General features: G+C 63.6%; 53 protein-coding genes (1 of these 53 running past the window's edge). 43 read left to right on the forward strand and 10 right to left on the reverse strand.

The features are described 5' to 3' along the window. Window positions 1-92: 92 nt before the first annotated feature. Window positions 93-914, reverse strand: coding sequence for a type I methionyl aminopeptidase (gene map / locus U5782_RS08460; protein WP_322043360.1), 822 nt, complete (start codon window positions 912-914; stop codon window positions 93-95). Between the two features lie 423 nt (window positions 915-1,337). Here map and rpsB point away from each other — a divergent pair, with 423 nt between their 5' ends. From rpsB to U5782_RS08540, 16 genes are all read left to right on the forward strand, one after another. Beyond that, window positions 1,338-2,093, forward strand: a complete 756-nt coding sequence (gene rpsB / locus U5782_RS08465) for a 30S ribosomal protein S2 (protein ID WP_322043361.1) — start codon at window positions 1,338-1,340, stop codon at window positions 2,091-2,093. A 215-nt stretch (window positions 2,094-2,308) separates the two neighbouring features. Next, window positions 2,309-3,190: a translation elongation factor Ts gene (gene tsf / locus U5782_RS08470; protein ID WP_322043362.1), complete on the forward strand. Its 882-nt coding sequence runs from the start codon at window positions 2,309-2,311 to the stop codon at window positions 3,188-3,190. 254 nt (window positions 3,191-3,444) lie between these two features. Next, window positions 3,445-4,161 carry a UMP kinase gene (gene pyrH, locus U5782_RS08475; RefSeq protein ID WP_322043363.1) on the forward strand — a complete coding sequence of 239 codons (717 nt, stop codon included), beginning with the start codon at window positions 3,445-3,447 and terminating at the stop codon, window positions 4,159-4,161. A 91-nt stretch (window positions 4,162-4,252) separates the two neighbouring features. Next, window positions 4,253-4,813 carry a ribosome recycling factor gene (gene frr, locus U5782_RS08480; RefSeq protein ID WP_322043364.1) on the forward strand — a complete coding sequence of 187 codons (561 nt, stop codon included), beginning with the start codon at window positions 4,253-4,255 and terminating at the stop codon, window positions 4,811-4,813. 64 nt (window positions 4,814-4,877) lie between these two features. Beyond that, window positions 4,878-5,660, forward strand: a complete 783-nt coding sequence (gene uppS, locus U5782_RS08485) for a polyprenyl diphosphate synthase (protein WP_322043365.1) — start codon at window positions 4,878-4,880, stop codon at window positions 5,658-5,660. Further along, on the forward strand, window positions 5,654-6,463 hold the full coding sequence (locus U5782_RS08490) for a phosphatidate cytidylyltransferase (RefSeq protein WP_322043366.1): 810 nt from the start codon (window positions 5,654-5,656) through the stop codon (window positions 6,461-6,463). Before uppS ends, U5782_RS08490 begins: the two co-directional genes overlap by 7 nt. A 23-nt stretch (window positions 6,464-6,486) precedes the next feature. Next, window positions 6,487-7,668, forward strand: coding sequence for a 1-deoxy-D-xylulose-5-phosphate reductoisomerase (locus U5782_RS08495; RefSeq protein ID WP_322043367.1), 1,182 nt, complete (start codon window positions 6,487-6,489; stop codon window positions 7,666-7,668). A 141-nt stretch (window positions 7,669-7,809) separates the two neighbouring features. After that, on the forward strand, window positions 7,810-9,231 hold the full coding sequence (rseP, locus tag U5782_RS08500; RefSeq protein ID WP_322043368.1) for an RIP metalloprotease RseP: 1,422 nt from the start codon (window positions 7,810-7,812) through the stop codon (window positions 9,229-9,231). A gap of 67 nt (window positions 9,232-9,298) precedes the next feature. Then, window positions 9,299-11,605, forward strand: coding sequence for an outer membrane protein assembly factor BamA (bamA, locus tag U5782_RS08505; RefSeq protein WP_322043369.1), 2,307 nt, complete (start codon window positions 9,299-9,301; stop codon window positions 11,603-11,605). A gap of 44 nt (window positions 11,606-11,649) precedes the next feature. Further along, window positions 11,650-12,195 carry an OmpH family outer membrane protein gene (locus tag U5782_RS08510; protein ID WP_322043370.1) on the forward strand — a complete coding sequence of 182 codons (546 nt, stop codon included), beginning with the start codon at window positions 11,650-11,652 and terminating at the stop codon, window positions 12,193-12,195. Between the two features lie 18 nt (window positions 12,196-12,213). Beyond that, window positions 12,214-13,290: a UDP-3-O-(3-hydroxymyristoyl)glucosamine N-acyltransferase gene (lpxD, locus tag U5782_RS08515; RefSeq protein ID WP_322043371.1), complete on the forward strand. Its 1,077-nt coding sequence runs from the start codon at window positions 12,214-12,216 to the stop codon at window positions 13,288-13,290. Between the two features lie 249 nt (window positions 13,291-13,539). Then, entirely contained in the window at window positions 13,540-14,004 is a 465-nt protein-coding gene (gene fabZ, locus U5782_RS08520) for a 3-hydroxyacyl-ACP dehydratase FabZ (protein ID WP_322043372.1), read from the forward strand. 71 nt (window positions 14,005-14,075) lie between these two features. Continuing rightward, entirely contained in the window at window positions 14,076-14,864 is a 789-nt protein-coding gene (gene lpxA / locus U5782_RS08525) for an acyl-ACP--UDP-N-acetylglucosamine O-acyltransferase (protein WP_322043373.1), read from the forward strand. A 3-nt stretch (window positions 14,865-14,867) separates the two neighbouring features. Then, window positions 14,868-16,037 carry a lipid-A-disaccharide synthase gene (gene lpxB, locus U5782_RS08530; protein ID WP_322043374.1) on the forward strand — a complete coding sequence of 390 codons (1,170 nt, stop codon included), beginning with the start codon at window positions 14,868-14,870 and terminating at the stop codon, window positions 16,035-16,037. Beyond that, complete coding sequence (rnhB, locus tag U5782_RS08535; protein WP_322043375.1) at window positions 16,034-16,804, forward strand: ribonuclease HII; 771 nt, start codon at window positions 16,034-16,036, stop codon at window positions 16,802-16,804. The genes lpxB and rnhB overlap by 4 nt, the downstream gene beginning before the upstream one ends. 94 nt (window positions 16,805-16,898) lie before the next feature. Continuing rightward, entirely contained in the window at window positions 16,899-17,684 is a 786-nt protein-coding gene (locus tag U5782_RS08540) for an RNA methyltransferase (protein WP_322043376.1), read from the forward strand. An 84-nt stretch (window positions 17,685-17,768) separates the two neighbouring features. Here U5782_RS08540 and U5782_RS08545 read toward each other — a convergent pair whose 3' ends face one another. Further along, window positions 17,769-18,584: a pyruvate, water dikinase regulatory protein gene (locus U5782_RS08545; protein WP_322043377.1), complete on the reverse strand. Its 816-nt coding sequence runs from the start codon at window positions 18,582-18,584 to the stop codon at window positions 17,769-17,771. A gap of 413 nt (window positions 18,585-18,997) precedes the next feature. Here U5782_RS08545 and ppsA point away from each other — a divergent pair, with 413 nt between their 5' ends. The 3 genes from ppsA (at window position 18,998) to U5782_RS08560 (ending at window position 23,045) form a co-directional block, all read left to right on the forward strand. Next, on the forward strand, window positions 18,998-21,397 hold the full coding sequence (ppsA, locus tag U5782_RS08550) for a phosphoenolpyruvate synthase (protein ID WP_322043378.1): 2,400 nt from the start codon (window positions 18,998-19,000) through the stop codon (window positions 21,395-21,397). A 143-nt stretch (window positions 21,398-21,540) separates the two neighbouring features. After that, complete coding sequence (locus tag U5782_RS08555; protein ID WP_322043379.1) at window positions 21,541-22,011, forward strand: NfeD family protein; 471 nt, start codon at window positions 21,541-21,543, stop codon at window positions 22,009-22,011. A 77-nt stretch (window positions 22,012-22,088) separates the two neighbouring features. Further along, window positions 22,089-23,045, forward strand: coding sequence for a stomatin-like protein (locus tag U5782_RS08560; protein WP_322043380.1), 957 nt, complete (start codon window positions 22,089-22,091; stop codon window positions 23,043-23,045). An 88-nt stretch (window positions 23,046-23,133) separates the two neighbouring features. On the opposite strand, the gene smpB is transcribed toward U5782_RS08560, so the two are convergent. Then, complete coding sequence (gene smpB, locus U5782_RS08565) at window positions 23,134-23,580, reverse strand: SsrA-binding protein SmpB (RefSeq protein WP_167055826.1); 447 nt, start codon at window positions 23,578-23,580, stop codon at window positions 23,134-23,136. 102 nt (window positions 23,581-23,682) lie between these two features. Here smpB and U5782_RS08570 point away from each other — a divergent pair, with 102 nt between their 5' ends. Both U5782_RS08570 and U5782_RS08575 read left to right on the forward strand, forming a co-directional pair. Further along, window positions 23,683-24,126: a type II toxin-antitoxin system RatA family toxin gene (locus U5782_RS08570; RefSeq protein WP_322043381.1), complete on the forward strand. Its 444-nt coding sequence runs from the start codon at window positions 23,683-23,685 to the stop codon at window positions 24,124-24,126. A 32-nt stretch (window positions 24,127-24,158) separates the two neighbouring features. Further along, window positions 24,159-24,491 (forward strand): RnfH family protein, encoded by a 333-nt coding sequence (locus tag U5782_RS08575; protein ID WP_322043571.1) that lies wholly within the window; start codon window positions 24,159-24,161, stop codon window positions 24,489-24,491. Window positions 24,492-24,531: 40 nt separating this feature from the next. Here U5782_RS08575 and U5782_RS08580 read toward each other — a convergent pair whose 3' ends face one another. Next, window positions 24,532-25,575, reverse strand: a complete 1,044-nt coding sequence (locus U5782_RS08580; protein ID WP_322043572.1) for a DMT family transporter — start codon at window positions 25,573-25,575, stop codon at window positions 24,532-24,534. Between the two features lie 271 nt (window positions 25,576-25,846). Here U5782_RS08580 and guaB point away from each other — a divergent pair, with 271 nt between their 5' ends. The 3 genes from guaB (at window position 25,847) to guaA (ending at window position 29,699) form a co-directional block, all read left to right on the forward strand. Continuing rightward, window positions 25,847-27,307, forward strand: coding sequence for an IMP dehydrogenase (guaB, locus tag U5782_RS08585; RefSeq protein ID WP_322043382.1), 1,461 nt, complete (start codon window positions 25,847-25,849; stop codon window positions 27,305-27,307). A 6-nt stretch (window positions 27,308-27,313) separates the two neighbouring features. Beyond that, entirely contained in the window at window positions 27,314-27,937 is a 624-nt protein-coding gene (locus U5782_RS08590; protein WP_322043383.1) for a hypothetical protein, read from the forward strand. Window positions 27,938-28,115: 178 nt separating this feature from the next. Beyond that, on the forward strand, window positions 28,116-29,699 hold the full coding sequence (gene guaA / locus U5782_RS08595; protein WP_322043384.1) for a glutamine-hydrolyzing GMP synthase: 1,584 nt from the start codon (window positions 28,116-28,118) through the stop codon (window positions 29,697-29,699). A gap of 249 nt (window positions 29,700-29,948) precedes the next feature. On the opposite strand, the gene U5782_RS08600 is transcribed toward guaA, so the two are convergent. Further along, window positions 29,949-30,422, reverse strand: a complete 474-nt coding sequence (locus U5782_RS08600; protein ID WP_322043385.1) for an Lrp/AsnC family transcriptional regulator — start codon at window positions 30,420-30,422, stop codon at window positions 29,949-29,951. Window positions 30,423-30,676: 254 nt separating this feature from the next. On the opposite strand from U5782_RS08600, the gene U5782_RS08605 reads away from it, so the two are divergent. The 12 genes from U5782_RS08605 to U5782_RS08660 all read left to right on the forward strand — a co-directional run bounded on the left by U5782_RS08605 (window position 30,677) and on the right by U5782_RS08660 (window position 43,118). Beyond that, on the forward strand, window positions 30,677-32,089 hold the full coding sequence (locus U5782_RS08605) for an amino acid permease (RefSeq protein WP_322043386.1): 1,413 nt from the start codon (window positions 30,677-30,679) through the stop codon (window positions 32,087-32,089). Window positions 32,090-32,188: 99 nt separating this feature from the next. Beyond that, window positions 32,189-33,385 (forward strand): amino acid aminotransferase, encoded by a 1,197-nt coding sequence (locus tag U5782_RS08610; protein ID WP_322043387.1) that lies wholly within the window; start codon window positions 32,189-32,191, stop codon window positions 33,383-33,385. Window positions 33,386-33,921: 536 nt separating this feature from the next. Beyond that, a complete protein-coding gene (locus tag U5782_RS08615) occupies window positions 33,922-34,323 on the forward strand; it encodes a DnaJ family domain-containing protein (protein WP_322043388.1) in 402 nt (133 codons plus the stop codon). A 77-nt stretch (window positions 34,324-34,400) separates the two neighbouring features. Continuing rightward, on the forward strand, window positions 34,401-34,997 hold the full coding sequence (tadA, locus tag U5782_RS08620) for a tRNA adenosine(34) deaminase TadA (RefSeq protein ID WP_322043573.1): 597 nt from the start codon (window positions 34,401-34,403) through the stop codon (window positions 34,995-34,997). Window positions 34,998-35,060: 63 nt separating this feature from the next. After that, complete coding sequence (ldcA, locus tag U5782_RS08625) at window positions 35,061-35,987, forward strand: muramoyltetrapeptide carboxypeptidase (RefSeq protein WP_322043389.1); 927 nt, start codon at window positions 35,061-35,063, stop codon at window positions 35,985-35,987. A 311-nt stretch (window positions 35,988-36,298) separates the two neighbouring features. Further along, window positions 36,299-37,033 carry a GntR family transcriptional regulator gene (locus tag U5782_RS08630; RefSeq protein ID WP_322043390.1) on the forward strand — a complete coding sequence of 245 codons (735 nt, stop codon included), beginning with the start codon at window positions 36,299-36,301 and terminating at the stop codon, window positions 37,031-37,033. Window positions 37,034-37,363: 330 nt separating this feature from the next. Continuing rightward, complete coding sequence (locus tag U5782_RS08635) at window positions 37,364-38,878, forward strand: NCS1 family nucleobase:cation symporter-1 (protein ID WP_322043391.1); 1,515 nt, start codon at window positions 37,364-37,366, stop codon at window positions 38,876-38,878. Window positions 38,879-38,923: 45 nt separating this feature from the next. Next, a complete protein-coding gene (locus U5782_RS08640) occupies window positions 38,924-39,721 on the forward strand; it encodes an aspartate/glutamate racemase family protein (RefSeq protein ID WP_322043392.1) in 798 nt (265 codons plus the stop codon). A 263-nt stretch (window positions 39,722-39,984) separates the two neighbouring features. After that, on the forward strand, window positions 39,985-40,944 hold the full coding sequence (gene puuE / locus U5782_RS08645) for an allantoinase PuuE (protein ID WP_322043393.1): 960 nt from the start codon (window positions 39,985-39,987) through the stop codon (window positions 40,942-40,944). After that, window positions 40,941-41,462, forward strand: coding sequence for a 2-oxo-4-hydroxy-4-carboxy-5-ureidoimidazoline decarboxylase (gene uraD, locus U5782_RS08650; protein ID WP_322043394.1), 522 nt, complete (start codon window positions 40,941-40,943; stop codon window positions 41,460-41,462). The genes puuE and uraD overlap by 4 nt, the downstream gene beginning before the upstream one ends. An 85-nt stretch (window positions 41,463-41,547) precedes the next feature. Next, window positions 41,548-42,558, forward strand: coding sequence for an allantoicase (gene alc, locus U5782_RS08655; protein ID WP_322043395.1), 1,011 nt, complete (start codon window positions 41,548-41,550; stop codon window positions 42,556-42,558). Window positions 42,559-42,593: 35 nt separating this feature from the next. Beyond that, entirely contained in the window at window positions 42,594-43,118 is a 525-nt protein-coding gene (locus U5782_RS08660; protein ID WP_322043574.1) for an ureidoglycolate lyase, read from the forward strand. A gap of 69 nt (window positions 43,119-43,187) precedes the next feature. Here the strand turns inward: U5782_RS08660 and U5782_RS08665 are convergent, their stop codons facing one another. The 3 genes from U5782_RS08665 to uraH all read right to left on the reverse strand — a co-directional run bounded on the left by U5782_RS08665 (window position 43,188) and on the right by uraH (window position 45,835). After that, window positions 43,188-43,811 carry a LysE family translocator gene (locus tag U5782_RS08665; RefSeq protein WP_322043396.1) on the reverse strand — a complete coding sequence of 208 codons (624 nt, stop codon included), beginning with the start codon at window positions 43,809-43,811 and terminating at the stop codon, window positions 43,188-43,190. Window positions 43,812-44,104: 293 nt separating this feature from the next. After that, window positions 44,105-45,295: a urate hydroxylase PuuD gene (locus tag U5782_RS08670; protein ID WP_322043397.1), complete on the reverse strand. Its 1,191-nt coding sequence runs from the start codon at window positions 45,293-45,295 to the stop codon at window positions 44,105-44,107. 186 nt (window positions 45,296-45,481) lie between these two features. Continuing rightward, entirely contained in the window at window positions 45,482-45,835 is a 354-nt protein-coding gene (gene uraH, locus U5782_RS08675) for a hydroxyisourate hydrolase (protein WP_322043398.1), read from the reverse strand. Window positions 45,836-46,391: 556 nt separating this feature from the next. Between uraH and U5782_RS08680 the strand changes: the two genes are divergently transcribed. After that, the gene (locus tag U5782_RS08680) at window positions 46,392-47,768 is read left to right on the forward strand and encodes an 8-oxoguanine deaminase (RefSeq protein ID WP_322043399.1); all 1,377 of its coding nucleotides are present in this window, start codon (window positions 46,392-46,394) and stop codon (window positions 47,766-47,768) included. A gap of 108 nt (window positions 47,769-47,876) precedes the next feature. Here the strand turns inward: U5782_RS08680 and U5782_RS08685 are convergent, their stop codons facing one another. Continuing rightward, window positions 47,877-48,809, reverse strand: coding sequence for a LysR substrate-binding domain-containing protein (locus U5782_RS08685; protein WP_027814783.1), 933 nt, complete (start codon window positions 48,807-48,809; stop codon window positions 47,877-47,879). A 333-nt stretch (window positions 48,810-49,142) separates the two neighbouring features. Here U5782_RS08685 and U5782_RS08690 point away from each other — a divergent pair, with 333 nt between their 5' ends. The 4 genes from U5782_RS08690 to U5782_RS08705 all read left to right on the forward strand — a co-directional run bounded on the left by U5782_RS08690 (window position 49,143) and on the right by U5782_RS08705 (window position 54,113). After that, window positions 49,143-50,759: an ABC transporter ATP-binding protein gene (locus U5782_RS08690; RefSeq protein ID WP_322043400.1), complete on the forward strand. Its 1,617-nt coding sequence runs from the start codon at window positions 49,143-49,145 to the stop codon at window positions 50,757-50,759. Window positions 50,760-50,822: 63 nt separating this feature from the next. Next, on the forward strand, window positions 50,823-51,929 hold the full coding sequence (locus U5782_RS08695) for an ABC transporter permease (RefSeq protein WP_322043401.1): 1,107 nt from the start codon (window positions 50,823-50,825) through the stop codon (window positions 51,927-51,929). A 45-nt stretch (window positions 51,930-51,974) separates the two neighbouring features. Then, window positions 51,975-52,904: an ABC transporter permease gene (locus U5782_RS08700; RefSeq protein ID WP_322043402.1), complete on the forward strand. Its 930-nt coding sequence runs from the start codon at window positions 51,975-51,977 to the stop codon at window positions 52,902-52,904. Window positions 52,905-53,027: 123 nt separating this feature from the next. Beyond that, the gene (locus tag U5782_RS08705) at window positions 53,028-54,113 is read left to right on the forward strand and encodes a BMP family ABC transporter substrate-binding protein (protein ID WP_322043403.1); all 1,086 of its coding nucleotides are present in this window, start codon (window positions 53,028-53,030) and stop codon (window positions 54,111-54,113) included. Window positions 54,114-54,238: 125 nt separating this feature from the next. On the opposite strand, the gene U5782_RS08710 is transcribed toward U5782_RS08705, so the two are convergent. Then, on the reverse strand, window positions 54,239-54,454 hold the full coding sequence (locus U5782_RS08710; RefSeq protein ID WP_322043404.1) for a dodecin: 216 nt from the start codon (window positions 54,452-54,454) through the stop codon (window positions 54,239-54,241). 210 nt (window positions 54,455-54,664) lie between these two features. Between U5782_RS08710 and U5782_RS08715 the strand changes: the two genes are divergently transcribed. Together U5782_RS08715 and U5782_RS08720 are read left to right on the forward strand one after the other, a co-directional pair. Beyond that, window positions 54,665-55,552: an NAD(P)-dependent oxidoreductase gene (locus tag U5782_RS08715; protein ID WP_322043575.1), complete on the forward strand. Its 888-nt coding sequence runs from the start codon at window positions 54,665-54,667 to the stop codon at window positions 55,550-55,552. Between the two features lie 173 nt (window positions 55,553-55,725). After that, window positions 55,726-57,119, forward strand: partial view of an ABC-F family ATPase gene (locus tag U5782_RS08720; protein WP_322043405.1) — the 5' portion only. The gene runs 199 nt beyond the window's last position; the window shows 1,394 of its 1,593 coding nt (coding positions 1-1,394); its start codon is at window positions 55,726-55,728; the stop codon falls past the right edge of the window.

A 57,119-nucleotide genomic window follows, 5' to 3' on the forward strand; every position in this document is an offset into this window, starting at 1 on the left:
CGCCTGCTGCGGCCTGACCGGAGGCTGGGGCCACGGAGGTCAGGCGCAGCGCGTTTCGCAGAATCGCTTTGCTTGATGACTGCCTGAGCGCCTCAGGCCGGCGCGCCCGCGGCTTGCGCGACGATGGCCGGCTTGGCGGGCGTGCCCGCCGACACGGTCAGCACCTCATAACCCGTCTCGGTAACGAGCACCGTGTGCTCCCATTGCGCGGACAGGCTGCGGTCCTTGGTCTTGACGGTCCACTGGTCCGGCATCGTGCGGATGTCGCGGCGGCCCGCGTTGATCATCGGCTCGATGGTGAAGATCATGCCGGGCAGCAGTTCGACGCCCGTGCCGGCGCGGCCGTAATGGAGCACCTGCGGCTCGTCGTGGAACACCGTGCCGATGCCGTGGCCGCAGTACTCGCGCACGACGCTGTAGCCTTGCGCCTCGGCGTAACGCTGGATGGCGTGACCGATGTCGCCCAGATGGCCGCCCGGACGCACCTGATCGATGCCGAGCCACATACATTCATAAGTGGTCTGCACGAGGCGCTTCGCGAGGATCGAGCCTTCGCCGACGATGAACATGCGGCTCGTGTCGCCGTAATAGCCGTCCTTGATGACGGTGACGTCGATATTGAGCGTGTCGCCGTTCTTCAGCGCCTTGTCGCCCGGAATACCGTGACAGATCACGTCGTTGACCGAGGTGCAGATGGCCTTCGGATAGGGTGGGTAGCCGGGCGGCTGATAGTTCAGCGGCGCGGGCACCGTGCCTTGTACGTTAGTCATGTATTCGTGGCAGAGCCGGTCGATTTCGCCGGTCGTGACGCCCGCAACCACGAAGGGCGTAATGTAATCGAGCACCTCGCTTGCCAGTCGGCAGGCGACGCGCATTTGCGCGATGTCGTGTTCGTTCTTGATCGAAATGGCCATGGTGTGCGCCCGAAAATGCAGTCGAATATCGAATTATCGCACCTTATCCCCACGGTCGCTGGCTTTTGAGAATGCGCTATCCTGCTGGCTCGCCAACGCGGGCGTGCGCCTTGTACAGTCTGGGCGTCCCTTCCCGAGGGTATTAGCCGTCTTGAGGCATGCACAGTTTGCGTGCTATACTCTTGGGCTAAGTCGCTCCCGTCTCGCTCAACGTAGTGGGGCGCAGGTAGTGATTGTGCCTGAGCTTGCCGCGGGCAAAAAATAACGGCAGCAGTTGGAAGAAGCAGAAAGAAGCAGCATCGTGAAATCGCGAGCCGGCGCACCCAGGGTGTCGGGCGCGCCAGTCCCGGATCCTCTTAAGGCGGGGCGGTGCACCGATACGGCAGCCGGCTTAAGAAACCAACCCTAGCGGAGAATTGAAATATGGCAGTTACCATGCGCCAAATGCTGGAAGCAGGTGTCCACTTCGGTCACCAGACGCGCTTCTGGAACCCGAAGATGGCCCCCTTCATCTTCGGTCATCGCAACAAGATTCACATCATCAACCTCGAAAAGACGCTGCCGATGTACAACGACGCACTGAAGTATGTGCGTCAACTGGCAGCGAATCGCGGCACGATCCTGTTCGTCGGCACGAAGCGTCAATCGCGCGACACGATCGCTGAAGACGCGCAACGCGCAGGCATGCCGTTCGTGAACGCACGCTGGCTCGGCGGTATGCTGACCAACTTCAAGACGCTGAAGGTTTCGATCAAGCGCCTGAAGGACATGGAAGCAGCAGTTGAGGCAGGCGAACTCGAAAAGATGAGCAAGAAGGAAGCGCTCCTGTTCGAACGCGAAATCGCCAAGCTGCAAAAGTCGATCGGCGGCGTGAAGGACATGGGCGGCATTCCGGACGCGATCTTCGTGGTCGACGTCGGCTACCACAAGATTGCTGTGACGGAAGCCAACAAGCTGGGCATCCCCGTCATCGCCGTGGTCGACACGAACCACTCGCCGGAAGGCATCGACTACGTCATCCCGGGTAACGACGACGCCAGCAAGGCTGTCGCCCTGTACACGCAAGGCGTGGCAGACGCGATCCTCGAAGGCCGTGCGAACTCGGTGAACGAAGTGGTCGCAGCCGCTCGCGGCAACGAAGGCGACGACGAGTTCGTCGAGGTCAACCCGGAGGCGTAAGCTGCCCCCGGTGTCCGGCAAGAAAAGGGGGCTTTCCATAGGCCCCTTTTTTTTAAGCCGTGGCATTCGACGCCGCTTCATATTGGCGGCACCGTAGTCCTGTAGAAAGCAGCTGTAAAAAAGCGTTTCAGCACGGGCACAGACGGAAACGAATTCCTGCCAGTTGCATCGAATCATGCGACTGGCGCGTACCAGACAGACTCAAGGAGCGAATGATGGCGGCAATTACCGCAAGCATGGTGGCAGAACTGCGCGCGAAGACCGACGCGCCGATGATGGAATGCAAGAAGGCGCTGACGGAAGCCGACGGCGACCTGGCACGCGCTGAAGAACTCCTGCGCGTCAAGCTGGGCAACAAGGCGAGCAAGGCTGCATCGCGCGTCACGGCTGAAGGCGTGATCGCTTCGTTCATCGGCGCTAACGCTGGTGCAGTGGTCGAGCTGAACTGCGAAACCGACTTCGTCGCGAAGAACGACGACTTCCTCGCATTCTCGAACACGGTGGCCGAGCTGGTCGCTACGCAAAACCCGGCTGACGTCGCAGCTCTGTCGGCTCTGCCGCTGGAAGGCTCGACGGTCGACGCAGTGCGCCTGGCACTGGTCGGCAAGATCGGCGAAAACGTTTCGATCCGCCGCTTCGCGCGCTTCGAAACCGCCAACAAGCTGGCAGCGTACCTGCACGGCACGCGTATCGGCGTGCTGGTCGAGTACACGGGCGCAGACGAGCAAGTCGGTAAGGACGTGGCGATGCACATCGCTGCAATGAAGCCGGTTTCGCTGTCGTCGGACGACGTGCCGGCCGAGCTGATCGCCAAGGAGCGCAGCATCGCCGAGCAGAAGGCTGCTGAATCGGGCAAGCCGGCTGAGATCGTCGCGAAGATGGTTGACGGTTCGGTCCAGAAGTACCTGAAGGAAGTCTCGCTGCTGAACCAGCCGTTCGTCAAGAACGACAAGCAGACGATCGAACAGATGCTGAAGGCCGCGAACAGCTCGGTGCAGAAGTTCGCACTGTTCGTCGTTGGCGAAGGCATCGAAAAGCGTCAAGACGACTTCGCAGCCGAAGTGGCCGCGCAAGTCGCTGCTGCAAAGCAGCAATAAAGGCCGCGCAAGCCTTGAAGCAGCACGCTTCAAAGCACGACACGTTGTACCGCAGTACCGTAGCAAGCCGCGGCGGCAGTTTCCCGCCGCGGTGGGCAGCGTAGCGACGCCCGAGTAGCGACGCGGGGCATGGCGGAAGTCCGCTGTGCCCAGTGGCGCAAATCTTCGCTATTTCTGGTGGCGCTTGCCCCAAGCCGTATTTCACCCCTACAGTTTCAAGTTATTGCCCTTTGCGCGCGATCCTGGATACCTCCATGCCCACACCCGCCTATAAACGCGTCCTGCTCAAACTTTCCGGCGAAGCCCTGATGGGCGATGATGCCTTCGGCATCAATCGCGCCACGATCGAACGTATGGTGGCGGACGTGGCCGAGGTCGTGCGTCTGGGCACCCAGCTCGCAGTCGTGATCGGCGGCGGCAATATTTTCCGCGGTGTCGCGGGCGGCGCGGCCGGTATGGATCGCGCAACCGCCGACTACATGGGTATGCTCGCGACCATGATGAATGCGCTCGCGCTGCAGGACGCCATGCGTCACGCCGGCATCGAAGCGCGCGTGCAGTCCGCGCTGCGCATGGATCAGGTCGTCGAACCGTACATTCGTCCGCGCGCGATCCGTCAGCTCGAAGAGGGCAAGGTCGTGATCTTCGCGGCCGGCACGGGCAACCCGTTCTTCACGACCGACACCGCTGCCGCGCTGCGTGGCGCGGAAGTGGGCGCTGAAGTCGTGCTCAAGGCCACCAAGGTGGACGGCGTCTACTCGGCCGACCCGAAGAAGGATCCGACGGCTACGCGCTACACGACGATCAGCTTCGATGAGGCGATCGGCCGCAATCTGCAGGTGATGGACGCCACGGCCTTCGCGCTGTGCCGCGACCAGAAGCTGCCCATCCGCGTTTTTTCCATCGTCAAGCCCGGTGCGCTCAAGCGCATCGTCCAGGGCGAAGACGAAGGTACGCTCGTCCACGTGTAAACTCTCGTCTCACGCGAGATCGATCTCGGGCCGCGCCGCCCATTTGCGCGCTGGCGGGCCCGTACCGTAATGAAGATTCGGAGGTATCAAAATGGCTGTGGCTGACATCAAGAAGGGCGTTGAGCAGAAAATGCAGCGCTCGATCGAAGCGTTCAAGGGCGACCTGGCGAAGATCCGCACGGGCCGCGCCCACACGGGTCTGCTCGACCACATCCAGGTCGACTACTACGGCTCGCCCGTGCCCATTTCGCAAGTTGCGAACCTCACGCTCGTCGACGCTCGCACGATCGGCGTCCAGCCGTGGGAAAAGAAGATGGTCCCGGTCGTCGAAAAAGCGATCCGCGACTCGGATCTCGGCCTGAACCCGGCGACGAGCGGCGACCAGATTCGCGTGCCGATGCCCGCACTGACCGAAGAGCGCCGCAAGGAACTCACCAAGGTCGTCAAGAACGAAGGCGAAACGGCCAAGGTTGCCGTGCGTAACCTGCGTCGCGACGCCAACGAGCAACTCAAGAAGCTCGTGAAGGACAAGGAAATTTCGGAAGACGACGAGCGCCGTGGCAGCGACGACGTCCAGAAGCTGACGGATCGCTTCGTGTCTGAGATCGACAAGCTCGTCCAGACCAAGGAAGCCGAAATCATGACGGTCTGAAGCCGTCAGGCTTCCAGTCCCGCCAGGGTTTCCCTTTCCTTATCGCAGTTCTAGTCCGACGGCCATGACCTATACCAGCTCAACCGTTCGCGTGCCCGACGTGGCGGCCGTGCCACGTCATATCGCGATCATCATGGACGGCAATGGCCGTTGGGCAACGCAACGCCGGCTGCCGCGCGTTGCAGGCCATACGCGCGGCGTGGACGCCGTGCGTTCGGTCGTCGAGGCGTGCGTCGCGCGTGGCGTCGAGTTCGTCACGCTGTTCGCCTTCAGCTCCGAGAACTGGCGGCGTCCCACCGACGAAGTTTCCTTCCTGATGCGCCTGTTCGTCACCGCGCTCGAGCGCGAAGTGGCGCGCCTGCACGCGAACGGCATCCGCCTGCGCGTGGTCGGCGACCTGTCGATGTTCAACGAGCGCATCCAGGACCTGATTCGCCGCGCGGAAACCAAGACCGCGCGCAATACCCGCCTGACCCTGACCATCGCCGCGAATTACGGCGGCCGCTGGGACATCATGCAGGCCACCCGCAAGCTGGTGGAAGCGTCGGTCGCGGCAGGCGAGGCAGTGCCGGTGACCGAAGACACGGTCAGCCAGTATCTCGCCATGAATTACGCGCCGGAACCGGATCTCTTTATCCGTACCGGCGGCGAGCAGCGCGTGAGCAATTTCCTGCTCTGGCAACTCGCGTACGCAGAATTTTATTTCACCGACACGTATTGGCCGGATTTCGACGCCGACGCGCTCAATCGCGCCATCGAGTCCTATACCGATCGTGAGCGCCGCTTCGGCCGCACGAGCGCCCAGCTCGTCACCCAATCCCAGAACGCCGACTCGCTTTCATGCTAAAGACCCGTGTCATCACGGCGATCGTCCTGCTGGCCGTCTTCCTGCCGGTCACGCTGTTCGCGCCGGTGGCCGCCTTTGGCGCGCTGATCGGCCTCGTGGTGGTGTTCGCCGCGTGGGAATGGGCGCGCCTGCTCAAGGCCGGCACGGTGGGCTCGATCGTCTACGCCGCCATCGCCGCCATCGTTGTGTTCGCGAGCACCCGCCTCGAATCCGCGCGCCCGCTCTATCAGGCCGCCGGTATCTTCTGGCTCGTCGGCGGTCCCTACGTGCTGGTGCGTAAGCCGGTGCTGGCCGCAGGCGCCTGGCGCGTCTTCCTGCTGCTCGCTGGTTTCGTGATCTTCGCCGCCTGCTGGCATGCGCTCGTTGGCGCCCGCACGCTCGGCGTGAGCTTCGTGCTCTCGCTGCTGCTGGTCGTCTGGCTGGCCGATATCGGCGCATACTTCGCAGGTAAGGCATTCGGCAAGCATAAACTCGCGCCCTCGATCAGCCCCGGCAAGACCTGGGAAGGCGCAGTGGGCGGTTGGGCCGCCGTGATGATCGTGTCGGTCGCCGCGCTCACGCTGCAAGCGTTCGAGCCGACCCTGTATTCGGCGCTGGCCGCCCAGTTGGGCGTCGGCCGTGCGCTTTTCGTGCTTACCGTGCTGGTCGCGTTCAGCGTGATCGGCGATCTGTTCGAGTCGATGCTCAAGCGCCAGGCTGGCGTGAAGGATTCGAGCGGACTGCTGCCAGGTCATGGCGGGGTCCTCGACCGTATCGACGCGCTGTTGCCGGTGCTGCCGCTCGCCATGTTGCTGCTCGGCTAAACGCGCCCGGCTAGAGAATGAATATGCAAAAACGACTTACCTTGCTCGGCTCCACGGGCTCGATCGGAGACAGCACGCTCGACGTCGTCGCGCGTCATCCGCAACGCTTCTCGGTCTACGCACTCACCGCACACCGTAACGGCGACAAGCTCGTCGATCAGTGTCTGCGCTTCGCGCCCGAAGTGGCCGTGGTCGGCGATGCCGAAACGGCCCAGGACGTCGAGCGCAAGCTGCGCGCGGCCGGTTCGAAGACCGTTGTGACGTTTGGGCCACAGGCGCTCATCGACGTTGCGAAGAACGACAATTGCGACACGGTGGTCGCGGCCATCGTCGGTGCGGCGGGCCTCGAGCCTACGCTCGCAGCCGCCCAGGCTGGCAAGCGCATCCTGCTTGCCAACAAGGAAGCGCTCGTGATGTCGGGCGATATCTTCATGGATGCGGTGCGCGACAACGGCGCGGTGCTGCTGCCCGTGGATAGCGAGCACAACGCGGTGTTCCAGTGCCTGCCTTCGGAAGGCACGAAGCACGGCGGCGTGACCAAGATCATCCTGACCGCATCGGGCGGCCCGTTCCGCACGCGCGAGCCGTCCACGCTCGTCGACGTGACGCCGGAGCAGGCCTGCAAGCACCCGAACTGGTCGATGGGCCGCAAGATCTCGGTCGATTCGGCAACCATGATGAACAAGGGTCTCGAAGTCATCGAGGCGCATTACCTGTTCGATCTGCCGGGCGACCGTATCGACGTGCTGATCCATCCGCAAAGCGTGATCCACTCGATGGTCTCGTATGCGGACGGCTCGGTCCTCGCGCAACTGGGCAACCCCGACATGCGTACGCCGATCGCGCATGCGCTGTCGTTCCCGGAGCGTATCGATTCGGGCGTCGCGCAACTCGATCTCACGCAGGTCGCCACGCTCAACTTCGAGAAGCCCGACTACGAGCGTTTCCCGTGTCTCGCGCTGGCGATGCAGGCGCTCGCCGCGGGTGGCGTGGCAAGCGCAACGCTCAATGCGGCGAACGAGATCGCGGTCGAAGCATTCCTTAACCGTCGTATTGGTTTCATGGCGATCGCGCAGACGGTCGACGCCGTGCTTAACGCGCTGCAAAACCGCAGCGCCACGAGTCTCGACGTCGTGCTCGAAGCCGACGCAGCCGCGCGTCGCGCGGCTCACAAGATCATCGACAGCCTGCCGGTGCCGGCTTAAGGCCTTTGACGGGCCACGCTCGGGTGGTCTGCGCCGGATCGGCAGACGCCCGAGGGTTCACGAGGATTCAGCCCGAATCCATCGGCCCGCAAGCAAAGCCACTCCCGCACTGGCGCGCTGCTTCCAGCAGAGGAGGCGCATATGGATCTGCTCACCGAACTGGTGGCTTTTGTCGTGGCGATTGGCGTACTCGTCGTCGTTCACGAATATGGACACTACAGTGTCGCGCGCTTGTGCGGCGTCAAGGTTCTGCGTTTTTCGATCGGCTTTGGCCGGCCGCTCCTGCAGTGGGTTAGCAAGAAGAGCGGCACGGAATGGACGATCTCGGCGTTGCCGCTTGGCGGCTACGTCAAGATGCTCGACGAGCGCGAATTCCCCGACACGATCTCCCCAGACGATCTGCCGCATGCCTTCAACCGCCAGTCGGTGGGCAAGCGCATCGCCATCGTCGCCGCGGGTCCGGTCGCCAATTTCATTCTTGCCATTGCGCTGTTCGCGGTTGTCTACGCGAGCGGCGTGAGCGAGCCTGCCGCCGTCGTAGCCGCGCCGCCGGTGCAGTCCGTGGCCGCGCGCGCAGGCTTCCAGGGCGGAGAGACCGTGCTGTCCGTCAACGACGGCAACGGCAACGACGCCGCCGTGCGCTCGTGGGCCGACCTGCGCTGGAAGCTGCTTTCGGCCGCCTTCGATCATCGACGCGTGGCGCTGTCGGCGCGCGACGGCGCAGGTACGTATGCGTTCCCGCTCGATCTCTCCCAGCTCGCCAGTAAGGATCTCGACGACGACTTCATGTCGAAGCTCGGTTTCGATCCTGGCGGCGGCACGCTGCGTGTCGCGGGCGTGGAGGCGGGCAGCGCGGCACAGCAGGCGGGTCTCCAGAAGGGCGATCGCCTGCGCGCGATCGATGGCCGACCCGTTGACAGCGCAAGCACTTTCATCGCGTATGTGAAGGCGCATGCAGGCAAACCGGTGCAGTTGCAGATCCTGCGTGGCGGTGACGCCCAGGACGGTGGTAAAGACAACGCACAAGCTAGCGCACCCGCCAATGCGCAGGCGCTCACGATTACGGTGACGCCCGCAGTCCAGCGCGACGAGGAAACGGGCGAAGAAGTGGGCCGCATCGGCGCGGCGCTTTCCGCGCAGGCGCCTTCGGTGGAGGTGCGTTACGCGCCGCTCGAAAGCGCGCGCCTCGGTGCGTATCGCACGTGGGACATCGGCGTGTATTCGCTGAAAATGTTCGGCCGCATGCTCACGGGCGAGGCGTCGCTGAAGAATCTTTCGGGACCGGTGACGATTGCTGACTATGCGGGCAAGAGCGCAAAGCTCGGACCGTCGGCATTCCTCTCGTTCCTCGCCCTTGTCAGTATTAGCCTTGGCGTGCTCAACCTGCTCCCAATTCCGGTATTGGACGGGGGGCATCTGTTATATTATGCGGTTGAAGCCGTAACGGGCAAAGTCGTCTCGGATCGCTGGCAGATGGTCCTGCAGCGAGCGGGTCTTGCCTGCATCGTCGCGCTGTCGGCGATCGCGTTGTTCAACGACCTGGCTCGGTTAATCCATTTTTAAAGATGTCTGGCGGCGTCCCAGGGCGGACCGCCTGATCTGATGCAGCTATACATACTGGGGAAGCACGTTGTTTAGACCTCATCGCTTGGTTCCAAAAACGGTTGCGGCTGCGGCGATTGCCGCTCAGGGTCTGGTGGCCCATGCTGCGACGACGCCTTTCGTGGTACAGGACATCCGCATCGAAGGGCTGCAACGCGTAGAGCCGGGCACGGTGTTCGCGTATCTGCCGATCAAACAGGGCGATACGTTCACCGACGACAAGGCCTCCGAAGCCATTCGCGCATTGTATGCGACCGGCTTCTTCAATGACGTGCGCATCGCCTCCGAAGGTGGTGTGGTCGTCGTGCAGGTGCAGGAGCGCCCGGCGATCGGCACGATCGATTTCGCCGGCATCCACGAGTTCGACAAGGACAATCTCACCAAGGCGCTGCGCGCAGTGGGTCTCTCGCAAGGCCGCTACTACGACAAGGCGCTGGTCGACAAGGCGGAGCAGGAGCTCAAGCGCCAGTACCTCACGCGCGGTTTTTACGCTGCTGAAGTCACGACCACCGTCACGCCGATCGACCGCAACCGCGTCGGTCTGCTGTTCTCGGTTGTCGAAGGTCCGAGCGCGAAGATCCGCCAGATCAACTTTATCGGCAACAAAACGTACAGCACCGGCACGCTCCTGAGCGAAATGCAGCTGTCCACGCCGAACTGGTTCTCCTGGTACACGAAGAACGACCTCTACTCGAAGGAAAAGCTCACGGGCGACCTCGAGAACGTGCGCTCGTACTACCTGAACCACGGTTACCTCGAGTTCAACATCGACTCGACCCAGGTCTCGATCTCGCCCGACAAGAAGGACATGTACCTCACGATCGGGATTCACGAGGGCGAACCGTACAAGATCTCGGCTATCCATCTCGCCGGCAATCTGCTCGACCGTCAGGCGGAGCTCAACAAGCTGGTCAAGATCAAACCGGGTGATCGTTTCTCGGCTGAAAAGCTGCAAGCCGCGACCAAGGCCATCGTCGACAAGCTCGGCGAATATGGCTATGCGTTCGCGACGGTCAATGCGCTGCCGCAGATCAACCAGGCTGACCACACCGTCGACCTCACGTTGCAGGTCGATCCGAGCCGCCGCGTCTACGTGCGCCGCGTCAACGTGGTGGGCAACACGCGTACGCGCGACGAAGTCGTGCGCCGCGAAATGCGCCAGCTCGAAAGCTCGTGGTTCGATTCGAGCCGCCTCGCGCTGTCGAAGGATCGTATCAATCGTCTGGGCTACTTCACCGACGTCGACGTGACCACGGTCCCCGTGGAAGGCACGGCCGACCAGGTGGACGTGGACGTGAAGGTTGCAGAAAAGCCGACCGGCGCGATCACGCTGGGCGCAGGCTTCTCGTCGACCGACAAGGTGGTGCTCTCCGCAGGCGTGTCGCAGGACAACGTGTTCGGTTCGGGCACGTCGCTGTCGGTGAACGTCAATACCGCGAAGTCGTACCGCACGCTGTCGGTTACCCAGGTCGATCCGTACTTCACGGTGGACGGCATCAAGCGCATTACGGACGTGTACTACCGTACGTATCAGCCGCTGTACTACTCGACCGATTCGAGCTTCAAGATCATCACGGCAGGCGGCGACCTGAAGTTCGGCATCCCGTTCTCGGAAGTCGATACCGTGTTCTTCGGCGTGGGCTTCGAGCAGGATCGTCTGGACGTCGATGATGCAACGCCGCAGTCGTACAAGGACTACGTCACCCAGTTCGGCCGCGTGTCGAACAACGTGCCGCTCACGATCGGCTGGTCGCGCGACGCGCGTGACAGCGCGCTCATTCCGAGCCGCGGTTACTTCCTCCAGGCCAACGCCGAGTACGGCACGCCTATCGGCGCGACCGAGTACTACAAGACCGACGTGCAGGCGCAGTACTATTACTCGTTTGCCCGTGGCTTCGTGCTGGGCCTGAACTTCCAGGCCGGCTACGGTAACGGCCTCGGCGGCAAGCCGTACCCGATCTTCAAGAACTACTACGCCGGTGGTATCGGTTCGGTGCGCGGTTATGAGCCTAGCTCGCTGGGGCCGCGCGACAAGACGACGAACGACCCGATCGGCGGCTCGAAGATGGTGGTCGGCAACATCGAACTGACGTTCCCGCTGCCGGGCACGGGCTACGACCGCACGCTGCGCGTCTTCACCTTCCTCGACGGTGGTAACGTCTGGGGCGACGAAGGCACGAGCGTCGGCTCGAACGGCCTGCGCTACGCCTACGGTGTGGGTCTCGCGTGGATCTCGCCGATTGGCCCGCTCAAGCTCAGTCTGGGCTTCCCGGTCACGAAGCACGAAGGCGACCAGTACCAGAAGTTCCAGTTCCAGATCGGCACGGCATTCTGACGAAACGTGCAGGAACGGGCATTTACAGAAACGAGAGGATAACTTTGCTAACGGGTATGTTTTCCAGACGGACGATCGGGGCCATGACGCTGTCGCTGGCGATGCTCGCTTTCGGCACGGGCGCGGCCCATGCGCAGGAAGCGAAGATCGCGGCGGTCAACTCCGATCGCATCCTGCGCGAATCCGCCCCCGCGAAGGCTGCGCAGACCAAACTCGAAGCCGAGTTCGCGAAGCGCGACAAGGACTTGCAGGACATGGCGCAGCGCCTGAAGGCGATGTCGGACTCGCTCGACAAGACCGGGCCGAGCCTGTCGGTGGCGGATCGCGCACAGAAGCAGCGCGATCTGTCGCAGCTCGACAGCGACTTCCAGCGCAAGCAGCGTGAATTCCGCGAAGACCTGAACCAGCGCCGCAACGAGGAACTCGCGGCGGTGCTGGATCGTGCGAACAAGGTGATCAAGCAGATTGCCGAGCAGCAGCACTACGATCTGATCGTGCAGGAAGCGGTGTACGTGAGCCCGCGTATCGACATCACCGACCAGGTGCTGAAGGCGCTCGCGTCCGGCAGCATCGGCAGCAACAGCAACTAAGGCAGGAGCAGCACGCGCATGGCATTTACGCTTGAGGCAATCGCCGGGCAGTTCGGCGGCGAGGTGGTGGGCGATGCGACGCAACGCGTCGGCTCGCTTGCGCCGCTCGACCAGGCGGGTCCGCAGCAACTGGCTTTCCTGGCCAACCCCAAGTATCTCTCGCAGGTCGAAACGACCCGCGCGGGCGCGGTCCTCATCAGTCCGGACGATCTCGCGAAGCTCGCCTCCCGCGAGGGTCGCAACTTCATCGTCACACCTAATCCGTATGCTTACTTCGCGCGTGTCGCGCAGGCGTTCATCGACCTGGCCGCGCCGAAGGTGCAGCCGGGCGTGCACCCGAGCGCACACGTCGACGCGACGGCCAAGGTGGCGGCAAGCGCCGTGATCGGCCCGAACGTGACCGTGGAAGCGGGCGCGGTGATTGGTGAAAAAGTGCGTCTGGACGCCAACGTGGTAATCGGCCGCGACACGCAGGTGGGCGAGGGTTCGCACCTTTATCCGGGCGTGACCGTGTATTACGGCTGCAAGATCGGCGCGCGCAATATCGTGCACGCGGGCGCCGTGATCGGCTCGGACGGCTTCGGTTTCGCCCCCGATTTCACGGGCGAAGGCGACGCGCGCACGGGTAGCTGGGTCAAGATTCCGCAGGTCGGCGGCGTGTCGACCGGTCCCGATGTCGAGATCGGCGCCAACACCACGATCGACCGTGGCGCAATGGCCGACACGATCATCGAGGAGTGCGTGAAGATCGACAACCTCGTGCAGATCGGCCACAACTGCAGGATCGGTGCGTACACCGTGATCGCGGGCTGTGCCGGCATCGCGGGTAGCACCACGGTCGGCAAGCACTGCATGATCGGCGGCGCGGTCGGCATCGCGGGGCACGTGACGCTGGGCGACTACGTGATCGTCACGGCGAAGTCGGGTGTCTCGAAGTCGCTGCCGAAGGCGGGGATTTACACCAGCGCGTTCCCGGCCGTCGATCACGCCGACTGGAACAAGAGCGCCGCGTTGCTGCGCAACATCGACAAGCTGCGCGACCGTATCCGGGCGCTCGAAGCCGCCGTCGCCCAAAAACCGCAGGGCGACGCCTAAGAATCAGGCCTGGTGGCGCGGCATGCGCCGCGTGCCGGGCCGCTCCCCGGGCGATACGCCCCAGGCTGCGCGCCTGGAACGCTTGCCCGGGGGAATCCGCATGCACGAAGTCGCGCGTGTGGCGCATACTGCGCCAGGGCGCGGACCGCAGGGGTACGTCTGGCCAGCGCGGCAATCGCCGCGCGAGGGTGGGCGCTTCGAGCAACGCAATCGAAAGTGACACGCAATTCCTGCGTGAGCAGAAACACCATGAACATCGAAAAACTCAACTTCGACATCCACAAGATCCTCACGCTGCTCCCGCACCGTTATCCGTTCCTGATGGTGGACCGGGTCCTCGAGCTCGAGCCGCACAAGAGCATCAAGGCGTTGAAGAATGTGACGATCAATGAGCCCTTTTTTACGGGCCATTTCCCGCAGCGTCCGGTCATGCCGGGCGTCATGATCCTCGAAGCGCTGGCGCAAACCGCCGCGCTGCTCACGTTCTCGGAAGAAGAGCAGGACTTCGAGAACACGCTGTACTACTTCGTCGGCATCGACGGTGCGCGTTTCAAGCGCGTGGTCGAGCCGGGCGACCAGCTCATCCTGAGCGTGACGTTCGAGCGCTACATGCGCGGCATCTGGAAGTTCAAGGCGCAAGCCGACGTGGACGGCGTGGTCGCCTGCGAGGCGGAACTCATGTGCACCGTCAAGAAAATGGACGCGGCGCAGTAAGCTGCGCCGTCGCGTGCCGCAGTGCGCCCGCAGGCGCCTGGGCACGACAACAGAATCGGAGAGCATGACGAATGAGCAGGATCCATCCCACTGCGATCGTCGAGCCAGGCGCGCAAGTCGACGAATCGGTCGAGATCGGCCCCTATGCGGTGATCGGTGCGAATGTCACCATCGGCGCACGGACCCAGGTCGGCTCGCATAGCGTGCTGGAAGGCCATACGACGATCGGCGAAGACAATTCGATCGGTCACTACGCGTCGATCGGCGGTCGCCCGCAGGACATGAAGTACCGCGGCGAGCCCACGAAGCTCGTGATCGGCAATCGCAACACGATCCGTGAGTTCACGACGCTGCATACGGGTACGGTGCAGGACACCGGCATCACGTCGATCGGCGACGACTGCTGGATCATGGCCTACGTGCACGTGGGCCACGATTGCCGTCTGGGCAACAACATCATCATGTCGAGCAACGCGCAGCTCGCGGGCCACGTGATCGTGGACGATCACGCGATCGTCGGCGGCATGACCGGCGTGCACCAGTTCGTGCGCATCGGCGCGCACTCGATGGTGGGCGGCGCTTCGGCACTCGTGCAGGACGTGCCGCCGTTCGTGATCGCCGCGGGCAACAAGGCGGTGCCGCACGGCATCAACGTCGAAGGTCTGCGTCGCCGGGGCTTCTCGCCCGATGCGATTTCGGCGCTGCGCGCGGCCTATCGCACGTTGTACAAGAACAGCCTGTCGCTCGAAGAAGCGAAGGTGCAGCTCGCCGAACTCGCCCAGGCGGGCGGTGACGGCGACGTGCACGTGAAGGCGCTGCTCAGCTTCGTCGAGCAGTCGCAACGCGGCATCATCCGCTAAACGATGGCGTTGCAAACCCATCCGCTGCGTCTCGCGATGGTCGCCGGCGAACCGTCCGGCGACCTGCTCGCATCGTCGCTGCTCAAGGGGCTCGTCAGCAAGCTGCCGGATACTGCGCAGTACTACGGAATCGGCGGCCCGCGCATGCAGGCCGTCGGTTTCGACGCGCACTGGCCGATGGACAAGCTCACGGTGCGCGGCTACGTCGAGGCGCTCAAGCACATTCCCGAAATCCTGCGTATTCGCCGGGAGCTCAAGCATCAGTTGCTCGCGGAAGCGCCCGATGTCTTCATCGGCGTCGATGCGCCGGATTTCAACTTCGGTCTCGAACAGCCGCTGCGCGAAGCCGGCATTCCCACGATCCATTTCGTCTGCCCGTCGATCTGGGCGTGGCGGGGCGGGCGCATCAAGAAGATCCAGAAGTCTGTGGATCACATGCTCTGCGTATTCCCGTTCGAGACGGCGATCCTGGAGAAGGCCGGCGTGGCGGCGACCTACGTGGGCCATCCGCTCGCCGACGACATCCCGCTCGAACCGGACGTGCCCGGTGCGCGCCGCGCGCTTGGCCTGCCCGATAGTGGTCCGATCATCGCGGTCTTGCCCGGCAGCCGCCGTTCGGAGATCAACCTGATCGGCCCGACGTTCTTCGACGCGATGCAGATCATGCAGCAGCGCGAACCTGGCCTGCGCTTCGTGATGCCGGCGGCGACGCCGGCGATCCACACACAGTTGCAGGAGCTGGCGAGCCAGCATCAAGGTCTGGCGCTGACGATCGTCGACGGTCAGTCGCAACTCGCGATGACGGCCGCCGATGCGATCCTCGTGAAGAGCGGCACAGTTACGCTCGAAGCGGCGCTGCTCAAGAAGCCGATGGTCATCTCCTACAAGGTGCCCTGGCTGACGGGGCAGATCATGCGCCGTCAGGGCTATCTGCCTTATGTCGGTCTGCCGAACATTCTGGCGGGGCGTTTCGTGGTGCCGGAAATCCTCCAGCATTTCGCCACGCCTGAGGCGCTTGCCGACGCCACGCTCACGCAGTTGCATGACGAGGCGAACCGGCGCACCCTGACCGAAGTGTTCACGCAGATGCATCACGCGTTGCGTCAGAACACGGCGGAACGCGCGGCCGAGGTGGTGGCGCGCGTCGTGGAAAGCCGCAAGGGGCGGGCATGACCGGAAGCACGATCAAGCGCACGAAAGTGACGCCGAAGCCGAAGGCGCCGTCGCAGGCCGCGCTCAAGCGCGCCGTGCGTCTTCAGCGTGCGGAGCAGGCCGGTCTGCTGTTCGATTCGCCCGACGACATCATCTGCGGCGTGGACGAAGCGGGCCGTGGTCCGCTCGCGGGTCCCGTGGTCGCGGCCGCCGTGATCCTCGATCCCGCGCGCCCGATCGAAGGCCTCGACGACTCGAAGGCGCTCACCGCGAAATCGCGTGACGCGCTTTACGACCTGATCGTCGAGCGCTCGCTCGCCTGGTGCGTGGCGCAAGCGAGCGTCGAGGAAATCGATACGCTCAACATCCTGCACGCGACCATGCTGGCGATGCGTCGTGCGGTCGAAGGCCTGAGCGTCACGCCCACGTTGGCGAAAATCGACGGCAATCGCTGCCCGGTCCTGCCGGTGCGTAGCGAGGCCGTGATTGGCGGCGATGCGATCGTGCCGGCCATTTCGGCGGCGTCGATCATCGCCAAGGTGACGCGCGACCGCATGATGCTGGAGATGCACACAGTCTTCCCGAACTATGGTTTCGATGCACACGCAGGCTACGGCACGGCGCAGCATTTGACGGCGCTGCGCACGCATGGCCCCTGTGAGCATCACCGGCGCTCGTTTGCGCCGGTGCGCGAGGCGTTTGCGTTGCATGGCGGCGTCGTTGTGTCCGGTGCAGCCACGCAAGCTGTCGATCCAGCGCGGCCAGACGACGCCTTCGCGCCAGTCTGAACCCGCCGATGCGCTCGCCGATCTCATCCGGCGCCGCCTCGTGCGGCGCCGTTTTCCTTTTTACTGATCCTTTTCTGACCCGTCAGGCCCGCCCGTGAAAGCCATTACCTCGCGCGACAATCCGCTCTACAAGCGCCTGAAGGCGCTGGCCGGCTCGACGCATCAACAGCGGCGCGCCCATCAGGCCCTGCTCGAAGGGTTCCATCTTGCGAGCGCCTGGCTCGACGGCGGTGCGCAGCCCGAATACTGCGTCGTGACCGAAGGCGCGCTCGAACACGAAGAGGCGCGCGATATCGTCGCGCGCGTCGACGAGCGCCGCATCATTACGCTGCCCGATGCCTTGTTCGGTCAGCTATCCAACGTCGTTCACGGCGCCGGCATGCTGCTGCTCGTCGACATGCCCGAGGCGACCTTGCCGCAGCGCGTGGCGTCAACCTGCCTTGTGCTCGATGGTCTGCAGGATGCGGGCAATGTCGGCTCGATTTTGCGTAGCGCGGCCGCGGCGGGCATCGACAAGGTGTTCTGTACGCCGGGCACCGCTTACGCATGGTCGTCGAAGGTGTTGCGCTCGGCGATGGGAGCGCATTTTCTGTTGCAGGTGTTCGAAAACGTTGAGCCGCAGACGCTGATCGACATGCTCGGCGTGCCTATTGTCATCACCGATTCGCATGGTGCGCAGGCCATCGACGAGGCCGATCTCGCGGGCCAGGTCGCGTGGGTGTTCGGCAATGAGGGTGCGGGCGTGTCGCAGGTGTGGCGCGATGCGGCGGCGCTGCGCGTGACCATTCCGCAGCCCGGTGGCATGGAGTCGCTCAATGTCGCAGCGGCTGCGGCCGTCTGCGTGTTCGAGCAGTGCCGGCAGCAGCGGCATGCGCGTTGAGCGTTTCCTCCGTTCAAAAACAAAAAAACCTGCGAAATGCAGGCTTTTTTGTGTCGAATCGAAAACGCGCGTTGAAAGAACCGATCAGTAAGCAGGTTTGTCGATGCGGATTTCCTGAAGAATCGTCGTGGCGATTTCCTCGATCGACTTGTGCGTGGAGGAGAGCCACTTGATGCCTTCGCGGCGCATCATCGCTTCGGCTTCGTTCACCTCGTAGCGGCAGTTTTCCAGTGCTGCGTACTTGCTACCCGGACGCCGCTCGTTACGGATTTCCGTGAGACGCTGCGGGTCGATCGACAGTCCGAAGATCTTCGATCGATGCGACAGCAGCGAATTCGGCAGCTTGCCACGCTCGAAGTCGTCGGGAATCAGCGGGTAGTTGGCGGCCTTCACGCCGTATTGCATGGCGAGATAAAGACTCGTCGGCGTCTTGCCGCTACGCGACACGCCCACGAGAATCACGTCGGCGTCGGCGAGATTGCGGTCGGACTGGCCGTCGTCGTGAGCGAGCGAGAAGTTGATTGCCTCGATACGGTTCTTGTATTCGTCGGTGTCCGCGTTCTGGTGGCCGCGGCCCATCGCGTGGCTCGACTTGAGCTCCAGCTCCTGTTCCAGCGGCTCCACGAAGGTCTGGAACATGTCGAGCACGAGTGCATTCGCGCGTTTGACGATTTCGTTCGAGCTGCTGTCTACCAGCGTCGTAAAGACGATCGGGCGGCGGCCTTCTTGTACGGCGGCTTCGTTGATCTTCTCGGCGGTCGCGTAAGCCTTGTCGCTCGAGTCCACGAAGGGCACACGCACAAGGCGGAATTTCTGGTCGAACTGCGACAGGATCGAATGCGCGAACGTTTCGGCAGTGATCCCGGTACCGTCGGAGACGATGAATACGGTAGGCGGCATCGGATGAGGCTGGGTACGTGAGCTGCTGGGGGGCTCGGAACGGGCGGAAAAGCCCGGGGAGCGCTGATGGGACCGCTGTGGGACGATTCCGAGGCGCGATTCTCGCCGACTGACACATTTTCCAGAGTCGGCACGGTAGAATAGCGGCAACCTGTTGGATAAGCAATTGCAGTGCAACCGCGCCAAACCGCAGTCCATCGTGGCTCATTCTGGCGTCAACTTGCAGCGAATTTGCAGAACTTCCTGCAATCGCGCGCATCTTCCTGCTTCTCCTTGTGTCGGCATCAGGCTCCCCGGGCCGTGGCGATTGCTTCTCCAACAGGTTGCGCAAGACGCGTGACGGCTTCCAATAGGCGGTCCGCGTTCGAGCCCACTTGCGCAATCGTGAATTTTTTTCACACTTAGGGGCTTGTATGACTAACACCGTTGCCAAGGATCAGGCGTATGTAGTGCCTTTCGAGCAGTTGCGGATGACCGACGTTGAGATTGTGGGCGGCAAGAACGCCTCGCTCGGCGAAATGATCAGCCAGTTGGCTGAGGCTGGCGTGCGTGTGCCCACGGGCTTCGCGACGACTGCGCTCGCCTTCCGCGACTTCCTGAAACATAACAACCTGACCGAACGGATCGCCGCTCGCCTGGAAACGCTCGACGTCGACGACGTCAAGGCGCTTGCAGAAGCCGGCAAGGAAATCCGTCAATGGATCATCGACGCGCCGTTGCAGTCGCAGCTCGAAGCGGACATCCGCGCAGGCTTCGAAACGCTGCAAGCGGGCTCGCCGACTGAGCTGTCGTTCGCCGTGCGTTCGTCGGCAACGGCAGAAGATCTGCCCGACGCTTCGTTCGCCGGTCAGCAGGAAAGCTACCTGAACGTGGTGGGCGTCGAGGACGTGCTCGACCGTCTCAAGCACGTGTTCGCGTCGCTCTACAACGACCGCGCTATCTCGTATCGCGTCCACAAGGGCTTCACCCACGCTGAAGTCGCGCTGTCGGCTGGCGTGCAGCGCATGGTCCGTTCGGACCGCGGCGCCGCCGGCGTGATGTTCACGCTGGACACGGAGTCGGGCTTCAAGGACGCGGTCTTCATCACGTCGAGCTACGGCCTCGGCGAGACTGTCGTGCAGGGCGCGGTGAATCCGGACGAGTTCTACGTCTTCAAGACCACGCTCGCGCAAGGCAAGGCGCCGATCATCCGCCGCTCGATCGGCTCGAAGCTCATCAAGATGGAGTTCACGCAGCCGGGCGAACCGGGCCGCGTGAAGACGGTCGACGTCTCGCACGAACAGCGCAACCGCTTCTCGATCACCGACGAAGACGTGATCGAACTGGCCAAGTACGCCGTCATCATCGAAAAGCACTACCAGCGTCCGATGGACATCGAGTGGGGCAAGGACGGTCTCGACGGCAAGATCTTCATTCTCCAGGCACGTCCGGAGACGGTGAAGAGCCAGGCTGCGGGCAAGGTCGAGCAGCGCTTCAAGCTCAAGGGCCAGTCGCAGGTTCTGGCAACGGGCCGTGCAATCGGTCAGAAGATCGGCGCGGGCCGCGTGAAGGTGATTCACGATCCGTCCGAAATGGAACGCGTGCAGCCGGGCGACGTGCTGGTCGCGGACATGACCGACCCGAACTGGGAGCCGGTGATGAAGCGTGCAGCCGCCATCGTCACGAACCGTGGCGGTCGTACCTGCCATGCGGCGATCATCGCGCGTGAGCTGGGCGTGCCGGCAGTCGTGGGCTGCGGCGACGCAACCGACGTGCTGAAGGACGGCGCGCTGGTGACGGTGTCGTGCGCAGAAGGCGACGAAGGCCGCATCTATGACGGTCTGCTGGAAACAGAAGTCAGCGAAGTCCAGCGTGGCGAGCTGCCGGCGATTCCGGTCAAGATCATGATGAACGTCGGCAACCCGCAACTCGCGTTCGACTTCTCGCAGCTGCCGAACGCTGGTGTGGGCCTCGCGCGTCTCGAGTTCATCATCAACAACAACATCGGCGTTCACCCGAAGGCGATTCTCGAGTACCCGAACATCGACGCGGACCTGAAGAAGGCCGTGGAAAGCGTTGCACGTGGCCATGCATCGCCGCGCGCGTTCTACGTCGACAAGCTCACGGAAGGCATCGCCACGATCGCGGCGGCGTTCTATCCGAAGCCCGTCATCGTGCGTATGTCGGACTTCAAGTCGAACGAGTACAAGAAGCTGATCGGCGGTTCGCGCTACGAGCCGGACGAAGAAAACCCGATGCTGGGTTTCCGTGGCGCCTCGCGCTACATCGCCGACGACTTCGCGCAAGCGTTCGAAATGGAGTGCCTGGCGCTCAAGCGCGTGCGTGAAGAGATGGGCCTCTCGAACGTCGAGATCATGGTGCCGTTCGTGCGTACGCTCAAGCAGGCGGAGCGCGTCGTGGGCCTGCTCGAGAAGTTCGGCCTCAAGCGCGGCGAAAACGGTCTGCGCCTGATCATGATGTGCGAAGTGCCGACCAACGCGATTCTCGCCGAAGAGTTCCTGCAGTACTTCGACGGCTTCTCGATCGGTTCGAACGACCTCACGCAGCTCACGCTCGGCCTGGACCGGGATTCGGGTATGGAGCTGCTGGCTGCCGACTTCGACGAGCGCGATCCTGCCGTCAAGTTCCTGCTCAAGCGTGCGATCGAAACCTGCCGCCGTCTGAACAAGTACGTCGGCATCTGCGGTCAGGGCCCGTCCGATCATCCGGACTTCGCTGAATGGCTGGCGGAAGAAGGCATCGCTTCGATCTCGCTGAACCCCGACACGGTCGTCGAAACGTGGCAGGCGCTCGCGAAGGCGCAAGCGAAGTAATGCCCACGGACGGCGCAAGCCGTCCCGCTCTGCGCAAAGCTTGATGCAGCTTGCATTTTGCTTTCGCGTGCAGCGGAAAAAAGTGTCAGCTTCGTGCTATAACACCCCGGTCTATCCGGGGTGTTTTACTTTGGGAGGTCGACGTGGGTCCGCATGGTGTGTTCTGGTGGATCGGCGCGGGCGTGCTGATCGTGGCCGAGTTGATGACCGGCACCTTCTATCTGCTGATGATCGCGCTCGGCTTCCTGGCGGGTGTGCTGGCTTTCGAGCTGGGCGCGCCGCTCGATCTGCAACTCGTGGCGGCTGCGCTGGTGGCGCTGGTGGCCGTGATCGTATTGCGGCGTTCGCGCTTTGGGCGCAGGCGGCGTATGGTCGACGCTTCGAGCGACCCCGGTGTGAATCTCGACATCGGCTCCACGCTCACGGTCGCCGCGTGGCATGAGGGGCGAGCCCGCACGATGTATCGCGGCGCCGAATGGGATGTCGAACTCGCACCCGGCGAGCCCGAGGACGCTCATCTTTACCGGATCAAGGCCGTGCGCGGCAGTTGCCTCATCGTAGCGGCGGAGCATGGCAGCGTGACCGGTGCCAATGCAGGCGCGCATCACGCCTGAAAGGCCGCCGGCGCGAAGGCGTCCATGTCGTCTATCAAGATCCAGATCAAATCCAGTCGAAGCAAAAGGGGAAGCGCATGCAAGTACCAGTTGTCGGGCTGATTCTGCTCGTGATCGTCATCGTGCTGGTGTCGAAGACCGTCAAGATCGTGCCTCAGCAGCACGCCTGGGTGCTCGAGCGGCTTGGCCGCTACCACGCCACGCTCACGCCCGGTCTCACGATCGTGCTGCCGTTCATCGATCGCGTGGCCTACAAGCACGTGCTCAAGGAAATCCCGCTCGATGTGCCCAGCCAGATCTGTATCACGCGCGACAACACCCAGTTGCAGGTGGACGGCGTGCTGTACTTCCAGGTGACCGATCCGATGAAAGCGTCGTACGGGTCGAGCAACTTCGTGTTCGCGATTACGCAGTTGTCGCAGACCACGCTGCGCTCGGTGATCGGCAAGCTCGAACTCGACAAGACCTTCGAGGAGCGCGATTTCATCAACCACAGCGTGGTGTCGGCGCTCGATGAGGCGGCCTCGAACTGGGGCGTGAAGGTGCTGCGCTACGAGATCAAGGATCTGACGCCGCCCAAGGAAATCCTCCACGCCATGCAGGCGCAGATCACGGCCGAGCGTGAGAAGCGCGCGCTGATCGCGGCGTCGGAAGGGCGCAAGCAGGAGCAGATCAACCTCGCGGCAGGCGCGCGCGAAGCGGCGATCCAGAAGTCGGAAGGCGAGCGGCAAGCCGCGATCAATCAGGCGCAGGGCCAGGCGGCAGCGATTCTGGCGGTCGCGGACGCCAATGCGCAGGCTATTCTGAAGATCGGCAACTCGATCCAGGCGCAGGGCGGCATGGATGCGGTCAACCTCAAGGTGGCCGAGCAGTATGTGACGGCCTTCGGCAACCTGGCCAAGCAGGGCAATACGCTGATCGTGCCGGGCAATATGAGCGATCTGAGTTCGATGATTGCATCGGCGCTGACGATCGTGAACCGCACGGGCATGAAAGAGACGCAACTGGGCCGCGATGCGGCAAAGGGCGTCTGAGCGTCCGGCAAGTCAGTCACGTGCGTTGAACAGTAAAAAGGGCGGCCCCAGGCCGCCCTTTGTTACATCTGAGGGTTTGTGCAGACGATCAGGTAGGCGTGCGCATCAGGCGCGCCTTTTCGCGCTGCCAGTCGCGCTGCTTTTCGGTCTCGCGCTTGTCGTGCAGCTTCTTGCCCTTGGCTAGGCCGATCTCGCACTTCACGCGGCCGCCCTTGTAGTGGAAGTTCAGCGGCACGAGCGTGAAACCGCGCTGTTCGACCTTGCCGATCAGCTTGTCGATTTCCTCGCGGTGCAGCAGCAGCTTGCGCGTGCGCGTGGCGTCGGGGTGGATGTGCGTCGAGGCCTCGGGCAGCGGGCTGATGTGCGTGCCGATCAGGAACAGCTCGCCGTCCTTGATGATGACGTAGGCTTCCTTGATGTTGGCTCGCCCGGCGCGCATGGCCTTGACCTCCCATCCTTCGAGCACGAGCCCCGCCTCGTGGCGCTCTTCGATGAAGTAATCGAAGAAGGCTTTTCTGTTGTCGATGATGCTCATAGGAAAATGGGAAACGCCCAACTCGTTTAAAATTACGATTTTAGCAAAGCGGGCCAGCGAAAGCCCGCCGCGCCTTCACTCTTGCATCGCATTGCGCAATTTATGGCGGATGTCCAGAAAACCGTGTTGATTCGCCATTCGGCGGAACAGATGTTCGACCTCGTGACCGACGTCGACGACTATCCCAACTTCCTGCCGTGGTGCGGCGGCGTCGAGGTTCGCCGCAAGGACGAAAACGGCATGGAGGCGAAGATCGATATCAACTTCAAGGGCATCAAACAGCACTTTGCCACGCGTAACACGCAGAAGCGGCCCGAACGTATCGATATGGAGTTCACCGACGGCCCTTTCAAGAAGTTCACGGGCTCGTGGCGCTTCACGCCGCTGCGCGCGGACGCCTGCAAGATCGAATTCTCGCTGCACTACGAGTTTTCTAACATCATTCTCGAAAAGATCATCGGGCCGGTGTTCCACCATATCGCGAACACCTTCGTCGATTCCTTCGTGAAGCGCGCCGACCAGCGCTACGGCAAGAACAAAGTATGAGCGCGAATGTGTCCCAGACTGTGTCCGACAACGTGTCGGCGGCGTTGTCCATCGACGTGTGTTACGCGCTGCCCGACGCGCAGACGCGCATCGGCGTGCAGTTGCCATCGGGTGCGACCGTCCAGCAGGCCATCGACGCGAGCGGCATATTGACGCGCCATCCCGAGATCGATCTGACGAAACAGAAGGTGGGCGTGTACGGCAAGCTTAAGCCGCTCGACACCGTGCTCGTCGATCGCGACCGCGTGGAGATCTACCGCCCGCTGGTCGCGGACCCGAAGCTCGCGCGCCAGCGCCGTGTCGACAAGAGCCGCAAGGCGGGTTCGATCGAAGGGCGCAAGTGGCAGAACAAGGATTCGCGCTGACCGGGTGCTGGATCAGCGCGTAGCACGCTCAACACATCGCTCAGCTCGTCACCCGGCGCCGCTGCGCGCCGCTCTCGCGGTCGTCGGCCGATTTGCCGATTCCCGGCAAGTCGCCTTCCGGGACGATGCCGTCGCCATGCACGGTATCTTCCGGCCCGCCCGAGTGCTGACGCACCGACCAGCTCACCCCCGCCACCAGCAGAACGATCGCCGCGATTTCCAGCCCGCGCGGCAGTCGGTGGTCGTACACGAAGCCATAGAGCAGGGCGAACAGTGTCTCGAACACAATCATCTGACCTGAAAGCGTCAACGGCAGGCGCTTGGCGGCGGCGTTCCACAGACCATTGCCGAGCCACGACGCGCCGATTGCCAGCACGAGGTTCAGTTGCCAGAACGTGGCCCAGCGCCCATTGGCAACGCCTGTCTGCACCGTGCCAGCCGGCATCGCGAGAATCACGAGCCACAACACGCCGCCGAGCGCTCCCGTCACCACGCCCCATAGCACCGACCACTCATTGCCGCCGAAGTGGGCATTGCGCTGCAGGTAGCGTGAATTTTCCACGGCGTACCACGTCCAGCAGACCAGTGCGCCGACCGCGCAGCCGATCCCGGCGATCTTGGTGAGCGTGCCGGCGTGATCGCCCGTGCTGGCGGACGCCGAGAACACATCGACATTGATGCACACGATGCCCGCCGCGATCATGGCGAGCGGCCACGCCAGCTTCGAGAGCGGTACGGCGCCATGATCGGCGCGTCCGAGCAGTGTGACGGTCACAGGCAGCACGCCGACGATCAGCGACGCCGGTGCGATGCCGACTAGGTGGATCGCACTGGCCAGGAAAAGGTAGTAGAGCAGGTTGCCCACCAACGCGAGCTTGACGAGCGCCACGAGATCGTCGCGCGTGAGACGCGGCCAGACACGCTTGAGCATTGGCAGCAGGGCGGCCAGCGAGACGAGTCCGTACATCACGTAGCGTCCGGCGCTCAGGAGCAGGGGCGAGAAGTCCGCCAGTTGACGAGGCACGACGAACACGCATCCCCATAACGCTCCGGCGAGCACGCCGTACAACACACCACGCTGCATTTCCATTGCCTCCGCAAGTCACTAGTGGAGGGCAGCTTAATCGTGCGGGCCGCACGGTGTCTTGTTCAATCCTGCACGGGCGCACCGCCAGGTAGACCGCAAGTCATGCTGGATGAATCGAAATTCGGGTCGGAAACGCGGCTGGGGCATCCATGCCAGGCGCGCGAAAAACTCCCGAAAAATCCCACAATCGGCGCTAAGCTACTGTACGCACTGATGATTTCCAGGGCGCTATCCCGTATAATCTGCTTTTGCGCCTATAGGATTTGCCATGCGTCTGATCCAGAAAGCACTCACGTTCGATGACGTGCTCCTCGTTCCCGCGTTTTCCGACGTTCTCCCGCGCGACACCAGCCTGAAGACCCGGCTGACCCGCAATATCTCCCTGAACATTCCGCTTGTCTCGGCCGCGATGGATACCGTCACGGAAGGGCGTCTCGCTATTGCGATGGCTCAGCAGGGTGGCGTCGGCATCATCCACAAGAACCTCACGCCGGCCGAACAGGCGCGCGAGGTCGCGAAGGTGAAGCGTTTCGAGTCGGGCGTCGTGCGCGATCCGATCACCGTGCCGCCGCAGATGAAGGTCGCGGACGTCATCGCGCTGTCGCAGCAGCATGGCATCTCGGGCTTCCCGGTCGTGGAAGGCGCGCAGCTCGTCGGCATCGTCACGAACCGTGACCTGCGCTTCGAAACGCGTTTCGACGAGCCGGTGCGCTCGATCATGACGCCGCGCGAACGCCTCGTGACCGTTAAGGAAGGCACGCCGCTCAACGAAGCCAAAGCGCTCATGCACAGCCACCGCCTCGAACGCGTGCTGGTCGTAAACGACGCGTTCGAACTGCGCGGCCTGATGACCGTCAAGGACATCACCAAGCAGACCGAACACCCGGCCGCCTGTAAGGACGAGCACGGCAAGCTGCGCGCAGGCGCGGCCGTCGGCGTCGGCGCGGACAACGAAGAGCGCGTCGAACTGCTGGTGCAGGCCGGCGTGGACGTGATCGTCGTCGATACGGCGCACGGCCACAGCAAGGGCGTGCTCGAGCGCGTCCAGTGGGTGAAGAAGAACTTCCCGCACGTCGAAGTGATCGGCGGCAACATCGCCACGGCCGACGCCGCACGTGCGCTGGTCGAATACGGCGCTGACGGCGTGAAGGTCGGTATCGGCCCGGGCTCGATCTGCACGACGCGTATCGTTGCAGGCGTGGGCGTGCCGCAGATCACCGCGATTTCCAACGTTGCGGAAGCGCTCAAGGGCACCGGCGTGCCGTGTATCGCCGACGGCGGCGTGCGTTACTCGGGCGACGTCTCGAAGGCGCTGGCAGCCGGCGCGAACGCCGTGATGATGGGCAGCATGTTCGCCGGCACCGAAGAATCGCCGGGCGACGTGTTCCTGTTCCAGGGCCGCCAGTACAAGTCGTATCGCGGCATGGGCTCGGTCGGCGCGATGAAGGACGGCGCAGCAGACCGTTACTTCCAGGACAACTCGGCCAACATCGACAAGCTCGTGCCGGAAGGCATCGAAGGCCGCGTCGCCTACAAGGGCCCGATCAACGCCATCCTGTTCCAGATGATTGGCGGCGTGCGCGCTTCGATGGGCTACTGCGGTTGCCGCACGATCGACGAACTGCATACGAAGGCGGAGTTCGTGCAGATCACGGGCGCCGGGCTGAACGAATCGCACGTCCACGACGTGCAGATCACCAAGGAAGCGCCCAACTATCACGTGGACTAAGCCTCGATGAAGCCGCTGCTGCGCGTAGTGCTGATTGTCGATGCGTTGATGCTGCTGGGGTTCGGCGTGCTGTTTCTTCTCACGCCCTGGACCTCGCTCTACAACGCATTGCAATTGGTGCAGGCGCAGCCGGCGCTCATCGGGCAGGCGTTCGGCGTCGTGCTGCTGGGCTTCGCCTGGCTTGCGCTACGCGCGGCCTTTGACGGCGCGCTGACCGCTACGGTCGCCCGCGCTGCTGGACACGTCAACTGGATGGCCGGCGTGCTCATGCTGATCTGGCTGATCGCGCTGCACCAGCCGCAACTCACGGGCTTCGGGCAACTGGTGGCGGGTGCCGTCGGTGTCTGCCTGATCATCGTGGGATTGGGCGGTGCGCGTCTTGCCGGCGTCGTGAAGCTGCGCGAGAGGGCGCTGGCGGCCGAGGCGGCCGTGCAGGAGCGTGAAGCGCGTCTCGCAGCCAAGGGCAAGCGTGTGGAGCCGGTGGCGTTCGCGAAGTCGATTTTCTCGCGTACAAAGGCTGATCCAGTGACGCCAGTGGCCACGCCGCGCACGACAGTGCAGGCCGAAGAAGCGCGCCACGCGGCCCGCGACGAAGCTGCCGACGCGCAGCGGCCGCCGCTGCGAGGTTGACGTGAGGTGCGCGTCGACGCCAACCGTCAGACGCCACTTCCGTCGAATTGCGCTCGAACGCCTTGTACCGGACCACCAAGTTCCGGTACCCAGGTCCTGATGAATTCATGCCGCGTGCGAAGCTTTAGCCGGCGCGCGGCTTTCTGTATCCGTTCTTTTTTAGGTCTCGTCCGCTGCCATGCACGACAAAATCCTGATTCTCGACTTCGGTTCGCAAGTCACCCAGCTGATCGCTCGCCGCGTGCGCGAAGCGCAGGTCTACTCGGAAATCCATCCGTACGACGTCGATGACGCTTTCATCCGCGAATTCGCGCCGAAGGGCATCATCCTTTCGGGCGGCCCGAACTCGGTCACCGACGCGGACACCCCGCGCGCACCGCAAGCCGTGTTCGAACTGGGCGTGCCGGTGCTCGGCATCTGCTACGGCATGCAGACGATGGCCGAGCAGCTCGGCGGCAAGGTCGACGGCGGTCACCTGCGCGAATTCGGCTACGCCGAAGTGCGCGCGCGCAACCACACGAGCTTCCTGGACGGCATCGAAGACTTCCGTACGGCCGAAGGCCACGGCATGCTCAAGGTCTGGATGAGCCACGGCGACAAGGTCACCGAAATGCCGGCTGGCTTCCAGCTGATGGCATCGACCGAATCGTGCCCGATCGCGGCCATGGCCGACGAAGCGCGTCACTTCTACGGCCTGCAATGGCATCCGGAAGTCACGCACACCGTCCAGGGCCGTGCGATGCTCGAACGCTTCGTGCTGGGCATCTGCGGCGCGAAGGCCGACTGGGAAATGGGTCACTACATCGACGAAGCCGTCGAAGCGATCCGCAAGCAGGTCGGTAGCGAGCACGTCATTCTCGGTCTGTCGGGCGGCGTGGATTCGTCGGTGGCGGCGGCGCTGTTGCATCGCGCGATTGGCGACCAGCTGACCTGCGTGTTCGTCGATCACGGCCTGCTGCGTCTGAACGAAGCCGAGCAGGTGATGTCGATGTTCGCGGGCAACCTCGGCGTGAAGGTGATTCACGTCGATGCAAGCGAAGCGTTCCTGTCGAAGCTGGCGGGTGTGACCGATCCGGAAGCGAAGCGCAAGATCATCGGCGCCGAGTTCGTGGAAGTGTTCCAGACGGAAGCCGGCAAGCTGACGGACGCCAAGTGGCTCGCACAGGGCACGATCTATCCGGACGTGATCGAATCGGCAGGCAAGGGCAAGAAGGGCGCGCACACGATCAAGAGCCACCACAACGTGGGCGGCCTGCCGGAAACGCTGAACCTGAAGCTGCTCGAGCCGCTGCGCGAACTGTTCAAGGACGAAGTGCGCGAACTGGGCGTGAAGCTCGGTCTGCCGCACGAAATGGTGTATCGCCACCCGTTCCCGGGCCCGGGTCTGGGCGTGCGTATCCTCGGTGAAGTGAAGCGCGATTTCGCGGATCTGCTGCGTCGCGCCGACGCGATCTTCATCGAGACGCTGCGTAACACCATCGACAAGGAAACCGGCAAGTCGTGGTACGAACTGACGAGCCAGGCGTTCGCGGTGTTCCTGCCGGTGAAGAGCGTGGGCGTGATGGGCGATGGCCGCACGTATGAGTACGTTGTCGCGCTGCGCGCGGTGCAGACGATGGACTTCATGACGGCGCACTGGGCGCATCTGCCGCACGAGCTGCTGGGCAATGTGTCGAACCGCATCATCAATGAAGTGCGCGGGATCAATCGCGTCGTGTACGACATCTCGGGCAAGCCGCCCGCGACGATCGAGTGGGAGTGATGGTCCACTGACGTGGTTTCGCTAGCGCACTAGCTAGCGATCAATCCTGAAACCCGCGTTCGGCTCTTTGAGCTGGCGCGGGTTTTTGTTTTGTCTCGCTCCTAAACCCCCGTCCTGGCGCAAACCGCCCATTTCCCTGTCCCAGGCAAGCCCAAAACGCAATCATCCCTCATACGCGCGATGCAAATGAGATAAAATTGCGTATCCGCACTGGACTTATCCCCAGCGAGCCAGCTTCTCACGCTCCGCTCACGCCTCCAACGGCATCGCGCTCGTCCCCTTGAGTTCATCGAGGCACACAATCGAATGCACGCTGCTCACGCCAGGCGCGCGCATGAGCGTGTCGAGCAGGAATTCGGATAGCGCCTTGAGATCGCGCGCCACCACTTTCATGACGTAGTCGATATCGCCGGTCACGGAGTAACACTCCTGCACTTGCGGCAGCTTCGCGACGAGTTCCTTGAACTTCACGAGTTCGCGCATGTGCCCGCGCTCCATCGTCACCTGAATGAACGCGACCACGCCGAAGCCCAGCGCCTGCGGGTCGAGGCGCGTCTCATAGCGCTTGATGACCCCCAGCTCCTCGAGCCGCCGATGGCGCCGCAGCGTCTGGGCGGGCGAGAGCTTCACGGCCGCCGCCAGTTCGAGATTCGAGGCGCGTCCGTGCTCCTGTAGCGCGGCGAGGAGCCGCAGATCGATGGGGTCAAGGGCGAGTGTTTGCACTATTCTTGCTCGGGATGAGTTAAATGCGAAACGAAATTGTACCAATCAGGGTTTGCCTGCGTATCAGATGAAATCATATTTTTCCTTGTCGCCTATACACTGGGCGCACCTGGCAGGGCAGCCGGCCATCCCCGGCGGCCTTGGGAGCGCGTCAGCACAGAACGTTGTGCGCGCAATATTATTTCGCGCGGCCGTGCCGGAAGGTCATCCCGCCTTCCAGCCGACGCATCGATAAAGAAGAGACAGGAAGAGACATGGTTCCCCACGATACAAGCGGCGCACGCGGTCAGGACGACGCGAACGGCCACCTCAAGCGCGGTCTCAAGAATCGCCATATCCAGCTGATTGCGCTGGGTGGCGCAATCGGCACCGGATTGTTCCTCGGCATCGCCCAGACTATCCAGACGGCCGGCCCTTCGGTGCTGCTCGGTTATGCGATCGCCGGCATCGTCGCGTTCTTCATCATGCGGCAACTCGGCGAGATGGTCGTCGACGAGCCCGTCGCCGGTTCGTTCAGTTACTTCGCCGATAAGTACTTCGGCCCGTTCGCAGGCTTTCTCTCTGGCTGGAATTACTGGGTGCTCTATGTGCTCGTGAGCATGGCCGAGTTGTCCGCGGTCGGCATCTACATGCATTACTGGTGGCCGGCGCTGCCGACGTGGGTATCGGCGCTGGGCTTTTTCGTCGTCATCAACGCCATCAATCTGGCGAGCGTGAAGTCCTACGGCGAGCTCGAATTCTGGTTCGCGATCATCAAGGTGCTGGCGATCGTCGGCATGATCGCGTTCGGCGGCTGGCTGCTGGTGTCGGGCAATGCCGGGCCGGAAGCTGGCGTCTCGAACCTCTGGCGTCACGGCGGTTTCTTCCCGCACGGTGTCTCTGGTCTGGTGATGTCGATGGCGGTCGTGATGTTCTCGTTCGGCGGTCTCGAACTGGTCGGCATTACCGCAGCGGAAGCCGACGATCCCTCGCACACCATCCCGCGCGCCACCAACCAGGTGATCTATCGCATCCTGATTTTCTACGTCGGCGCGCTGGGTGTGCTGCTGTCGCTCTATCCGTGGGAAAAGGTCGTGTCGGGCGGCAGCCCCTTCGTGCTGATCTTCCATGCGATGAACAGCAATTTCGTGGCGCATGTGCTCAACGTGGTCGTGCTGACCGCCGCGCTCTCCGTGTACAACAGCGGCGTGTACTGCAACAGCCGCATGCTTTACGGTCTCGCGCAGCAGGGTAATGCGCCCAAGGCGCTGCTCAAGGTGAACCGTCGCGGCATTCCGCTGGCGGCGCTGGCGGTGACGGCGGTGGCCACGGCGGCCTGCGTGGTGATCAACTACTTCATGCCGGGCAAGGCGTTCGAGTTGCTGATGGGACTCGTGGTGTCGGCGCTCATCATCAACTGGGCGATGATCAGCCTGATCCACCTGAAGTTCCGCCGCGAGAAGGCGCGTCTGGGCGAAACGACGACGTTCCGCAGCCTCGGCTATCCGTTCACGAACTACCTGTGCCTCGCGTTCCTGGCCGGTATTCTCGTCGTGATGTATATGATTCCGGATCTGCGCCTTTCCGTCTGGCTGATCCCGGTGTGGCTGGCGGTGCTCGGCGGTGCGTACCGCTTCTGGCGCCGTGGCGCGACGCCGGCGCTGCAAGCCGGTGTGCAGACGCGCTGAAAGGCGCGGGGAAGGGCACAAGGGCGCGTGAGCGCCCGCCCGCACGAAGCCGGAGCAACCGTTTTCCAGCAACTTTTCCGTAACCGACAAGCTAACGTCATGTTCGAACATATCGATGCCTATTCCGGCGACCCGATCCTCTCGCTCAACGAGAACTTCCAGAAAGATCCGCGGCAGAACAAGGTCAATCTGAGCATTGGCATTTATTTCGACGACGATGGCCGTCTGCCGGTGATGCAGGCCGTTCACAGCGCCGAGGCGGCGATCCTGAACGAGCCGGGTCCGAAGCCCTATCTGCCGATGGCCGGTTTCGCGCAGTACCGCGACGCCGTGCAGACGCTGGTGTTTGGTGCCGAGTGCCCGTCGCGTGCGGCTGGGAAGGTCGCCACGGTGCAGACGCTCGGCGGCTCGGGTGCGCTCAAGGTGGGGGCCGACTTCATCAAGCGTTATTTCCCGCAGAGCCAGGTGTGGGTGAGCGATCCGACGTGGGAAAACCATCGTTTCATCTTCGAGCGTGCGGGTTTCGAGGTGAATACCTACCCGTACTACGACGAAGCGACGGGCGGCCTGAAGTTCGAGGCGATGCTCTCGGCCATCGACGCGCTGCCGGCGAAGAGCGTCGTACTGCTGCACGCGTGCTGCCATAACCCGACCGGTGTGGATCTGGACGAGGCGCAGTGGGTGCAACTGATCGACGTGTTGCAAAAGCGCGATCTGCTGCCGTTCGTCGATATGGCGTATCAGGGCTTCGGCGCCGGTCTCGACGCTGATGCCTTCGCGGTGCGTGAACTCGGCCGTCGCGGCGTGCCCGCGCTGGTCGCGAACTCGTTCTCGAAGAACTTCTCGCTCTACGGCGAGCGTTGCGGCGGTCTGCACGTGATCTGCGAGGATGCGGCGGCCGCTGACCGTGTGCTGGGCCAGTTGACGGGCTCGGTGCGCTCGAACTACAGCAATCCGCCGACGCACGGCGCGAAGATCGTCACGCGCGTGCTCACGACGCCGGCGCTCCGGCAGTCGTGGGAGACCGAGCTGGCGGCGATGTGCGAGCGTATCGCCCGCATGCGGGTGGCGATTCACGACGGCCTGAAGGCGCACGTGAGCGGCGAGGCGCTGTCGCGCTATGTGAAGCAGCGCGGCATGTTCACCTACACGGGCTTGAGCGCCGCACAGGTCGATCGGCTCAAGGATGAGCTCGGCGTGTATATCCTGCGTTCGGGCCGTATGTGCGTTGCGGGTCTCAATGAGAAGAACGTCGGCATCGTGGTCGATGCCGTGGCGAAGGTGCTGAAGGACTAAGCCTCGCCTGACTGACTGAAGCGGTGTCCGTTCCAGTGGGCGCCGCTTCAGAACCGCATTCCCGTCCCGATTCCGCATACCCCCGCCGCGCCGCCGCCGCTGCCCCCCGCCGCCCCGCAAAACACGCTGCATCCGGTGAGACTTGCACCCAGCAGCAGGCAAATCACACCCAGACGCGACCGGCGCACGATCCACGTAATACACGCTGGAGAGCGATGCGCGCTGCGGGCTGGCGGCCGCCCGGTCGTGAAGCGGGAAAATGAAGAAAATTTCATCGTTGCCTGCGCAAGCAAAGGTGAGTGGACCGCAGCACGCTCGCTGGCGGTGAAACGATTGACCTTACCGGTGCGCCGAAGCCGCGCCCATCAGACGAATCCGGCTTTCTCCGGCGCGCCGTGTGAACGTGCTCCATGCCCTTCGCATCAAAACGACCGCCTGTCAATCCATAGGACTTGAACGTCGCCCATGTCAGACGGGCGGGGTCTTCCAGGTGTTACCCTGATAGAATGCCGTGGCCGCAACGTAGTGGATTGCTGATGAAATTGCTTGATGCCCTCGTCGAACAACGGATTACCGCCGCAGCCGCGCGCGGTGACTTCGACGGGTCGCCCGGCGCAGGAGCGCCCCAGGAACTCGACGACGACTTCTTCGTGCCCGAAGAAGTGCGCGTGGCGAACCGCATTCTGATGAATGCCGGATTCGTGCCGCCCGCTCTCGAACAGCTTCGTGCATTGCGCGATCTCGAGGGAGAACTTGCCAAGGTAGGCGACAAGGCCGCGCAGTGCCGTCTGCGCGCGCGCCTGCTCGCGCTCGACATGGCGCTCGAATCGCTGCGTGGCGGCCCGATGGTGGTGCCGCACGAATACCGTCGCCGTATCGCCGAGCGCTTGTCCGAGCGCGCGGCAAGCGGGCAGGGCTTCGCGGCGGGTGCCGCTTGAGCGTGAGCGCCATGCCGCCCTCGGGCGAAGCGCAAGAGCACGGCCACTCGCCCGATGCCGGCGAAACGTCCGCTGCCATGCCGGCACCCCTTCCCGATTCCGATCCCCAGCCTGATCCTGTCAGCGAACGCGACCGTCATTTCATGCGGCTCGCGCAGGCTGCCGCCGAAGCGGCCCGTGCGGCCGGCGAAGTGCCGGTTGGCGCGGTCCTCGTGCGCGGCGACGAAGTCATCGCGACAGGCTTCAATCATCCGATCGGCACGCACGATCCGTCGGCTCACGCCGAAATGGCGGCGCTGCGTGCGGCCGGTAGCGCACTGGGTAACTACCGCTTGCCCGGCTGCGAACTTTATGTGACCCTGGAACCGTGCCTGATGTGCGCCGGCGCGATCATGCATGCGCGCATTTCGCGCGTGGTGTACGGCGCGCGCGACCCGAAGACGGGCGCATGCGGTAGCGTCGTCGATGCGTTCTCGAACGGTCAGCTCAACCACCATACGAGCGTGGTGGGCGGCGTACTCGAGACGGAATGCGGCGACGCGCTGCGCGCGTTCTTTGCCGAGCGCCGCCGTGCGAGCCGCGAAGCGCGCCGTGCAGCAGCCGAAGCCGCGGCAGAAGCGACGCAGGCGGATCACACAGCCAGGGCGCCGGACGGTCGCGCCAATTCTCACTGACCCACCGCCACGACGCGCCGCCGCAGCCTGATGGCGCCCCTGGTGGATTCGAAACCGTCGAATATGACCACCCACCGCACCATCGAACTGATTGCACCGTCGGGCTATCCTCACGACCCGGAAGCCATTCATCGCGGCATTGCGCGGCTGCGTGCGCAGGGTCATCGCGTCGAAGGCATCGAGGCGACCGAGCGGCGTTTCCAGCGTTTCGCTGGCACCGATGGCCAGCGCGCCGCCGAACTGAACCGTCTCGCCGATCCCGCCCGCTCGTTGCCCGATATCGTGCTGGCGGTACGTGGCGGTTATGGCGCGGTGCGTATCCTGCATGGACTCGACTACGAAGGTCTGCAAAAGCGGCTCGCCGGGCAACCCATTGCGCTTGTCGGTCACAGCGATTTCACGGCGATTCAGCTTGCGCTCTACGCGCGCGCGGGATTGACGACCTTCGGCGGCCCGATGCTGCTCGGCGATTTCGGTGCCCCAGAGTTGAGCAGTTTCACGATGCATCACTTCTGGGACGCGCTCACCAAGCCCGAATTCACGCTCAAGGTGAGGGCGCCGCAGGCGCAGCACGCGAATGTCGCGGGCATGTTCTGGGGCGGCAACCTGGCCGTGCTGACCTCCCTGATCGGCACGCCGTACATGCCGCCGGTGGAGGGGGGCATCCTGTTCGTCGAAGACATCAACGAACAACCGTTCCGCGTCGAACGCATGCTGTACCAGCTGCATCTTGCCGGCATCCTCGCGCGCCAGAAGGCGCTCGTGCTGGGCGACTTCTCGGGCGGCAAGTCCTTTGACTACGACAACGGCTACGACCTGCACGCGGTGGTGGAGCAGGTGCGAGCGCTCGCCGGAATTCCGGTCATCACCGGCCTGCCGTTCGGCCATATTCCGGATATGGTCACGCTGCCGTTCGGCGGCGACGCGCAACTGAGTGCCGATGCACACGGGTTCGAGCTCAACGTGAGCGGTTATCCGCATCTGGGCTGATTCGCCCGCCGCGCACCGCGCCAGAACTTCTGGCGCTTTTTTAGATGCACAATATGCAACTAACCGCCAATAATTTTCAGCTAAGCCGAATGTTCTAGAACCGGCATCGAGCCAGATTGTTGACAAAAAATTGGCCCATTCAGGAGCATGAAATCCCCGTGGAAGTGCAATATTCCCAGTAGTGAAGCGGCTTTCACCGGAACAATGCATGCCGGTCAGCGTACGAACCAGGCATCTTCCCCAGGTTGGTCGATAAAATTGTTGACAATCTTTATGTCCAAACTAGCATACCCAACATCAAGGTGAGTGACATGCGCAAAGACGTGCAAAACGCCGATACCGAAGCCGACGCGACCGGCACGAAGCCCGAAGCCATCGCCGCGCGCATCCGCGCCGCGATCCTCGAGCATCGCCTGCCGCCTGGCGCGAAGCTGACGGAAGCGCAGTTGTGCGAGGTGTTCAATGTCAAGCGCGGGCCGATCCGCCAGGCGCTAGCACTGCTCGCGACCGATCACCTCGTCGATCTGGAGCCGAATCGCGGCGCGTTCGTCGCAAGTCCGTCGCTCCAGGAGGTGCACGAGGTGTTCGAGATGCGCCGCATCATCGAACTGGCGGTGGTCGAGCGCGTTTGTAACGCCCAGCACGGCGCGCGCCGCCTCAAGAGCATCGGCGAAACGATTCGCCGCGAGCGCAAGGCCTTCGAGGGACGCGATTTCCCGGCGTGGATCCGGCTCTCCGGCGAGTTCCACACGGCACTGGCGGCGCTCACCGGCAATACGGTGCTGTGCGATTGCCTGAACGGACTGGTGGCGCGTTCAACGTTGATTTCGGCGCTCTACGAGTCGCCCGGACGCAGCCCGTGTTCGTTCGACGATCACGAGGCGATTCTTGTGGCGCTGGAAGCCGGCCAGGAGCAGGAAGCGGCCGCGCTGATGGTGCGGCACCTGCAAGGCGTGGAGCTCAGGATGCTGGACCGCCCGAGTGGCGCGTCGGTGGATCTACAGGATGTTTTCGGGACCCGCGGCGCGACGGTTGTGGCGCGCTGAGGTGCGAACGGGGCCGGATCTGGTCCCCCAGGATTGAAGTGCAGGACAACTGAAGGGTGTGCGGCTCAACACGTCGCACGCAGGGAAAGGATCGGGATGAGAGCGCACGCCGCAACGGTGTTGCGCGCGGCGGCAGCCGCACAGCGGGCAGGGCGCGCGCAAGCGGCGACCGGCGCAGTGCAAAGGGCAGTTCAGCCAGGCCATCCACGCAGATATCGCGGCAGCCGCATCGAGTCATGGCATCGGGTCATGAATCAAGCGGCGCGGCGCGTGTTTTGAGGCGTTCAGGCGTCTTTTTTCCGTCGGCGTATCCATCCCAAGGAGCGGATCATGGCTCAGTTCAGTGCGTCACATGGCAGTCCCGCAGTGCCCAGCTTCGATTCAGGCGAGAGCAACGAACCCGGCGACGGCATGCGCATGCCGGCCGGCTACAGCGAACGGCTCTACAACCACGATCTCGCGCCGCTCAAGGAGCAGACCTGGGGCGCGTACAACATCTTCGCGTTCTGGATGTCCGACGTGCATAGCGTCGGCGGCTATGTGTTCGCGGGCAGTCTCTTTGCCCTCGGGCTTTCTAGCTGGCAGGTGCTGGTGGCGCTGATCGTCGGCATTTCGATCGTCAACGTGCTGTGCAATCTGATCGCGCGGCCGAGCCAGCGTCATGGCGTGCCGTACCCGGTCGCCTGCCGCGGCACCTTCGGCGTGCTGGGCGCCAACGTGCCCGCTGTGATTCGCGGCCTGATCGCGGTGGCGTGGTACGGCATCCAGACCTTTCTCGCGTCGAGCGCGCTGGTGATCGTCGTGCTCAAGTTCTTCCCGCAACTCCTGCCGTATGCCGATGTGCACAAGCACGGCATGCTGGGCCTGTCGATGGTGGGCTGGGCGGGCTTCATGACCCTCTGGGTGCTGCAAGCCTTCGTGTTCTGGCACGGCATGGAGACGATCAAGAAGTTCATCGACTTTGCGGGTCCGGCCGTCTATGTCGTGATGTTCGCGCTCGCGGGCTATATGGTCTATCGCGCAGGCTGGCAGAACATCGGCCTCAATCTCGGCGGCGTGAAGTATCACGGCACCGAAGTCATTCCCGTGATGATCACCGCCGTTTCGCTCGTGGTGTCGTATTTCTCCGGCCCGATGCTTAATTTCGGGGACTTTTCGCGCTACGGCAAGTCGCTGCGCAGCGTGCATCGCGGCAACTTTTGGGGCCTGCCCGTCAACTTCCTCGCGTTCTCGCTGGTCACGGTGATCACGACCTCGGCCACGCTGCCGGTGTTCGGACAACTGATTACCGATCCCGTCGAAACAGTGGGCCGCATCGATCATCCCACCGCCGTGATTCTGGGTGCGCTGACCTTCACGATCGCGACCATCGGCATCAACATCGTCGCCAACTTCGTTTCGCCGGCCTTCGACTTCTCGAACGTCGCGCCGCGTCTCATCAGCTGGCGTGCGGGCGGCATGCTGGCCGCCGTCGCGTCGATCTTCATCACGCCGTGGAATCTCTTCAACAACCCGGCTGTGATTCACTACACGCTGGATGTGCTCGGCGCGTTCATCGGTCCTTTGTATGGTGTCCTGATCGTCGACTTTTACCTCGTCAAGCGTGGCCGTCTTGCGGTCGATGATCTCTACACGGTGTCGCCCAAGGGCGCTTACTGGTACAGCAATGGCGTGAACTGGCGCGCAGTCGCGGCGCTGCTACCCGCAGCCGTGATCGCGATTCTCTGTGTGATGGTGCCGTCGTTCGGCAATGCGGCGAACTTCTCGTGGTTCATCGGCGCGGCGCTGGGCGCGTTGTTCTATCGCGCACTGACGATGGGCGAGCGCGCACGGGCGCAGGCCTGAGCGACAGGCTTAACCATAACTACCAGGTACGACCAGGAAATTGCCATGCGTATCAAGCTAATCAACCCGAACACCACGCAGCGCATGACGGCGGCGATGGGGCAGTGCGCGCGCGACGTCGTTGCCCCCGGCACGGAAGTGGTGGCCGTGAGCCCGACGATGGGCCCGCCCTCGATCGAGGGTTATTACGACGAGGCGCTCGCCACGCCCGGCCTGCTCGCCGAGGTGGAGGCGGGCGAGCGCGAAGGTTTCGACGGCTATGTGATCGCCTGTTTCGGCGACCCCGGCCTCTATGCGGCGCGCGAACTCGCACGCGGCCCGGTGGTAGGGATCGCCGAGGCGGCCATGCACGCGGCGAGTGTGCTCGCGCCGGGTTTCTCGGTCGTCACCACGCTCTCGCGCACCAAGGCGATGGCATGGCATCTCGCGGAACGCTATGGCATGACGCGCTTTTGCCGTAACGTGCGCGCCATCGACGTGGCCGTGCTCGAACTAGACGAGCCGGGTTCCGCGGCACGCCGCGCGATCGTCGAGGAATGCCGCCGTGCGCTCGACGCAGACGGCTCCGACGCGATCGTGCTCGGCTGCGCGGGGATGACGAGCCTGTGTGCGCAGGTGGAGGACGCGCTGGGCGTACCGGTCGTGGATGGCGTCACGGCGGCCGTCAAATGGGTGGAAGCGCTGGTGGCGCTGCGCCTGACCACGGCCAAGCGAGGCGACTTCGCGCGGCCGCTCACGAAGCGCTACGACGGCGAGTTTGCACGCTTCAGTCCGAGCGGCACGATCGATGCGACGGGCGCCACCGACTCCCCGCCACCCGCGCGTCCGCTGCGCTTCGGGTAAACGCGCAACGCAATCGGACGATGCCGGGCCGCGGCCGGCCCGGCTCATACACCTCGCTTGACCCGTACTATCTGCCCTCGCATATGGGCGCGCCCGGGCGATTTCGCTACACTGGGCCGGTCCTCGAAGCAGATTGCCCGTACGCCTGCAAATCCTTGTGGCGCAAGGTTTTATAGCGGTGAAAGGGCGTCGCGTGGACGAGGCCCGGGCGTCCTTGATCGCCTGATTTCGTTTCGTCATCATCCATCGACAGATTCGACAGCATGCCACTCGATCCCCAATATCCCCGCGATCTGATCGGTTACGGCCGCCATCCGGTGCAGGCCAACTGGCCGGGCCAGGCGCGCGTCGCGGTGCAGTTCGTGCTCAATTACGAAGAGGGCGGTGAAAACTGCGTGCTGCACGGCGACCCCGCGTCCGAGCAGTTCCTCTCCGAGATCGTTGGCGCCGCGGCCTATCCTGCGCGCCACATGAGCATGGAGTCGATCTACGAATACGGCTCGCGCGCGGGCGTGTGGCGCATCCTGCGCGAGTTCGAAAAGCGCGGCCTGCCGCTCACGGTCTTTGGCGTGGGCATGGCGATCGAGCGCCATCCCGATCTGGGGCGCGCGTTCGTCGAACTGGGCCACGAGATCGCCTGTCACGGCTATCGCTGGATCCACTATCAGGACGCCACGCCCGAGCGCGAAGCGGAACACATGAAGCTCGGCATGCAGGCGATCGAGCGCATCACGGGCCAGCGCCCGCTTGGCTGGTACACCGGACGCGATAGCCCGAACACGCACCGACTCGTAGCCGAATACGGCGGTTTCCTCTACGACTCCGACTACTACGGCGACGACCTGCCGTTCTGGATGGATGTCGAGGTGACGGGCGGCAAGACGGTGCCGCAACTGATCGTGCCGTACACGCTCGACACCAACGATATGCGCTTCGCCACGCCGCAAGGTTTCAACACGGCCGATCACTTCTTCACGTATCTGCGCGACGCCTTCGACGTGCTCTACGAAGAAGGCGACGAAGCGCCGAAGATGCTGTCGATCGGCATGCACTGCCGTTTGCTCGGCCGTCCGGGGCGCATGCGCGCGCTGCAACGTTTTCTCGACCACATCGAAAAACACGATCGCGTCTGGGTGACGCGCCGCGTCGATATCGCGCGCCACTGGCGCGAGCACCATCCCTATCAACCGCAACAGAACGATCACCGCGGGGCCGCCGCATGAAGGCAATGCACTACACCCTCGAACAGCTGAATCAGGCCTCGACCGACGCCTTCGTGGCGGCGCTTTCGGGCATCTTCGAGCACTCGCCCTGGGTCGCCGAGGCTGCGGCGCAGCAACGACCTTACGCGAACATCGACACGCTGCACACGACGATGTCGAAGGCCGTGGAGACCTCGGGCGAAACGCAACAGCTCGCGCTCATCAACGCTCACCCGGAGCTTGCGGGCAAGGCTGCGGTGCGCGGCGAACTCACGGCCGAGTCGACGCGCGAGCAGAGCGGCGCCGGGCTGAACCAGTGCACCCAGGAAGAGTTCGACAAGTTGCAGGCGCTCAACCGTGCTTATCGCGAGAAGTTTGGGTTTCCGTTCATTCTCGCGGTGCGCGGCTACGACCGCCACGGCATCATCGCGAACTTCGAATCGCGCGTGAACAACAATCGCGCCGACGAAATGCGCGCGAGTCTCGACCAGATTTACCGCATTGCGCGCTTCAGGCTCGATGAGCTGATCGGCGCGTGACGTGGCGATGCGCTCCGGCAAGCCACAACACGCAAGGAGCGCAGCGCCGTTTTGAACCACAGAAAAGACACGAAGGAAGACAAAGATGGCACTCCCGACTCTCGACCCCAACGCACCTGACTTCACGCGCCGCTTCGTCAATCTCGCGGACCCGCGTCTAGGCGCGCAGGCGCTCGAGGCGAGCGACGACTTCTTCGCGCCGAAGGAGCGCATGCTCAATCCGGAGCCGGCCGTCTTCATCCCGGGCAAGTACGACGATCACGGCAAGTGGATGGACGGCTGGGAAACGCGCCGCAAGCGCAGCAACGGCTACGACTGGTGCGTCGTGAAGCTCGCGCGTCCGGGCGTCATCAAGGGCCTCGATCTCGACACGAGCCACTTCACGGGCAACTTCCCGCCGGCAGCGTCGGTCGAAGGCGCGTATGTGGCCGACGGCGCGCCCAGCGCATCCACGCAATGGACCGAGATCGTCCCCTCGACGTCGCTCAACGGCAACAGCCACCATTACGTCGAAGTGTCGAGCGAGCAGCCCTTCACGCATCTGCGTGTGAACATCTATCCGGATGGCGGCATTGCGCGTCTGCGCGTATATGGTCAGCCGCAGGTGGACTGGCAGGGCGCGAGCCGCTCGGAACTGTTCGATCTGGCCGCAATGGAAAACGGAGCGTATCTCGTGGGCGCGAACAACCAGCACTTCGGCGTGGCCTCGACGCTCCTGATGCCGGGCCGCGGCGTGAACATGGGCGATGGCTGGGAAACGCGCCGCCGCCGCGAACCGGGCAACGACTGGGCGATCATCGCGCTCGCGCAGCCGGGCATCATCAAGAAGATCGAAGTCGATACGGCGCACTTCAAGGGCAATTACCCGGATCGCTGCTCGTTCCAGGCGGCGCGCGTGGTGGGCGGCACGGACAGCTCGCTCGTGACGCAGGCGATGTTCTGGCCGGTGCTGCTGGGCGAACAGAAACTGCAGATGGACAAGCAGCACTACTACGAGAGCGAACTCGCGGCGCTCGGCCCGGTGACGCACGTGCGCTTCAACATCTTCCCGGATGGCGGCGTCTCGCGCGTGCGTCTGTGGGGCACGCTCGCCTGAGCGGCCATGACTGACGCGAACACGAAGAGAGCATGATGAGCGATACCCGCACCACGCTGACCATCGAGCCGCTCACGCGCGAGGCCTTCGAGCCGTTCGGCGATGTGATCGAACTCGAAGGCGCAAAGCAGATTCCGATCAATCTGGGCACGACGATCCGCTATCACGATCTCGCGAACGTGGACGTCACGGAAGAGGGCGGGCGCACGCTCGTCAATCTGTTCCGTGGTCAGCCGCGCGTGCTGCCGTTCGAGGTGAAGATGCTCGAGCGCCATCCGCTCGGCAGCCAGGCCTTCGTGCCGCTCAACGACAAGCCGTATCTGGTAGTCGTGGCGCCGGCGGGAGATCTGGATGTCACGCAGATTCGCGCGTTTGTTTCGAGTGGCTGGCAGGGCGTGAACTACGCGAAAGGCGTCTGGCACCATCCGTTGATCGCGCTGGGCGAGGTGAGCGACTTCATCGTTGTCGATCGCGGCGGCGAAGGGCTGAACCTCAACGAGCAGGATCTGCCGGAATCGCTCTGGCTGACCGAAGAGGCGATGCGCGAAGCGCAGCGTTGACCTGAGAGCGTCTCGCCTTGCGCGAGGCCTGGAAAGAAAAAGCCACGGCCTGAGCCGTGGCTTTTTTTCTTACAGCTTCTGCGTCGCGAGTTTCGCGCCTAAGCCGATGAACAAGGCGCCCATCGCCTTCGTCAGCCAGACCGAGATGGCCTTGTTTCGCCGAAGCGCTTGCGTCATTCGCGAGGCGAGGAATACATAGGCGATACTTGTGCTGATCCCAACCGTGTTGCCGATGATGCCGAGTTCGAAGAGGTGTGCGACCGGGCGGGCATCCTGTGCGCTCATGAATTGAGGCAGGAGTGCGGTGTAGAACAAAGCGACCTTCGGGTTTAGCACATCGCTGAGAAACCCCTGCCAGAAGACCTGTCGGAGCGTGCTCTTGCCACGGCTCTCCTTGAGCGCAAATCCGCTTTTTGCGCGCAATGCGCCCCAACCCAGATAGACGAGATAAGCCGCTCCCGCGAACTTCACGACGGTAAATGCCGTCGCCGACGCGAGGAGCACGGCAGACAATCCTGTCACTGCTGCCAGCAGGTGAATGTAGGCACCAAAGTTGATGCCAAAGGCAGCACATAAGCCAGCAGCCCGCCCCTGCGCGATCGTGCGGCCCAACAGAAGCAGCATGTCCGGGCCGGGCACCAGGCAGAGTACAAAACTCGCGCCGATAAAAAGCATGTACGTATGCCAACTCATTCTCTGTTCCGCCTTGTGAATAAACCCTGACGATCCGGTCTCTGCGAGACAGCGTCGTGACTATCTGCGCGTGCCTTGAAAACTACCATGAAATTCAGCACGGTCGCCGTGTCGCGCGACCGGAGGGCTGGCCGTCATCGCCCGGTACTGTAAGTCCATCAACGCCGTCGCATCCGGGCACGCTCGAATACTCTGCACTCCTTGGCACACCCATGCAATCGAGCATGAAAAAAGCCCGAAGCGCATGACACGCTTCGGGCTTTTCGATCCAGCAAACTGCGCTTACATGGCCGTTACTTCGCGCCGCCCTGGAACCAGGCGGCGATCTTCATGCGCTCGTCGTCGGTCATGTGGGTGACGTTGCCGAGCGGCATCGCTTTGAGCGTGACGGCCTGCTGATACAGACGCTGAGCGTTCTGCGTGATTTCATCGGGCGTATCGAACATCACGCCAGCGGGCGCGGCACCCATCATCGTCGGGTGGGCCGAGTGGCAGCCCGCGCAACGCTGTTGCAGGATCGGCTGGATATCGCCCACCTTGATCGTCGGTGCGTTCGCAGCTTCGGCCTGCGGCACGACCGGGCGCGGCAGCGTCCAGACCAGCGCGACGAACATCAACGCCACACCGCCGATCGGCAGATACCAGAGTTGCTGGCCACGGTGACGCATCACGAAGAACTGACGGATCAGCGCGCCGGCCAGCATGATGACGACGAGCACGGCCCAGTTGTATTCGTGCGCATACGTCATGGCGTAGTGGTTCGACAGCATCGCGAACACCACCGGCAGCGTGAAGTAGGTGTTGTGCACCGAACGCTGCTTGCCGCGCTTGCCGTAGATCGGGTTCGGCACTTCGCCCTTGAGCATCGCGTTGACCATCTTGCGCTGGCCAGGAATGATCACGAAAAAGACGTTCGCCGACATGATCGTCGCCAGCATCGCGCCCATGATGAGGTACGCGGCGCGGCCCGAGAAAATATGGCAGGCGAGGTAAGCGGCGACTACGACATAGATGCCGACGCACACGCCGAGCAACTTGTCCTTCGTGCCCAGCAGACGGCACAGCGAGTCATAGACGATCCAGCCCGCGGCGAGGAAGCCGAGTGCCGAGGCCACGGCCACGACCGGGCCCATGTCGAGCACGTTCTTGTCGATCAGGTACGTGTTCGGCGCGAACAGATAGAGCACCGTAAAGAGCGACGCGCCGGAAAGCCACGTCGTGTACGAGGGCCACTTCGACCAGTGCAGATCGTCGGGCATTTCAGGCGGCGCGACGGTGTACTTCTGCATGTTGTAGAAGCCGCCGCCGTGCACGTGCCACAGTTCGCCGAACACGCCACGACGCTTCTGGTTGGGGTCCGTAGGCGGTTTGAGGCTGTTGTCGAGCGCGACGAAGTAGAACGATTCGCCAATCCAGGCGATGGCCGCGATGACGTGGAACCAGCGCAATGCGAGGTTCAGCCAGTCAGTAATAAAGCCTTCCATGAAACTCCTCCACTCCTGATTCGTTGCGCGCGAGGGGCAATGCGTCTCGCGCGGGACTGCGGGGGCGGCGAAAGTGCTGCGCCGCAAAAGCGGGGACACGTATGTGCGCCGCCTGTCTCGTTGTTGTGTTGTTGGTGTGCTGTGGACGCCTGATCAGCGCGGACTCAGCGACAGCCGGGCTTGAACTCAGCTGCCGCGATACGTGCTGTACGACCACGGCGAGACGAGCAGGGGCACGTGGTAGTGCGCACCGGCATCGGCCACGCCGAAGCGCAGCACGACGCGATCGACGAAACGCGGTTCCGGCACTTTCGTGCCGATCGACGCGAAGTAGTCGCCCGCATGGAACACGAGTTCGTATTCGCCCGGGGTGAGCGCCGCGCCTTCGAGCAGCGGTTCGTCGCAGCGGCCGTCGTGGTTGGTCGTGACGGTCTTCAGCGCACGGCGGGTGTCGCCGTCGAGCGCATGGAGTTCGACCTTGATGCCCGCGCCGGGACGGCCGTTCGCGGTGTCGAGCACGTGGGTAGTCAGCTTGCCCATTCGCAGTTTTCCTTGTCTTTTGCTGGTGTCATTGCGAGGTTTCGGCGGAGGCTCGATCCCATGATGCAAAGTGGCGGATCGAGGCTCCACGTCAGTGGCTACATACCCGTCGGCGGATCGATGCGAGCGCCGTGAACGCATTTTAAGAACGATCGGGCCGCAATCGCGCGAGCGATAGGAAAGATAATCCCCGTCGCATGAGCCTCCCCGCCGAGCCTTGCTACATGCGGCTCCCACAGGGGATTGAACCTCGGGTTTTCACCCATGTGCACATCGTATCCGCGCCAAAATTCGACCTTTATATGAAGGGACTGAATTCCGGTATCGCACTGGCACGAATTGCCAGCCGAATTTTGGTTGCGGAAGGTATCGGTCATGCGCAGCGCGGCACATCGCCGGGCCGCGCATCCCGAAGACGGCGCTGGGCGCTGGGTAACCGGGCCAGCGGCGTCCTCGTCAGGATGCGTCGGCACCGGTTCCGGTGCAGCGGCGCTTGCGGCAAGGGCGTCTGCTTCATATTCACGTCATGTCACGGACAACGGAGAGAACAGACACCATGGAACGGACTTCCCCCAAGAAAACCTTGCTGGTCAAGAACGCCGACATGCTGGTCACGATGGACGGCGCGCGGCGCGAGATCCGCGGCGGCGGCATTTACGTCGAGGACAACCGCATCGTCGCGGTCGGGCCGACGGCGGAACTGCCCGATACCGCCGACGAAGTGATCGACGCGCGCGGCCATATCGTCACGCCGGGCCTCGTCAACACGCACCATCACATGTATCAGAGCCTCACGCGCGCCGTGCCCGCCGCGCAGGATGCCGAACTGTTCGGCTGGCTCACGAATCTCTACAAGGTCTGGGCGAACCTGACGCCGGAGATGATCGAGGTGTCCACGCTCACGGCAATGGCCGAGCTGCTGCTCTCGGGCTGCACGACGTCGAGCGATCACCTCTACATCTACCCGAACGGCAGCCGTCTGGACGACAGCATCCGCGCGGCCGGCCAGATCGGCATGCGTTTTCACGCGGCGCGCGGCAGCATGAGCGTGGGGCAAAAGGATGGCGGCCTGCCGCCCGATTCGGTGGTCGAAAACGAGGATGCGATTCTTGCGGACACGCAGCGCCTCATCGAGACGTATCACGACGAGGGACGCTACGCGATGCTGCGCGTGGTGGTGGCGCCGTGCTCGCCGTTCTCGGTAAGCCGCGATCTGATGCGCGAATCGGCGACGATGGCGCGGCATTACGGCGTCTCCCTGCACACGCACCTCGCCGAGAACGTCAACGATATCGCCTACAGTCGCGAGAAGTTCGGCATGACGCCCGCCGAATATGCCGAGGATCTGGGCTGGGTCGGCCGCGATGTCTGGCATGCGCACTGCGTGCAGCTCGACGAGCACGGCATCGGCCTGTTCGCGCGCACCGGCACGGGCGTCGCGCATTGTCCGTGCTCGAACATGCGGCTTGCCTCCGGCATCGCGCCTATCAAGAAAATGCGGCTCGCGGGCGTGCCAGTGGGGCTCGGTGTCGATGGATCGGCCTCGAACGACGGCGCGCAGATGGTGGCCGAAGCGCGCCAGGCGATGCTGCTTGCGCGCGTGGGCTTCGGCCCCGATGCGATGACGGCGCGCGAAGCGCTGGAGATCGCCACATTAGGCGGCGCTCAGGTGCTGGGCCGCGACGATATCGGCGCGCTCGCGCCGGGTATGGCTGCGGACTTCATTGCCTTCGATCTGCGTCAGCCGCTCTTTGCGGGCGCGCTACACGATCCGGTCGCGGCGCTGGTGTTCTGTGCGCCATCGCAGGTCGCGCTGTCGGTGATCAATGGCCGCGTGGTGGTAAAGGAAGGCGTCTTGCAGACGGTCGAACTCGGGCCCGTGATCGAGCGCCATAACCGGCTTGCGGGTCAGCTCGTGCAGGCAGCGAGGTAAGAGGAAGCAGGCGTAGCAACGAAAACGGGCGGCGCGCAAAAGCGGGCCGCCCGTCGATCGAGGCTCGATGCCGTTCGGCAAAACGGCATGAGCGTCGCGCTCAGGTGGTTAAGGCTTGTCGATGAGCGTCCTGGTCGCTTCGGCGACGAGGCTGCGCAACCAGCGGACTTCATCCGAATAGTGACAGCGCTCGTGCCACAACTGGTAGTACTGCATCGGCGGGAAGTCGAGGGGCGCCGGCACGACCGTGAGCGGCAGGAAGCGCGCGTAGTGGTCGGCAAAGAGGCGCGTGGTGGTGAACACCAGATCCGACTTGATCAGCACGTACGGCGCCAGATTGAAGTAAGGCAGCGTGACGACCACGTGGCGCTTGAGGCGCTCGCGCGCCAGATGCACGTCGATGGCGCCGCGCTGGCCCACGGAATAGGGCGTGGGGGCGAGATGCGGCGCGTTGAGGTACTGGTCGAGCGTGAGCCCGCCGCGCTTGGCGAACGGGTGCGTGTTACTCATCAGGCAGACGATCTGGTCGACGAACAGATTCGACAGGTGCAACTGCTCGGGCGGCTCGGGCCAGTTGCCGATCACGATGTCGAGCTTGCCTTCTTCCAGGGCCAGTTCGTAGTCGAACGCGGGGCCGAGCGAATGGAACTCGAGCGTGGCGTTGGGCGCGGCCTGGCGGAAGCGTTCGACCACGGTGGGGACGAACAGGACGTTCAGATAGTCCGGGCAGCCGATGCGGTAGCAGCGGATCGAGGTGGCCGGATCGAAATTGTGTTGCTGGAAACGGATGCGCTCGATCTCGCGCAGGGCGTTCTGCACGGGTTCGAGCAGGCGCAGGCCGTACTCGGTGGGCACCATGCCGGACTTGCCGCGCACGAGGAGCGGGTCGCCGGTGATGTCGCGCAGACGCCTGAGCGCCGCGCTGATAGCGGGTTGCGACTGATTGAGCTTGACGGCCGCGCGCGTGACGCTGCGCTCCATCAAGAGGGTGTGCAAGACGCGCAAAAGGTACGTGTCGATCGCCTCGCGTTGCTGACTCATGAACTCTCCGGATTATATGTTCTGGCTGATCGAGGGGCTTTGGGAATATATGTTTTTTAATATGGACAAAAAGGGCCGTCAAGAGAGGCTTTCACTGAGCCATCCTGACGAGTGTGTCTCGTGAGAGGCAGGAAAGCGTCAGGATGGCCGCCAGGCGGGCCTTGAGAAGGGCTACTAAAAAGGCCGCGAGGAATTTTGGCGGCTCGACGCTGGCACGGCCGGCAAGGTATCGTCACCCCGCGCGGGGGCGCTTCGCGGGGGCCCTGCGGGGCTCGCGCGGCAACGGTAATCACGAGCACTGAGATAGCAATAACGTACTACGGCGGAACATTCATGGGCGATTCTTCTTCACGTCAGACTGGTGCATCGGGGCAGGGTGTGCCGCGCCTCCAACTCGTGGGCATTACGAAGCAGTACCCGGCCGTGCGCGCCAACGACGACGTCACGCTGACGGTCGCGCCAGGCGAAATCCACGCGCTGCTCGGCGAGAACGGAGCGGGCAAGAGCACGCTCATGAAGATCGTCTACGGCGCGGTGCGCCCGGATGCGGGCGAGATCCGCTGGGAAGGCCAGAGCGTCGAGATCGCGAGCCCGGCGGCGGCGCGCAAGCTCGGCATCGGTATGGTGTTCCAGCATTTTTCGCTGTTCGAAACGCTCACGGTGGGCGAGAACATCGCGCTCTCGCTCGACGAGAAGTTCGATCTCAAGACGCTGGCTACGCGCATCCGCGAGGTGTCGGGGCAATATGGTCTGGACGTCGATCCGCAGCGCCACGTGCACAGCCTGACCGTGGGCGAGCGTCAGCGCGTGGAGATCGTGCGCTGCCTGTTGCAGAACCCGCGCTTGCTGATCATGGATGAGCCGACTTCCGTGCTTACACCGCAAGCCGTGCGCAAGCTGTTTGGCACGCTGCGCCGGCTGGCTTCGGAAGGTTGCAGCATTCTCTACATCAGCCACAAGCTCGACGAAATCCAGGAACTCTGCGATACGGCCACGGTGCTGCGCGGCGGCAAGGTGACCGGCAACGTGATTCCGCGTGAGGAAACCCATGCGTCGCTCGCGCGACTGATGGTGGGTCGCGAGTTGCCCGCCTACACGCGGCGCGCACACACACCCGGCGACGTGCTGCTCGACGTGAAGCATCTGTCGATGCCGAGCGACGATCCGTTCGGCACTTCGCTCGACGACGTGAGCTTTGGCGTGCACGCCGGCGAAATTCTCGGGATCGCGGGCGTGTCGGGCAATGGCCAGGCGGAATTGCTCGCTGCGCTCTCGGGCGAGGCGCAGGCCGTGCGCCACGGCGTGCCCGCCGATGCGGTCACGATCTGCGGAAAGCGCGCCGGGCGACTTTCCGCCGGCGCACGCCGCCGGCTCGGCTTCGCGTTCGTGCCGGAAGAGCGGCTCGGCCGCGGCGCGGTGCCGGCAATGTCGCTTGCCGAAAACGCGCTGCTCACGGCGCACCGCGAAGGCATGGTGCGCTCGGGATGGCTCAAGACCGGCGCGATGCGCGCCTTCGCCGAGCGCTGCATCGGCGCGTTCGACGTGCGCTGCGGCGGCCCGGACGCGCTCGCTCAAAGCCTGTCGGGCGGCAATCTGCAGAAGTACATCGTCGGGCGCGAGATTCTGCAAGCACCGAAGGTGCTCGTGGTCGCGCAGCCCACCTGGGGCGTGGACGTGGGCGCGGCGGCGTTCATTCGTCAGCAGTTGCTCGACCTGTCCGCGCGCGGCGTGGCGATCCTCGTGATTTCCGAGGAACTGGAAGAGCTGTTCGATATCTGCGATCGCATCGCGGTGCTCGCCGGTGGACGGCTCTCGCCGGCGCGACTGACCGGCGAAACCAATGCCGAGGAAATCGGCCGCTGGATGGCGGGCCTGTTCGGCGACCGGGCTTCGCAGAAGAACGGCGGGCCACCGCCTGCGGAACCGGCCGCTCCCGCCGCGCATGCCTGACGGTCACGACCGCAGCGCGCACTGCATAACGACAACGCGCATCACAACAAAGATTTCATCGCCATGATTTTTCCCTACCGACTCGAAGCCCGCACGACACCGTCCCGCACGGTGCGCATCGCCGTGCCGCTGATCGCCGCGCTTCTCACGCTGGCGATCGGCTTCCTGATCTTCGGCCTCGTCGGCCGCGATCCCGTGCAGGCCATGCACGCGTTCTTCATCGAGCCGCTGTCGAGCGTCAACGGCTGGTCCGAGCTGCTGCTCAAGGCCTCGCCGCTGTGCCTGATCGCGCTAGGTCTCGCAGCGGGCTACCGCGCCAACGTCTGGAACATCGGCGCGGAAGGGCAGATGGTGCTCGGCGGCATCGCAGCGAGCGGCGTGGCGATCTACTTCGACCAGGCGAGCGGCTGGTGGATTCTCTTTCTGATGATGATCGCGGGTGTGCTCGGCGGCATGGCATGGGCGGCGATTCCTGCCTGGCTCAAGAGCCGCTTCAACACCAACGAAATCCTCACGAGCCTGATGCTCACCTACGTGGCGACGCAGTTGCTGATCTGGCTGGTGAGCGGCCCGTGGCGCGATCCGAACGGCATGAATTTTCCGCTCTCCGAAATGTTCAGCGGCGACGCGCTCTATCCGACCTTCGGCGGCGACTGGCGTATTCACTGGCTGCGCGGCACGCGCCTGAATGCGTCGATTTTCCTGACGATTGCCGCCATTCCGCTCATCTGGCTCTTCATGCGCCGCAGTTTCGCGGGCTATCGCATGAGCGTGGGTGGTCTCGCGCCGCTCGCCGCTCGCTACGCGGGTTTCTCCGAGAAAAAGACCATCTGGACTTCGCTGCTGCTCTCGGGCGGTCTCGCGGGTCTGGCCGGTATGGGCGAGATCGCCGGGCCGATCGGCCAGTTGCAGGCCACGTGGTCGCCGGGCTACGGCTTCACGGCGATCATCGTCGTGTTCGTGGGACGGCTGCATCCGGTCGGCATCGTGCTCGCCAGTCTGCTGATGGCGCTGCTGTATCTCGGCGGCGAAGCGGTCCAGACCTCGCTGCAACTGCCGCAGGCGCTCTCGGGCGTGTTCCAGGGACTGCTGCTGTTCTGCCTGCTCGGCGCCGATCTGTTCGTGAACTACCGCATTCGCCGCCGCCATACCGTCGCGGCCACGCATTGACACACTGATCGAGCCACCTGATTACACGTTACAAGGCAACACGATATGGATATCCAGCAAGCCAGTTCGCTCGCGTCGAGTGCCGTGACCGCCGCCATCCCGCTGATGTTCGCGGGCGTGGGCGAACTCGTCACGGAAAAGTCAGGCGTCCTCAACCTCGGCGTGGAAGGGATGATGCTGATGGGCGCCGTCACCGGCTACGCGGTCACGACGATCAGCGGCAATCCGTGGCTCGGCCTGGTCGCGGGCATGGCGGCAGGTGTCGCGATGGCGCTGCTGTTCGGCTTTCTCGTGCTGACGATGCTCGCCAACCAGGTCGCAACGGGCCTGTCGCTCACGATCTTCGGCGTCGGGTTGTCGGCGTATGTGGGCAAGCCGTACACCTCGGCCGCCACCTCGGCGACGATCGGCGCATGGCCGATTCCCGGTCTTTCGCATCTGCCCGTGGTCGGCCCCGCTTTCTTCAGTCTCACCCCGGTCGATTACCTCGCGTTCGTAATGTTCGCGGTGGTCGCGTGGTTCCTCTATCGCACGCGCGCCGGTCTCGTGCTGCGCTCGGTGGGCGAGTCGCCGCAGGTCGCGCATTCGGTGGGCTTTCCGGTGATTGGCGTGCGCTATGGCGCGACGGCGTTCGGCGGCGCGATGGCGGGGCTCGCTGGCGCGTACTACTCGGTCGTGCAACTGCATTTGTGGCAGGAACAGATCACGGCTGGGCGTGGCTGGATCGCGCTCGCGCTCGTGGTGTTCGCGACGTGGCGTCCGGGCCGCCTGTTGATCGGCGCATTGCTGTTCGGCGCGGTCACGGGGGCGCAGTTCTACGCGCAGGCCGTGGGCGTGCCCGTGCCCACGCAGTTCCTCGCCATGCTGCCGTATGTGGCGACCATCGTCGTGCTCGTGCTGATTTCGCGTAACCCGAACACGATCCGTCTGAATGCGCCCGCGTCGCTCGGCAAGTCGTTTTTTGGCGCTGCGTAGTTGTCTGGCGGTTGCCTGGTTTGGCTGGTTGTACCCACAACGATTGAAAACGCTCGCAGTTTCTCATTCCACAACAGCAACACGGGACCGCAAAACATGCGGTCGACACGCCGGAGATCGACAATGAAAAAAACCATCCTGACCGCCTTCGCCGTGGCCGCCGTATGCGGCACGGCGGCGCTCGTGCCGTCGGCGCAAGCCGCCGATGCGCCGGGCGTCGCGTTCGTCTACCTCGGCAATCCGGGCGATGCCGGCTGGACCTATGCGCACGATCAGGGTTCGAAAGCGGCCGAGCAGAAGTTCGGCAGCAAGATCAAGATCACGCGCGTGGAGAACGTGCCGGAATCGGCGGACTCGGAGCGCGTGTTCCGCGATCTCGCCAGCAAGGGCAACAAGATCATCATCGGTTCGAGCTTCGGTTATCAGGACTTCGAACTGAAAGTGGCGAAGGACTTCCCGGATACGGTGTTCCTGCACGCGACCGGCTACAAGAAGGCGCCGAACTTCGGCACCTATGACGTGCGCATGTACCAGGGTGCGTATCTCGCGGGCGTCGCGGCCGGTTATGCGACGAAGTCGAACACGCTCGGCTTCGTGGCTTCCGTGCCGATCCCCGAAGTCGTGCGCAACATCAACGCCTACACGCTGGGCGCGCGCTCGGTGAATCCGAAGGTCCACACCAAGGTCATCTGGATCAATAGCTGGTTCGATCCGGGCAAGGAAAAGCAGGCCGCCGAAACGCTGATCGGGCAAGGCGCCGACGTGCTGCTGCAAAACACCGATTCGAGCGCCACGCTCGCGACCGCCGAAGAGAAGCACGTACACGCATTCGGCTGGGATTCGAACATGAAGAAGTTCGGTCCGGATGCGCATCTGGGTTCGGTCGAGGCGAACTGGGGCGTCTACTACACCGCCGTGATCCAGCAGGTGCTCGACGGCAAGTGGAAGAACGATCCCGTCTGGTGGGGCATTCCGCAGAAGGCCGTCGATCTCGGCGACGTGAACACCGCCGCGCTTTCCGCCGATGCGCAGAAGGCCGTCGCGACGAAGCGCGACGCGATCTCGAGCGGCAAGTGGGACGTCTTCACGGGCCCGATCAAGGATCAGACGGGCGCAGTGAAGGTGCCGGCCGGCAAGACGCTGACCGACCCCGAACTGCAACGCCTGAACTGGTACGTCGAAGGCGTGGACGGCTCGCTGCCGAAGTAAGGCGCAAGCCATCCGCTTTTGTCGGATGATTGCAGCGCATTGACAGTGCGGCAGTGCGATATGGCTGCGCGACGCCTTCACGGCGCGCGCAGCCGTTTTCTTTTTTCGCCGTGTCCGCCGTGTTATCAAGCGCCTTCGTCGATACGCAGGCCCACCTTGATCGTCACCTGCCAGTGCATGACCTTGTCGTCTTCGATGAGCCCGCGTGTTTCGATGACCTCGAACCAGTGCAGATGTCGCAGCGTTTTCGACGCGCGCGCGATGGCGCAACGGATGGCTTCGTCGCTTGACACACTGGACGAGCCGGTGAGTTCGATCTGCTTGTAGACGTGGTCGCTCATGACAAGGTCTCCTGGGTGATGGGCGCGTCAATCGAGTATAGGTAACGGCCCGCCGAGCGCCAGCGTGCGAAAGAGGCGCCTGTGCGCGCCAGGTCGGCGGGTATCATGGCGCCTCGCGCAGGCGCTAGCCTGGTGGCCGCATCGGTCATGCCTGCGGACAAGCGTAAAACCGGGCGAGATATGAAGCAGGAGACAAGGACAATGCAGAAACTGGAACTGGGATTTTGCGGGCCGGGATTGATGGGCGCGCCGATGATTCGCCATTTGCTGGGTGCGGACTATGCCGTGCACGTCTGGAACCGCTCGCGCGCCAAAGCCGAAGCGTTGATCGCAGACGGCGCGCAAGTCGTGGATACGCCGCAGGCGCTGGCACAGCGCGCGGACGTGGTGCTGCTGTGCGTCGCGGATGGCGCGGCGGTCGAGCAGACGGTGTTCGGCGAACAGGGTTTGCTGGCTGGCGCAACCAGTAAGGGCGCCGTGCGCGTGCGCCGCATCGTCGACCATTCGAGCATTCCGCCGGAACTCACGCGCGTGCTGGCTGCGCGTGCGGCGGCGCTGGGGGTAGGCTGGATCGACGCGCCGGTGTCGGGCGGCGTGGGCGGCGCCCAGGCGGGCGCGCTCGCGGTAATGGCGGGTGGGGCGGCCGAAGACGTGGAAGCGGTCGCGCCGATTCTCGTGGCCTATTCGGCGCGCGTTACGCACATGGGCGGCGCGGGCGCGGGTCAGACCACCAAGCTCTGCAACCAGGCGATCGTCACGGCAACCGTTGCGGCGATCGCCGAGGCCGTGGGTCTCGCGCGCCGCAGCGGCATCGATGCCGCGAAGCTGCCCGAAGCGCTCGCGGGCGGCTGGGCCGACTCGACGCTGCTGCGCACCTTCGTGCCGCGCATGACGCAAGAGGGCCTCGCGCCGATCGGCGCCCTGAAGACGTTCCAGAAGGATGTCGATACGGTCGCCGCCGCCGCGCAGCAGACCGGCACGCCCATGCCGGTGGCCGGCACGGTGCAGCAGATCCTGCGGCTGGGCGCCGCGATGGGGCTCGATCAGGCGGATCTCTCCGGCTTCGTCGACGTTCTGCAAACGCCGCGGCGCGGCTAATAGCCATCGGCGAAAAAAAGAGAGACCGACGCCGCCCTGCACGAATCTGCCACGAATTTCCGGTATTTTTCTTCGCGCGCCTCTGCCGTGTCCGACCGCTGGCAGACGCGCGCGAACTGGCATAACCTGCTAAAATTACAGGTTTTTCGTCGATCTACTTACCGGGACGCGCTGTGCTCTCTACCGCCAACATCACCATGCAATTCGGGCCGAAGCCCTTGTTCGAGAACATCTCGGTCAAATTCGGCGAAGGCAACCGCTATGGCCTGATCGGCGCGAACGGTTGCGGCAAATCCACGTTCATGAAGATCCTGGGTAGCGATCTCGAGCAAAGCTCGGGCAACGTGATCCTCGAACCGAACGTGCGTCTGGGCAAGCTGCGCCAGGACCAGTTCGCATACGAAGACGTGCGCGTGCTCGACGTCGTCATGATGGGCCACACCGAAATGTGGGCCGCGATGAGCGAGCGCGACGCGATCTACGCGAACCCCGAAGCCACCGACGACGACTACATGCACGCCGCCGAACTCGAAGCGAAGTTCGCCGAGTACGACGGCTACACGGCCGAAGCGCGCGCGGGCGAGCTGCTGCTCGGCATCGGCATCGCCACGGAATTCCACAACGGCCCCATGAGCGCGGTCGCGCCGGGCTGGAAGCTGCGCGTGCTGCTCGCGCAGGCCCTGTTCTCGAAGCCGGACGTGCTCCTGCTCGACGAACCGACCAACAACCTCGACATCAACTCGATCCGTTGGCTGGAAGATGTTCTGAACGAGTACAACTCGACCATGATCATCATTTCCCACGATCGACACTTCCTGAACCAGGTCTGCACGCACATGGCGGACATGGATTTCGGCACGTTGAAGGTCTATCCGGGCAACTACGACGACTACATGCTCGCTTCGGCGCAGGCGCGCGAGCGCCAGGCCAACGCCAACGCCAAGGCGAAGGAGCGCGTGGCCGACCTGCAGGACTTCGTGCGCCGCTTCTCGGCGAACAAGTCCAAGGCGCGTCAGGCCACCAGCCGTCTGAAGATGATCGACAAGATCAAGATCGAGGAATTCAAGCCCTCGTCGCGTCAGAACCCGTTCATCCGCTTCGAATTCGAGAAGAAGCTGCACAACATCGCCGTGGTCGCTGACGAGATCACGAAGACGTACGAACGCCGCATCTTCAATAAATTCAGCATCAGCGTGCAGCCGGGCGAGCGCATCGCCATCATCGGCGAAAACGGCGCGGGCAAGACCACGCTGCTGCGCTCGCTGCTGGGCAAGCTGGCCGTCGACAACGGCACGGTGAAGTGGGCCGAAAACGCGAATGTGGGCTACATGCCGCAGGACACGTACGAAGAGTTCCCGAACGACGTCACGCTGATGGACTGGATCGACCAGTACCGCCAGGAAGGCGACGACGAGCAATCCGTGCGCGGCACGCTCGGCCGTCTGCTGTTCAACGCGGACGACATCCGCAAGTCGGTCAAGGTGCTCTCGGGTGGCGAGAAGGGCCGCATGATCTGGGGCAAGCTGATGCTGGGCCGCCACAACGTGCTGCTGATGGACGAGCCGAC

This window comes from Paraburkholderia sp. J67 (assembly GCF_905220265.1).
Taxonomy (GTDB): domain Bacteria; phylum Pseudomonadota; class Gammaproteobacteria; order Burkholderiales; family Burkholderiaceae; genus Paraburkholderia.

Bases quoted from the DNA above. Each gene is read 5' to 3' on its own strand.
- map (WP_322043360.1), bottom strand. From the start codon at position 914: ATGGCCATTTCGATCAAGAACGAACACGACATCGCGCAAATGCGCGTC.
- rpsB (WP_322043361.1), top strand. From the start codon at position 1,338: ATGGCAGTTACCATGCGCCAAATGCTGGAAGCAGGTGTCCACTTCGGT.
- tsf (WP_322043362.1), top strand. From the start codon at position 2,309: ATGGCGGCAATTACCGCAAGCATGGTGGCAGAACTGCGCGCGAAGACC.
- pyrH (WP_322043363.1), top strand. From the start codon at position 3,445: ATGCCCACACCCGCCTATAAACGCGTCCTGCTCAAACTTTCCGGCGAA.
- frr (WP_322043364.1), top strand. From the start codon at position 4,253: ATGGCTGTGGCTGACATCAAGAAGGGCGTTGAGCAGAAAATGCAGCGC.
- uppS (WP_322043365.1), top strand. From the start codon at position 4,878: ATGACCTATACCAGCTCAACCGTTCGCGTGCCCGACGTGGCGGCCGTG.
- U5782_RS08490 (WP_322043366.1), top strand. From the start codon at position 5,654: ATGCTAAAGACCCGTGTCATCACGGCGATCGTCCTGCTGGCCGTCTTC.
- U5782_RS08495 (WP_322043367.1), top strand. From the start codon at position 6,487: ATGCAAAAACGACTTACCTTGCTCGGCTCCACGGGCTCGATCGGAGAC.
- rseP (WP_322043368.1), top strand. From the start codon at position 7,810: ATGGATCTGCTCACCGAACTGGTGGCTTTTGTCGTGGCGATTGGCGTA.
- lpxD (WP_322043371.1), top strand. From the start codon at position 12,214: ATGGCATTTACGCTTGAGGCAATCGCCGGGCAGTTCGGCGGCGAGGTG.
- fabZ (WP_322043372.1), top strand. From the start codon at position 13,540: ATGAACATCGAAAAACTCAACTTCGACATCCACAAGATCCTCACGCTG.
- lpxA (WP_322043373.1), top strand. From the start codon at position 14,076: ATGAGCAGGATCCATCCCACTGCGATCGTCGAGCCAGGCGCGCAAGTC.
- lpxB (WP_322043374.1), top strand. From the start codon at position 14,868: ATGGCGTTGCAAACCCATCCGCTGCGTCTCGCGATGGTCGCCGGCGAA.
- rnhB (WP_322043375.1), top strand. From the start codon at position 16,034: ATGACCGGAAGCACGATCAAGCGCACGAAAGTGACGCCGAAGCCGAAG.
- U5782_RS08545 (WP_322043377.1), bottom strand. From the start codon at position 18,584: ATGCCGCCTACCGTATTCATCGTCTCCGACGGTACCGGGATCACTGCC.
- ppsA (WP_322043378.1), top strand. From the start codon at position 18,998: ATGACTAACACCGTTGCCAAGGATCAGGCGTATGTAGTGCCTTTCGAG.
- U5782_RS08560 (WP_322043380.1), top strand. From the start codon at position 22,089: ATGCAAGTACCAGTTGTCGGGCTGATTCTGCTCGTGATCGTCATCGTG.
- smpB (WP_167055826.1), bottom strand. From the start codon at position 23,580: ATGAGCATCATCGACAACAGAAAAGCCTTCTTCGATTACTTCATCGAA.
- U5782_RS08570 (WP_322043381.1), top strand. From the start codon at position 23,683: ATGGCGGATGTCCAGAAAACCGTGTTGATTCGCCATTCGGCGGAACAG.
- U5782_RS08580 (WP_322043572.1), bottom strand. From the start codon at position 25,575: ATGCAGCGTGGTGTGTTGTACGGCGTGCTCGCCGGAGCGTTATGGGGA.
- guaB (WP_322043382.1), top strand. From the start codon at position 25,847: ATGCGTCTGATCCAGAAAGCACTCACGTTCGATGACGTGCTCCTCGTT.
- U5782_RS08590 (WP_322043383.1), top strand. From the start codon at position 27,314: ATGAAGCCGCTGCTGCGCGTAGTGCTGATTGTCGATGCGTTGATGCTG.
- guaA (WP_322043384.1), top strand. From the start codon at position 28,116: ATGCACGACAAAATCCTGATTCTCGACTTCGGTTCGCAAGTCACCCAG.
- U5782_RS08605 (WP_322043386.1), top strand. From the start codon at position 30,677: ATGGTTCCCCACGATACAAGCGGCGCACGCGGTCAGGACGACGCGAAC.
- U5782_RS08610 (WP_322043387.1), top strand. From the start codon at position 32,189: ATGTTCGAACATATCGATGCCTATTCCGGCGACCCGATCCTCTCGCTC.
- U5782_RS08615 (WP_322043388.1), top strand. From the start codon at position 33,922: ATGAAATTGCTTGATGCCCTCGTCGAACAACGGATTACCGCCGCAGCC.
- tadA (WP_322043573.1), top strand. From the start codon at position 34,401: ATGCCGGCACCCCTTCCCGATTCCGATCCCCAGCCTGATCCTGTCAGC.
- ldcA (WP_322043389.1), top strand. From the start codon at position 35,061: ATGACCACCCACCGCACCATCGAACTGATTGCACCGTCGGGCTATCCT.
- U5782_RS08630 (WP_322043390.1), top strand. From the start codon at position 36,299: ATGCGCAAAGACGTGCAAAACGCCGATACCGAAGCCGACGCGACCGGC.
- U5782_RS08635 (WP_322043391.1), top strand. From the start codon at position 37,364: ATGGCTCAGTTCAGTGCGTCACATGGCAGTCCCGCAGTGCCCAGCTTC.
- U5782_RS08640 (WP_322043392.1), top strand. From the start codon at position 38,924: ATGCGTATCAAGCTAATCAACCCGAACACCACGCAGCGCATGACGGCG.
- puuE (WP_322043393.1), top strand. From the start codon at position 39,985: ATGCCACTCGATCCCCAATATCCCCGCGATCTGATCGGTTACGGCCGC.
- uraD (WP_322043394.1), top strand. From the start codon at position 40,941: ATGAAGGCAATGCACTACACCCTCGAACAGCTGAATCAGGCCTCGACC.
- alc (WP_322043395.1), top strand. From the start codon at position 41,548: ATGGCACTCCCGACTCTCGACCCCAACGCACCTGACTTCACGCGCCGC.
- U5782_RS08660 (WP_322043574.1), top strand. From the start codon at position 42,594: ATGAGCGATACCCGCACCACGCTGACCATCGAGCCGCTCACGCGCGAG.
- U5782_RS08665 (WP_322043396.1), bottom strand. From the start codon at position 43,811: ATGAGTTGGCATACGTACATGCTTTTTATCGGCGCGAGTTTTGTACTC.
- U5782_RS08670 (WP_322043397.1), bottom strand. From the start codon at position 45,295: ATGGAAGGCTTTATTACTGACTGGCTGAACCTCGCATTGCGCTGGTTC.
- uraH (WP_322043398.1), bottom strand. From the start codon at position 45,835: ATGGGCAAGCTGACTACCCACGTGCTCGACACCGCGAACGGCCGTCCC.
- U5782_RS08680 (WP_322043399.1), top strand. From the start codon at position 46,392: ATGGAACGGACTTCCCCCAAGAAAACCTTGCTGGTCAAGAACGCCGAC.
- U5782_RS08685 (WP_027814783.1), bottom strand. From the start codon at position 48,809: ATGAGTCAGCAACGCGAGGCGATCGACACGTACCTTTTGCGCGTCTTG.
- U5782_RS08690 (WP_322043400.1), top strand. From the start codon at position 49,143: ATGGGCGATTCTTCTTCACGTCAGACTGGTGCATCGGGGCAGGGTGTG.
- U5782_RS08695 (WP_322043401.1), top strand. From the start codon at position 50,823: ATGATTTTTCCCTACCGACTCGAAGCCCGCACGACACCGTCCCGCACG.
- U5782_RS08700 (WP_322043402.1), top strand. From the start codon at position 51,975: ATGGATATCCAGCAAGCCAGTTCGCTCGCGTCGAGTGCCGTGACCGCC.
- U5782_RS08705 (WP_322043403.1), top strand. From the start codon at position 53,028: ATGAAAAAAACCATCCTGACCGCCTTCGCCGTGGCCGCCGTATGCGGC.
- U5782_RS08710 (WP_322043404.1), bottom strand. From the start codon at position 54,454: ATGAGCGACCACGTCTACAAGCAGATCGAACTCACCGGCTCGTCCAGT.